The following is a 57,671-nucleotide window of genomic DNA, read 5'->3' on the forward strand; positions in this document are numbered from 1 at the left end:
GCCGCCGCGGCGACCAGCAGCGCACCCGCCGCCCCCGGCACCGGATCGCCCTGCCCACCCCGGCCGCGCTCGCCTTCGAGTCCGAGCTGAAGGTCCGTCAGGACGACGAGGGCCTGGCCCTGCTGGACCGTGCCCTGCGCACCATGGGACGCAACACCGTGCGCGGCGGCAAGCGCCTGCCCGCGCTGGTCGCGGCCCGGGTCACCTCCGGCCGCACCGTCGAGCTCCACCTGGCCGCCCCGGCCGCGCCGATCGCCCCGTTCCGGGCCGCGCACGCGCCGAACGTCTGGTGGTGCCCGGAGGACTCCCACGAGCTGCTCTCCGTCTCCCAGGCCCGCAAGCACGCCGCCCCGTACCCGGCCCTGGTCACCCTCGGCACCGGGCCGGACGGCGCGGTGGTGCTCGCCGACCTGGAGACCGTCCGGCTGATGCACCTCTCCGGCCACCCGGACGACGCCCGCGACGTGCTGCGCACCCTGGCCGTCGAGCTGGCCCACAGCCCGCTCGCCGACCGGGTCAACCTCCACCTGGTCGGCCTGGCCGAGGACCTCCCGCTGACCGGCGCCGCCGCCGAGCGGGTGCACCGCCACGACAGCCTGGAGACCGCGCTCGCCGCCCTCGGCCCGCGCACCGCCCGGGCCCGCGCCACCCTGGTCGCCGCCGAGGTGAGCAGCCCCCGCGACGCCCGCAGCCGCGGCCAGGAGGACGAGTCCTGGGTGCCCGAGATCGTGCTCTCGGCCCAGCCGCCGAGCGGCAACCTGCCCGCCGAGCTGGGCCGGCTGCTCGACGGCACCCCGCGCACCTGCCTGGCCGTCGTCACCCGCGCGCCCGAGCGCGGCACCGGCCCGGTCGCCCGCTGGACCCTGCCCAGCACCGGCCTGGCCACCATCCCCGGCCTGCACCTGACCGTGGAGCTCCAGCGGCTGGCCCCCGAGCAGTACGGCCACGTCGGCGACCTGCTCCGCAGCGCCGCCGACACCAGCCAACTCCCGGCCCCCGACTGGACCTTCGACGGCGAGGAGCTGGAGCCGGCCGAACTCCCGGTGCCGGTGCTGGCCGCCGTGGGCGGGCCGGCCGCCGAGCAGACCTTCCTCGGCTCCAACCCCTTCGACTCCCCGGCCCCGCCCTCCCCGCTGCTGGACGGCCCCGCCTTCGCGGCCATGGCCTCCGCGCCCTCCCCGGCCGGGCCCGGAGAGGGCGCCGGCCCGGACCTGATCGCCCGTCTGATCGGTACCGGCAGCAGCCCGTTCGCGGGCACCAGCCCGGCGGCCACGCCGCGGCACTCCCTCAACGGAGCGGGCCTGACGCTGCGCAAGAACGGCACCTCGGCGGCGGGTTCGCCGGTGGCGGTTCCCTCAGCGCTCCCGTCGCTCCCCGCCCTTCCGGTGGCCCCGGTCACCCCGGTGCCCGCCGCTCCCACCCCCGAGCTCCCGGCCGCCGGCCGGTTCGCGGCCCCCGAGCCGCCCGCCGCCGTCGACCCGCTCACCGACCCGCTCACCGATCCGCTCACCGATCCTCTCCCCGCCGCGCTGCCCGCTGCGGACCCGTTCGCGGTCGCCGCGCCTCCCGCCGTCGAACTCCCGTCCGCCGCAGCGCCGTTCGGCGAGGCCGAGGCGCGGGCCGAGACCGAGCCGCTGCCCCGGGTGACCGACCAGCCCCTCACCGGCGAGTACCCCCTGGCCGCGCCCGTCCCGCCGGTGCCGACCGTCCCGCCCGTCCCGCCGGTGCCGGCCTACGAGCCGCCGCCGACCCATGAGGCCGCCCCGCCGGTGGCCGAGCACGCCCCGGCCCGGCCCACCCCGCCCCCGGCCTCCTACGTGCCCCCGGCCGGGTCCGCGCGCAGCGACAGCGACGACCTGCTGGCCATCCTGCGCTCGCCCGAGGCGCACAGCGTCCGGACCGCCCCCCGGATCCGCCTGCTCGGTCCGCCGGACCTGCTCGGCGCGAACGGCCCGGTGAACCCCGAGGGCCGCCCACGGCTGACCGAGCTGGCCGCCCTGCTGGCGCTGCGCCCGGGCGCGGACCTCTCCGCCCTGGACCACGCGCTGCACCCGGGCGCGGCCCACCTGGACCCGCACCCGACCACCGAGCAGTCCACCCCGCTTCCCGCCCGACTGGCCGAACTCGCCTCCTGGCTGGGCGAGTCGGCGGAGGGCCGGGCCTTCCTGCCGCTGGAGACCGGGGACGGTGTCGCCCTCGCCCCGACCGTCAGCTGCGACTGGGACGAGTTCCGCAGCCTCTACCGGCGCGGCATGCGCAGCACCAGCTCCACCGCCGACGCCGCCCTGGCCCACGCCCTCGCCCTGGTCCGGGGCGCCCCGTTCGCGGAGGCCCCGGGCAACAGCTACGGCTGGGCCGAGCCCGAGCGCCAGGACATGCTGGCCGCGATCGTGGACACCGCCCACGAACTCGCCGCCCGCCGCCTCCAGTACGGCGACCACCGCACCGCCGAGGCCGCCATCTTCCGCGGCCTGGCCGTCGCCCCGGAGGTCGAACTCCTGCACCGCGACCTCTTCTACGCCTACGCCTCGGCCGGCGCCCGCGACCAGCTGGTCCGCGCGGTCAACCGCCTGGACGCCCTCAGCCGCCGCACCGGCCGCGACCTCGACCCCGACACCGTGGCCCTGCTCCGCGACCTGCTCTCGGCCGCCTGACGCACCGTCCGCCCGGCACCGCCCCCGCCCGGGGGCGGTGCCGAGCCCGTTCCGGCCGGTGCGCTCCGGAAAACCGTTCCCTGCGGGCGGCCGCGGCGCGGCATCATGGGGCCATGGACACGCATGCGAGCGAGTGGGTACTCATGCCCGTCGAACCGCCGATCACCGGCGCCAAGGTGGGGCACTGGATCACGCATTGACTGCGTGACCGCGGCATCGACTGGATGCCCTTCGACGAGAAGGACATCCGCATCGACCTGATGCGGTGCCGCGACCCCGAAGGGCGGGTGTACTGCCACTCGCAGTTCTCCATCCGCGCCGACGCCCTGCGCCACCTCGGCCTCCACCCCGACCAGCCCACCTCCGCCGCCGCCGACCCCCCACCCCCCAAGTGGTGGGGCCCCTGGGATTCCTGGGGGCGCTGATGCTCCGTCAGTCCGCCTGCCGGGCCAGCTCGGCGTTGGCCCGGGCGGCGACCAGGGTGAGCACCCGGCCGGCCGCCGCCAGGTCTTCGGCCGGGATGCCGGCCCAGATCCGGGCGGAGTACGCGGCGCCCTCGGCGGCGGCGGTGTCGTAGAGCGTGCGCCCGGCGGGGGTGAGGTGGAGCAGGTCCTCGTCCGCCGGGTCCGGCGCCAGCAGTCCGGCGGTGGTCAACTCGTCGATCACGGCGGCGACTTCGGACGGGTCGGCCTTCAGTGAGCCGGTCACCTCGGCGGTGAGGTGCTCCCGGGTGACGCTGCCGCCGGCCACCACGGCCACCCGCAGGGTGACGTTCTGCTGGAAGGTGGTGCCGTGCCGCTCCAGCACGCCCTCCAGGACGGCGCGGGCGGCGTAGTGCGCGAGGGCGAGCGTGCGGGGGTCGGCGGCGGGGGCGAGGGTCTCGGTCATGACTGCTCCTTCTCGGCGTGCTCGGTCTGCGGTTCGAGGGGGACGTCCAGCAGCAGGGCCAGGTCGCGGGTGAACTCCCGTGCGCGCGGGCCGCTCTGGCCCCCGAGCGGCTCCAGCAGCTGCTCCAGCAGCTCCTGGACCACGGTGATCGCCCGCCCGGTCACCTCCCGGCCCTGGTCGGTGAGGGTCAGCCGGAAGGCCCGGGGGTCGGCCGGATCCCTGGTCCGGCCCAGCAGCCCGGCGTCCTCCAGGGCGCGGGCCAGTTTGGAGACGTAGAGCGCCTCCATCCCGGTGTGGTCGGCGAGTTGACGCTGGTTCGGCTGCCGGCCCTCCCGGTCCATCCCGTACAGGGAGGCCATCACCGAGTACTGGGCGTGCGTCAGCCCCAGCGGCGCGACCGCCCGGTCCACGGCGGTGCGCCACTTCATCGACAGGCGCCAGACCAGGAATCCGGCGGTGGCCTTCTCGTGCGCTGCTGAACTCATGCTGGATACCGTACATGGCTACTATGTCCATGGCTACTGTTTCGCCGGGGAGGGCTAATCCGTTTGCCCGGGGCTCCGCCGGGGCGGTAGAACGCCGAACATGTTGCAAGGAGAGCGGATCGGCCTGCGGGCCCGGATCGAGTCCGACGTGCCGGTGCTGCACGAGGAGCTGTACAACGACGTGATCACCCGGTCGAAGGCGGACACCCGGCCGTGGCAGCCGACTCCGGTGGCCAACTCGGTGTTCTCGGTGGGGGAGTCCTCGGACGGTCACGCGCCCTTCACCGTGGTCGAGCTGGCGAGCGGTGAGGTGCTCGGCGAGGCCATCGTCTGGGGGATCGACCCGCACAACCGGCTCGCCCACCTCGGCCTCGCCGTGCTGCCCGCCCACCGGGGCAAGGGCTACGGCGCCGAGGCGGTCGGGGTGATGTGCCACTACGGCTTCCGGATCCGGGGCTTCCAGCGGCTTCAGGTGGAGACGCTGGCCGACAACCACGGGATGATCGCCGCCGCCGAGCGCAACGGCTTCGTCCGCGAGGGCCTGCTGCGCCGCAACGCCTGGGTGGACGGCGGCTTCCACGACGAGCTGGTCCTCGGCCTGCTCGCCGACGAGTGGCGCCCCTGATGCCGCACCCGGCGGTGGTCCGCGCCGGGGTCGAGGTCGTCCCGCTCTGCGACGCGGTCGGCCCGATGGGCCATCAGATCGCCCGCCCGCTGGACGAACTCTTCGGCGGCCCCGACCACCCGGTCTGGCGGCGGGCGGACCGTGCCGAGCCCTGGACCCTGCACTTCCACAGCTACCTGCTGCGCACCCCCGGCGGCCGCACCGTCCTGGTCGACACCGGCCTGGGCGGCGAGGACTCCCCGGCCGCGAGCTGGGCACCCGTCCCCGGGCGGCTGACCGCCGAACTCGCCGCCGCCGGCACCCGGCCCGAGGAGGTGGACACGGTGGTCCTCACCCACCTGCACAGCGACCACGCCGGCGGCAGCCTGGCCGCCGACGGCACCACCCCGGCCTTCCCGAACGCGCGCTACCTGGTCCAGCGGCGGGAGTTGGACTGGCTGCGCGCCACCGGCTCCCCGATGCTGGCCGCCGTGGTCGACCCGCTGCTCGCGGCCGGCTGCCTGGACGCCGCCGACGGCGGCCTGCGGCTGACCCCCGAGCTGACCGTGCTGCCCACCCCGGGGCACACCCCCGGCCACCAGAGCCTCGCGGTGGGGGAGCGGCAGCTGGTGGTCGCCGGTGATGTGGTGCTCCACCCCGTCCAGCTCGCCGACCCCACCGCCGGCTACCTCTACGACGAGGATCAGCCCGCCGCCACCGCCACCCGTACCCGCCTGCTGGCCGAACTGGCCGCCGCCGAGGGTCTGTTGGCCACCGCTCACTTCGCCGACCCGTTCAGCGGGGTCCGATGAGCCGGGAGGTGTACGAGCTCTGGCACCTGCGCCACCTCGCGGTGGAGGCCGATGGCACGGTGATCCACCGCGACCCGGACGGCTACGTCCACCAGGACGAGGACGAGTGGCGGCTGCTCGGCATCTACTCCTCCGAGGCCGCCGCCGAGGCGCGGATCGCGCAGGCCCGGCTGCTGCCCGGTTTCCGGGACGAGCCGGACTGCTTCGAGGTGATCCCCGCCGACGTCGACCACGACACCTGGACCGACGGGTACTTCACCTACCACCACCGCCCCGGGGAGGACACGTGACGGACGCCCCCACGCTCTACCTGCTGGTGCACCGGCACCACTTCGTCCCGCCGGAGCACGAACCCTTCGAGGACGGCGAGCCGCTGTTCTGGTCCGACTCCGACGAGGACTGCAAGACCCTCGGGCTCTACAGCACCCGGGAGGCGGCCGAGCGGCGGATCGAGCGGGCCCGCCCGCTGCCCGGATTCCGGGACAGCCCCGACGGGTTCGAGATCCACCCGTACGTCCTGGACGAGCACCGCTGGACCGGTGGCCACCGAGCCTGACGGAGCGCTGACCCACCGTCAGGGGCGCTCGGCGCGTCCGGGCCGGTCGAGCGTCCGTTCGGCCGGGGAGTCCCTCCTGGCTGAGCCGGGCGCGGGCACCGTAAGGTGGCGAGGACGTGGTGGCGGGCACCACGGCGTTGCGTCGCGCGCGGGCGGCGGTTGGGGGCGGTGACCTGCGGTGGCGGACCTGACGGCGGGCGGGCTTTGGCCGGGCGGAGCGGCTGCGCAGGCCGAGGGCTTCTCGACCGGCTGGACCGGCACCATGCCGGCCGTGAAGGCCACGGGGCCCGGCCCTGCCGGTACGTCCGGTCCCTCCGGCCCCGGTGGGCCCGCGGTCGCGACGGCCCCGAAGCCGGTGGTGCAGACGGTCGGTGACGGCGCCCGCGGCCGCATCCTGGTGATCGAGGGCGGCTACGGCACCGCCGGCCGGCGCTCCTGGGGCCGCGGCGCCGGCTCCCAGACCCAGGTGCTCTCCACCATGCTGGCCGCCGTCGCCCCGCAGACCCTGCTCGCCGCCGAATCCGTGGACGCCATCCACCTCCCCGGCGCCACCGACCCGCAGAGCGTGCTGGCCCACCTGCGCGCCGCCGCCCTGCACCCCGGCCCGCTCCTCCTCCACCTCGGCGGCCACCTGGTCACCGACCGCCGGGGCGAGCACCTCTACCTGACGCTCCGTGACTCCAAGCCCGCCACCGTCCGCCAGGACGGCCTGCCCTGGCAGGCCCTGGCCGCCGAGCTCCAGCACCGGGGCGACCTGCCCACCCTGGTGATCGCCGACCTCAGCGCGGACCAGGCCGCCTGGCCGCTGGTGCAGAGCGCCATCTCCCCGCTGGCCGACGGCATCCCGCTGTGGGCCGTGGTCAGCCCGGACCCGGAGCAGATCGGCACCTTCTCCCGGGCCCTGATCGAGGTGCTCCACCGCGGCCGCCCCGGTGGCCCGGCCCTGCTGCCGCCCGAGCACCTGCGCGAGCAGGTCCACTCGGTGGTCCGGCACGACTCGATCATCCTGCACTCGCACCCCACCGAGCGGCCCTTCTTCCGCAACACCTCCCGCCAGATCGGCGAGGCCGTCCCCACCTTCCAGGACCTGCCGCGCCCGGCGGCGGTCCTCCCCAAGCCGCCCACCCGCAGCCCGAAGGCCCGGCCGGCCGCCGCGCCGCGGGTGCTGCTCGCCAAGGCACTCACCGGCGAGGGCGTCTCCCTCCTCAAGCCGGGCGTCCCGCCGACCCCGCGCCGGGTCGGACCGCCGGTCTCGCTGCGCAAGGGCGGCCCGCTGACGGACCCCCAGGCCGGGGCCGCCCCGGCCGCCGACCGCCCCGTGGTCTCGCTCCACAAGCCGGCCGCCCCCGCCGCTCCCGCTACCCCCGCTCCCGCCTCCGCCCCCACCGCGGACTACCGGGAGGCGATCGGCCGGATCGTCCGGAGCGCCGAGGCGGGCGAGCACGAGACCGCCGCCGAGCTGGCCCTCGACCTGGAGCGCACCACCCTCGCCCTGCACGGCCCGAACGCCCCCGAGAGCCTCCAGCTCCGCCAGGTCCGGGCCCACATCGCCCGCCTGGCCGGCCGCCCCGCCGAGGCCGCCGAGCTCTACCGCGAGGTCGCCGTGGTCCTGCTGCGCGAGCGCGGCCCCGAGGACCCCGAGACCCAGCAGATCGCCACCAACGCCGAGGCCTGCTGGCGTGCCGTCACCGACCGCGCCGAGGCGATCCGGATGGCCCCCGAGATCATCGAGCTCCGCGCCCACCTCCCGGGCCCCGAGGGCCGCAAGCTCCGAGCCGCCGAACGCTACCTGAAGCAGCTCGCGGCCGCGGGCTGACCCCGGCTCAGTCGGACAGCCCGCGGTCCGGGGCGCTCATGTCACCGGTCCGCGGGACGCCCTCGGCCAGGCCGTAACGGAGCAGCACGGTGCCCTGCGGGCCGGTGGCCGGGGGTTCGAGGAGGGTGAGGTTGCTCGGGACGGTGCCGTCGCCGAAGACCTTCTTGCCGACGCCGAGGACGATCGGGTGCACCCAGAGGTCGAGCCGGTCGAACAGCCTCTCCCGCAGCAGGCTCTGGACGAGATCCAGGCTCCCGACCACCTTGATGTGCTCGTGCCGCTCCCGCACCTCCCGCACGGCGGCGGCCAGGTCCGGGCCGAGCTGCACGGAGCCGGCCCAGGGCAGGTCCGGCGTGCCGCGGGAGGCGACGTACTTCGGGACGCGGTTGAAGAGGGTGGCGATCGCGTCGTCCTGGCCGCCGCTCTCCTGGTGCGGCCAGTACCCGGCGAAGATGTCGTACGTCCGCCGCCCGAGCAGCAGCGCGTCGGTGTCCCGGTAGGCGGCCATGATCTGAGCCCCGGTCACCTCGTCCAGCAGCGGCGCCTGCCAGCCTCCGAACGGGAACCCGACCGGATCCTCCTCCGGCCCGCCGGGCGCCTGCCCGACCAGGTCGAGCGTCGCGAACATCTCGATCTCAATGAGGCCCATGCATCCACGATAGGACCGGGGCGAGGTCGGGGGCGCGGCGGAACGTGATGCCGGGGGCGCGGGGAACTGCGCGCGGGGGGACGGCAGCACCGGCAACTGGCTGATGTGCCCTCAGTTGCCGGTGGGCCGCCTTCCGATTCGCGCAGTTCCCCGCGCCCCTGGGGCCTTCGGCCCCGAGGCGCTGCCGTGCCTACCGGGCGCCGCCGTTGACGTAGAGGGTCTGGCCGCTGACGTACGCGGCGTCCTCGCTGGCGAGGAAGGCGACCACCGAGGCGACCTCCTCGGGGAGGCCGACCCGCCGCAGGGGGGTGCGCTCGGCGGCCAGGGCCTGGTGCTCCTCGGCGGTGGCGCCGACGCGTTCGGCGGTGGCGGCGGTCATGGAGGTGGCGATGTAGCCGGGGGCGACGGCGTTGACGTTGACGTTGAAGGGGCCGAGCTCGATGGCCAGGGTGGCGGTGAGGCCCTGGATGCCGGCCTTGGCGGCGGCGTAGTTTGCCTGGCCGCGGTTGCCGAGGGCGGAGCGCGAGCTCAGCGAGACGATCTTGCCGTACTTCTGCCTGCACATGTACGACTGCGCCACGTGGCTGCAGTTGTAGGCGCTGGTCAGGTTGACGGTGAGGACGGCGTCCCAGTCGCTCTTCGGCATCTTGAAGAAGAGGTTGTCCCGGGTGATCCCGGCGTTGTTGACCAGGATGTGGAGGGCCCCCAGCTCCTCGACCACGGTGGCGAAGACGCGCTCCACCGCGTCGTAGTCGGCCACGTCGCAGCCGTAGGCGCGGGCGGTGCCCCCCTTGGCGGTGATGGCGTCCACGGTGCCCTGGGCCCGCTCGGCGGTGAGGTCGAGGACGGCGACGGTCGCGCCCTCCTCGGCCAGCCGGAGGGCGGTGGCGGCGCCGATGCCCTGGGCCGCACCGGTGACGACGGCGATCTTCCCTGCGAAACGACTCATGATCCCTGACTCTCCCTCAGACCTTCTCGACCAGAACGGCACTGCCCTGCCCGACCCCGACGCACATGGTGGCCAGCCCTCGCCGGCCGCCGGTGCGCCGCATCCGGTGCAGCAGCGTGGTGAGGATGCGCGCGCCCGAGCTGCCGAGCGGGTGGCCGAGCGCGATGGCCCCGCCGGTGGGGTTGACCAGCTCCGGGTCGATGCCCAGCTCCCGGACGCTGGCGAGCGCCTGGGCGGCGAACGCCTCGTTGAACTCGGCCTCCTGGAGGTCCTCCAGCCGCCAGCCGGTGCGGGCCAGCACCTTGCGGGTGGCGGGGACGGGGCCGATGCCCATCACGTCGGGGTGGACCCCGGCGGAGGCGCCGGCCACGTAGCGGCCGAGCGGCTCCAGGCCGAGGTCGTTCAGGGCCTCCTCGCTGACCAGGATCAGACCGGAGGCGCCGTCGTTCATCGGCGAGGCGTTGCCCGCGGTGACGGTGCCGCCGGCCCGGAAGACGGGCTTGAGGGCGGCGAGGCGCTCCAGGGTGGTGTCCTCGCGGATCGACTCGTCCTGGCTGACCGTCACGCCGTCGGCGCGCAGCACCGGCAGCAGTTCGGCGTCGAAGAGGCCGTCCTTGCGGGCGGCGGCGGCCCGCTGGTGGCTGCGCAGGGCGAAGGCGTCCTGGTCCTCGCGGGTGACGCCGAACCGGCTCGCCACCTCCTCGGCGGTCTCGCCCATGCTCAGCACGCCGTGCAGCTCGCGCATCCTCGGGTTGGTGAGCCGCCAGCCGAGCCGGGTGTCGAAGGTCTCCATCTTGTGCGGGAGGGCCTCGTCGGGGCGGGGCAGCACGAAGGGGGCGCGGCTCATCGACTCGCAGCCGCCGGCCAGCACCACCTCGGCCTCGCCGGAGCCGATGGCCCGGGCGGCGGAGGTGACGGCCTCCATGCCGGAGGCGCAGAGCCGGTTGACGGTGGCACCCGGGACGGTGTCGGGCAGGCCGGCCAGCAGGACGGCCATCCGGGCGTTGTTGCGGTTGTCCTCGCCGGCCTGGTTGGCGGCGCCCCAGTAGACGTCGTCGATCCGGGCGGGGTCCAACTGCGGTACCTCGTCGAGCAGTCCGCGCAGCACCAGGGCCGAGAGGTCGTCCGGCCGGACGGTGGAGAGCGCGCCGCGCAGCCGCCCGATCGGGGTGCGGCGGGCGGCGGCGAAGTAGACGGGACGCACGGTGGGGCTCCTCAACTACTCAGGGGGGTAGGGGATTTCAGAAGGCGTTGACCCCGGTGAGGGCGCGCCCGATGAGCAACTTCTGGATCTGGCTGGTGCCCTCGTAGAGGGTCATCACCCGGGCGTCGCGCAGGTACTTGCCGACCGGGTACTCGTCGATGAAGCCGTAGCCGCCGAACACCTGGAGGGCGTTGTTGGCGGCCTTGACGGCGGCTTCACTGGCGAAGAGCTTGGCGGTGGAGGACTCGGTGGCGAACGGCAGACCCCGGTCGATCAGGTCGGCCACCCGCCAGGTGAGCAGCCGGGCCGCCTCCAGTTCCACCGAGATGTCGGCCAGCATCTCCTGCACCAACTGGTAGGAGGCGATGGGCTTTCCGAACTGCTCGCGCTCGGTGGCGTAGCGGACGGCGGCGTCCAGGCAGGCCCGGGCGATCCCGACGCAGCCCGCCGCCACCGACATCCGGCCCTTGGCCAGGGCGACCATCGCGACGGTGAAGCCCTTGCCCTCGGGGCCGAGCCGGGCCGAGTCCGGCACCCGGACGGAGTCGAAGGTCAGCTCGGCGGTGGCCTGGCCGCGCAGGCCCAACTTGCCGTGGATCTCCCGGCGTTCGAAGCCCGGGGTGTCGGTGGGCACCAGGAAGGCGGTGATGCCCCGGTGGCCGGCCTCGCCGGTGCGGGCGAAGACCAGGGCGACGTCGGCCCAGGTCCCGTTGGTGATGAAGGTCTTGGCCCCGCTGATCAGCCAGTGGCCGCCGTCCCGGACCGCCTTGGTGCTCAGGTTGGCGGCGTCGGACCCGGTGCCGGGCTCGGTGAGGGCGAAGCAGGCCAGCGCCTCGCCGGAGCAGAGCCGGGGCAGCCAGTGGCGCTTCTGCTCCTCGGTGCCGAAGCCGCTGACCGACTTGGCGACCAGGCCGAGCGAGACCGAGACGATCCCGCGCACCGAGGAGTCGCCCCGGCCGAGTTCCTCCAGCACCAGGCAGTACGCCAGGTGGTCTCCGCCGCTGCCGCCGTACTCCTCGGGGATGGTCAGGCCGAGGAACCCGACCTTGCCCAGCTTGCCGATGACCGCCCGGTCGACCGACTCGGCGCGGTCCCAGTCGGCGGCGTGCGGGACGATCTCGCGGTCGGTGAACTCGGCGGCGAGCTCGCGGACGGCGGCCTGCTCCTCGGAGAGCTCCAGGTTCATGGCGGTCCTCGGCGTCGGTCGGCTACGGGAGGTCGGGGCGGTGGTCAAAACTAGCGGTGCAAGTTTTAATCGACTGTAGCCCGGCCCCGCAAGGGTGGGAAGACCCCGCCTGGAAGACTGGAGCCACCGCCACCCGACCGGAGGAAGCAGCCATGGCCCGCCCGCGCACCCCCCTGCTCAGCCGCGAGCGGATCGTCGCGGCCGCGCTCGCCCTGGTCGACGCCGAGGGGCTGTCCGCGCTCTCCACCCGGCGGCTGGCCACCGAGCTCTCGGTCAGCGGTCCGTCGCTCTACAACCACTTCGCCACCAAGGACGAACTGCTGGACGCGGTGGTGGACGGCGTGATGGGCGAAGTCGACCTGTCGATGTTCCGGCCGTCCGGCGACGGCGGCCCCGCCGACTGGCGCACGGCGCTGCGCGACTGGGCCCGCTCCTACCGGGCGGCACTGGCCGCCCACCCCAACGTGGTGCCGGTGCTGGCCCAGGGCCCCGGACGGCGGCCGAACGCGCTGCGGCTGGCCGACGCCGTCTTCGGCTGCCTGGTCGAGGCCGGGTGGCCGCGCGGTCAGGCCACCCGGATCGGCGCGCTGATGCGGTACTTCATCACCGGCTCGGCGCTCGGCTCCTTCGCGGGCGGCTTCCCGGAGGACGCCGCCCTCTACGGCGAGGAGTACCCCCACCTCGGCGAGGCGCACAAGCTGGCCGAGCACCGCCGCCGGATCGACGAGGGCGCCTTCGAGACCGGCCTGGAGGCGCTGCTCGACGGCCTGGAGCTGCGCTACGCCCGGACCGTCGAGAGGAGTTGAGTCAGCGGGCGGCGATCGCCGCGCGGACCTCGGACTCCGGGTCGCCGGCGTGGTAGACCCGCTCGGTGGCCTCGATGCCGTCCAGGAACTCCTGGTAGCGCACGGCGTAGCCGAGGTGGACCAGCGGTTCGGCCAGCTCCAGGGCGCGGGCCGGGTCGGAGCCCGGGGCGTGCGCGGTCCAGGCCTCGGTCCACAGGCGGCGGACGGTCTCCCAGCGCTCCTCGCTCAGGAAGTCGCGCGGGCGCAGGCCGTCCACGGCAGGGTGGCCGAGGTAGCTGTCGGAGAAGTCGATGAGGGTGGTGTGCGCGCCGTCGAACCGCCAGTTGCCCGGGTGGAAATCACCGTGCACCAGCGTCTCGGGCAGCCCGCAGTCCGCCAACTCGGCCACGATCGTGGGGAGTTCGACCAGCAGTCGGTCGGCGGCGGCGCGCTCCTCGGGCGTCAGGCCGGTGAGCCGGGGCAGCAGCGCGGCGAAGGCGGCCACCAGGGCGCGCGGGGTGCGGTCCGGCAGATCGTCGACCTTGCCGGCGAGGGCGGCCTGGGCCGCGACCAGCCGGGGCACCGCCGCCAGCATGCCGTCCTCCGGCAGGCCCCAGCAGTCCACCCCGGGGGCGTCCGCGAGCAGCAGCCGTCCCGGCTCGGCGGCCAGCACCACCGGCACCGACTCCGGTGCCACCGAGGCGAGGTGACTGATCACCAGGGACTCGTCCACCGCGAACGGGGGAGTGGTCTTCAGCCAGGCGGAGCCCTCGCCGACCGGCAGCCGGTACAGCCCGGAGAGGTTCCAGCTCTTCACCTGGGCGGCCGGCCCGCTCGCTCCGGCCCGCTCGGCCGCCCAGGCCAGCGCGGCCTGCAGCCCGTCCGGAGTGGCCCAGAGGGCGCGCAGCGGGTCCTCGCCGACCTCCAGTACGGTCGGCTCCAGCCCGGCCGCCGGCCGCGCCAGCGCCTCGACGTGGTAGGCGACGTCACCCCCGACCCCGCCGGTGCCGCCGTGCGCGAGCAGGCGCAGCACCAGCACCGGCACGCCGAGCAGCCGCTCGGCGGCCTCGGCCACCTGGCCGGTCTGCTGCCAGCGGGGGTGGGCCACCGGGAACGGCCCCGCCTGCCCGAGGACCTCGCCCTGGTACGTCACCAACACCGTCACGCTGCGCTCTGTCACGCGCGGCAGTCTGACGGGAGATGATCATCGGGGCAAGTGATTTTCGGGCCGACGGGGCCTGGACGGTGCGGGGCCGGTCACTCGTACTCGGTGCCGCCCTTGCGGGTCAGGTAGGCGCCGCTGACCACCTTGGCGACGGCCCGCCCGCCGGTCACCGGGCTGTAGCGCTCGACCACCGGCCGGATCACCACGCCCTCGCGGATGTGCAGCGCACGGCCGGAGACGGTCTCCCGGCCCTCCGCCAGCTCCAGCACCGTCCCGGTGTCGAACGGGCCGCGCCACAGCTCGGGCACCAACGGCAGCTCCTTCTCCAGGAGTTCGGCCGGGTCCAGCCAGTGCAGCTGACCGTCGATCACCGCGGAGACGGCGAAGACCGCGTACCCGGGCAGCTCGGTGCGGCCGGACTCGCCGTAGCCGAGGTCCTGCACGCCGGTGCCGAACACCTCGCCGAAGACGCCGACCCGGGAGGCCCCGAGCCGCTCGGCCAGCCGGGCGGCCACCTCCGGCACGCCGTGCGCCCTGACGGTGCGCCAGTAGAGGTTGGCCCCGTCCTCCTTGAGGGCCAGCCCCTGGGCGCCGATGCCCTTGGAGGAGACCTGGACGGCGCCGGAGTCGGCGTGCAGGGTGAGCAGGCAGCAGGTGCCGTGCAGCTTCTCGGTGACCACCACCGGCTCACCCGGCTCGAAGAGGTCGGGGAAGCGCTTGAGGTTCTCGATGTCCACCCAGGGCAGCAGCTCCGGCGCGGACTCCACCTCGCCGCTCATGCCGACCGGGATCGGCGGCACCCACTTGGTGATGCCCAGGAGCTCGGACAGGTCCGCCCCCTCCGCCTCGGCCCGCACCAGCTCGGCCGCGGAGACCGCCGCCGGGCGGCAGACGATGCCCTGGGAGAGCTCGCCGCGCAGCCGTACCGCCTTGACCCGGTCGTGGTTGCCCCCGGCCAGGCGCCCGGTCAGGCCGAGCTCCTCGATCAGGGCGGCGGGCAGCACGGCCTGCTCCGGGATGTAGACGGCCAGGTCACCGGTCCGGTACGCGCCCTTGGCGACGACCGCGCGGTAGAGGCCGACCTGGGCCAGCTCCAGCGCGTCGGCGTTCGGATGGGTCAGGACGGTCAGCCGCTCGACCGTCACGCGCAATGTCGACATGTCGGTACCTCCCCCGTTGATGTGGACTGCGTCCACTCTGACCGGAGTCGCATGCCGGGCGCGATCGGTTTTATGACGGCGCGTCGGGCGGGCGGGGCAGGAAGGCCGGCCGCAGGTCCGGGTCCACCGGGTCGTAGTAGCGGTGGTACACCGGGGTCAGCCCGCCGGAGACCGGGGGGACGATCCAGCTCCAGTCCGCCGGGGTCGGACGGCCCAGCCGCTCCTCCTGGGCGATGTGCCGGAGGAAGCGCTCCGACTCGGTGTGGTGGTCGGCGATGGTGACGCCCGCCTCCTGGAAGGAGTGCAGCACCGCGACGTTCAGCTCCACCAGCGCACGGTCCCGCCAGAGCGTCCGCTCGGAGGAGGTGTCCAGGCCCAGGCGCCGTGCCACCTCCGGGAGTTGGTGGTAACGGTCGGCGTCGGCCAGGTTGCGGGCGCCGATCTCGGTGCCCATGTACCAGCCGTTGAACGGGGCCGCCGGGTAGCGGATGCCGCCGATCTCCAGCGTCATGTCGCTGATCGCCGGGACGGCGTACCAGCGCAGGCCCAGCTCGGCGAACCAGGCGTGCTCGGGGTGGCTGAGCTCCACCTCCAGCACCGCGTCCTCGGGCACCTCGTACCAGTGCGGCTCCTCCTCCGGGCGCCGGCGGACCATCAGCGGCAGCACCTCGAACCGCTCCTCGCCGCCCTTCCAGCCCGACTCCCGGGCCAGCGCGGTCAGTTCGGCCCCGGCCGGGTCGCCGACCAGGGCGCCCTCCGGGGTGGTGCGGCCGGCGTAGCGGACCAGCTGCTGGTTGACGATCCGCGGCCCGGGACGGCCCGGCCGGTCCGGGGCGAAGACGGTGATCACCGGACGGATCCGCCCGCCGTTGGTGGCCGCCCGCAGGTGGTCGAAGCACTCGGAGGCCAGCTCGTCGGGGGAGTCGACCCCCCGCCGGTCGCGGACCACCAGGCTGCGCCAGTAGAGCCGCCCGATGCAGCGGGCCGCGTTGCGCCAGGCCAGCCGGGCCCCGAAGGCCAGCTCCTCGGCCGTGTGCTCGTAGGTGCCGGTCCGCTCGATCTCGGCGAGCACCTGACGGACCCTCGGCGCCGGGTCGCCGCCGCCGGGCCGCTCCCGGTGGAACTGCCGGACGAAGTCCACCGCCTGCCCGGCGAGCGGATCCGTCGCCGGGTCCTCGGCGGCCGGTGGCGGCGGAGCGGACCCCACCGCCACCGCACCGGAGTACGGACAGCCCGGAGCCGTCGCGACGACGGCGGACCTGCGGGTACGAAGCCGACTGAAGATCAAGGACACCTACCTCCCACGGCCATGGAAGCCCAGGTGCCGGACCGGCCGGACGGAGTGCGGCAATCCCGCCCGGCCGGTGTGATGACCCGCTAAAGTGCGCGCGCGGAGCCGGTCGTGACCGCTCAGTCCCGCGGGAAGGAGAGCGAGAGCCCGAACCGGCCGGCCTCGTCGGTCCACCACTGCGAGAGCTCCAGGCCGGCCGCCGCCAGCTCGGCCTCGATGCCCTCGCGGCGGAACTTCGCCGACACCTCGGTGCGCAGCTCCTCGCCGCGCTCGAACCGCACCGCCAGCCCGAGCCCGCCGATCGTCACGGTCTGCGCGATCCGCGAGCGCAGCCGCATCTCGATCCACTCCTCGCGCTCGTCCCAGAGCGCCACGTGCTCGAACAGGGTCGGGTCGAAGTCGGCGTCCAGCTCCCGGTTGACCACCTGCAGCACGTTCTTGTTGAAGGCGGCCGTCACCCCGGCCGCGTCGTCGTAGGCGCGGACCAGCACCTCGCGGTCCTTCACCAGATCGGTGCCGAGCAGCAGCGCGTCGCCCGGCGCCATCGCCTCCCGGAGCCGCTTCAGGAAGACCGCCCGCTCGGCCGGCAGGAAGTTGCCCAGCGTGCCACCGAGGAAGACCACCAGCCGGGGGCCGCCGCCGGGCGGTAGGCCGAGCTGCTCGGTGAAGTCGGAGACCACCGCGTGGGTGGTGAGCTCCGGGTAGTCCACGGTCAGCGACTCGGCCGCCGCGGTGAGCGCGCTCTCGCTGACGTCCACCGGCACGTAGGTGCGCAGGGTGCCGAGCTCGCGCAGCGCGTCCAGCAGCAGGCGGGTCTTCTCCGAGGCGCCCGAGCCGAGTTCGACGAGGGTACGGGCGCCCGTGGCGAGCGCGATCTCGGCGGAGCGGTCGGTCAGGATCTCCCGCTCGGCCCGGGTCGGGTAGTACTCGGGCAGCCGGGTGATGTCCTCGAACAGCTCGCTGCCGCGCGCGTCGTAGAACCACTTCGGCGGCAGCGTCTTCGGACTGGCCGTCAGACCGTGGCGCACGTCGTGGCGTAGCGCGTGGCTGAAGTGGTCGGCGGCGAGCAGGCGGGTCAGCTGGTGGGTCTTCACGGCTGTACTCCTTCGTGCAGCGGGTCGTACATCAGGCAAGTCGGTTCGCGGGTGCATCAGTTGGTGCGGTCGAGGGGGAGGACGGTGACGCCCTCGGCGGTGGCCAGCAGCAGGGAGCGGTCCGGCACCCGCCGCCACCCCGGAGCGTCGTCGCCGGGTTCGGAGGCGACCAGCACCGAACCGGGCCCCGAGCGGTGGTGCAGGTCGTCGCCCCAGGCGGTGGCGGCGAGCGAACTGCCGTCGGTGAGCAGCAGGTTGAGCCGGGCGTCGGTGTGCTTGGCCACCTCGCGGACGGTGTCCGCGAGCGCCTCGCCCAGCTCGGCGCCGGCCCGTAGCCGGTTCAGCGCCAGGGCCCAGACCAGGGCCGAGTCGGTGCGCGCGGTGAGCGAGAGCAGCTCGGCCGGGGGCAGCTGCGCGGCCAGCCCGCCGAGCCGCTCCGGCCAGCCGGGCAGCACCCCGTTGTGGGCGAACAGCCAGGGCCCGGCGGCGAACGGCGCCGCCGCCTGCCCCCCGGCCGCGCAGCCGTGGGTGGCCGAGCGGACGGCGGCGAGCACAGCTCCGGACCGGACCACCCGGGCCAGGTCGGCGAAGCCCTCGTCGGCCCAGACCGGCCCGGCCCGCCGGTAGCGGGCCGGCACCGGGTCGCCCTCGGCGTACCAGCCGATGCCGAAGCCGTCCACGTTCATCGTCCCGTGCTGCTGCAGCCGGGGTGCCCAGGACTGGCGGTAGAGCCCGGACGGCGGGTCCACCACCAGCTCCCGCAGCGCCACCGGCGGCCCCAGGTAGGCCAGTTGGCGGCACATCAGCCCTGCTCCGCGTCCCGGGCGGTGCGGAAGCCGGAGAAGATCTGCCGCCGGATCGGGTAGTCCCAGTTCCGGAAGGTGCCCCGGCTGGCCACCGGCGCGGCCGCGAAGCAGCCGCCGCGCAGCACCTTGTACTCGGGGCCGAAGAAGACCTCCGAGTACTCCTCGTACGGCCAGGCCCGGAAGCCCGGGTACGGCCGGAAGTCGCTGGCGGTCCACTCCCACACGTCGCCCATCAACTGCCGGACCCCGTACGGGGACTGGCCGGCCGGGTAGCTGCCGGCCGGGGCGGGCCGCAGGTGGCGCTGGCCCAGGTTGGCCAGCTCGGCGGTCGGCTCCTGGTCGCCCCAGGGGTAGCGGCGGGAGCGCCCGGTGACCGGGTCGAAACGGGCCGCCTTCTCCCACTCGGCCTCGGTCGGCAGCCGCCGCCCGGCCCAGCGCGCGTAGGCGTCCGCCTCGTACCAACTGACGTGCAGGACCGGCTCGTCGGCCGGCACCGGCTCGGTGACGCCGAAGCGGCGGCGCAGCCACTCGCCACCCTCGCGGCGCCAGAACAGCGGGGCGGTCAGCCCGGCCTGCTGCCGGTGCGCCCAGCCCGCCTCGGTCCACCAGCGCGGGTCGTCGTAGCCGCCGTCGGCGATGAAGCGCTGGTAGGCGCCGTTGGTCACCGGGGTGGTGTCCAGCCGGTACGCGGCCAACTCGACCCGGTGGGCCGGGCGTTCGTTGTCCAGCGCCCAGGGCTCGGTGTCGGTGCCCATGGTGAACGGACCGGCCGGGATCAGCACCTCGGCCGGCAGCGGGCCGGTCCGGGTGTCCGGCGGCTCGGGGGCGGTGAGCGCGACCGGGCCCCGGCGGAGCTGATGGGTGATCAGCATGGTCTCGTCGTGCTGCTGCTCGTGCTGGACGATCATGCCGAAGGCGAAGCCGTCCCGCAGCAGCGGCGAGGGCCCGTCCAGCGGGGTGGCGGCCAGCAGGTCGAGCGCCCGGCCACGGACCTCGTGGGCGTAGGCGCGGGCCTCGGCGGGCGGCAGCAGCGGCAGCTTGGGGCGCTCGGCGCGTGGGTGCTCGAAGGCGTCGTAGAGCGGGTCGATCTCGGGGTGCATCGGGTCCCGGCCGCCGACGTTGCGCAGCAGCCAGAGCTCCTCCTGGTTGCCGATGTGCGCCAGGTCCCAGACCAGCGGCGACATCAGCGCGGAGTGCTGGGCCGTCAGGTCGTGGTCCTCCAGCGCGGTCAGCCCGGCGGTGCGCTCGCGGGCGGCGAGCAGCTCGGCGGCGATCCGCTCCCGCAGCGCCTCGGCGCCGGTCTCGCGGGTCTGTTCCAAGGACTGGTCCAGGGCTTCGTTCAGCATGCTGCTGCCTCCAGGGCGAGCGGGAGCGCGCCGGAGCGCACGGCGTCGAGTTGGTCGTCGGCGGGGCACCGGCCGCGGGCGGGGTAGCGCTCGGCGAAGTCGGACAGCGCGGTGCGCAGCCGGGCCGCCGGGGCGCCGCGCCGGGCCAGTGCCTGGTCGGCCAGCGCGAAGCAGGCCAGTGCGGCCCGGCGCAGCTGCGGATCGGCCATCGCCAGCGTGGCCGCGCGGTGCCAGAGTTCGGTGCGCGGGGGGTGCCGGTCGCGGTAGGACGGAGTGGCCAGCGGCTCCAGTGCGTCGAGGCAGGCGTCGGAGGCGGCCGGGTCGTCCAGCAGCGCGGAGACCAGGGCGAGCGGTGCCTGCCAGCCCTCGCCGGGCTGGGCGTCGATCATCCGCAGCTCCAGGTGGCCGCGCGGGCGGACCGGCGGGAAGAGCGTGGTGCGGTGGTACTCCAGGTCGGCCAGGGTGGGCGGGCGTTCGCCCTCGCCGCGGAGCCAGCCGCGGAAGGTGAGGCCGGGTGGGGCGGTCCACGGCAGGCCGTCCGGGCGGCGCACGCAGAGCACCTCGGCGTCCAGCACGTACTCGGCCCAGCGCTCGCGCGGGTCGCCGTCCAGGGCGGGGGCCAGGGTGCGGGTCGGGTCCATCCGGGACCAGACCAGCTGACGGGTCGACCGGTGGCCGGTCGGGCGGCCGTCCAGCAGCGGGGAGTTGGCGAAGGCGGCGACCAGGACGGGGCCCAGCAGGTGGAGCAGCCGCCAGCGGCTGCCGTGGGAGAGAGGTCCGTCCTCGGTGCCGGCGTCCACGCAGACCTGGGCGGAGGCGGTGCCGGTCATCATCACCCGGCCCCAGGGGTTGGCCCGCTCGAAGTGGCACTCCATGGCCAGGTAGCGGGGGTGGTCCAGCCCCATCCGGCGCTCGCGCTCCAGCGGATCGGTGCCGCTGCCGGTCAGCCGCAGTCCGTGGGCGGCGAGGGTGGTGCGGAGGGCGGCCTGGTCGGCCAGCAGGAGATCGGCGCAGCCCTCGGGGGTGGCGGCGGGCGGGGAGCTGAGCTCGACCTGCCCGCCCGGCTCACGGGTGAGGACGCTGCCGGAGGGGAGCTGCGGACCGTCCGGCCCCTGGTGGACCGGCAGGGCGCCCAGCGCCTCCGCGAGTCTGGAGGGGGCCACCGGTGCGGCGGGGGCGAGGGTGTCGTGGACGAACCACTCGGCCTCCACCCCGACCAGTCCGGGAGGGCCGATCTTGAAACATATGCCGCTCAGATGGCTCAGCGCGGCGGACTCGCTGAGCGGCAACGGGGTCTCGACGGCCTGCCGGTCGGGCGCCGACTGGACGGCGGTCAGGCCGGGGCGAAGCGGGGTCACCGGGATCACGTCTCCTTGGGTCGTGCCGCACCGGGTGGGTGCCCGGGCGGGCTCCGGCCGGTCCGGCCGGGCCACGGGCGGCGGGCCGACGGCGCGGCGCCCACGCCGCCCGGGCGTGGAGCTCCTGCCCAGTCTGCTACGGAACTCCTGTTCGCGCCGTGGATTCGACCCGCTGTTCCGCTCATCGTCACTTCGACCTGGGCACTTCCGGCCGGAGCGGAACGAACGCGCCGGCGCCCGCCCGGATCCGGCCAATCGGAAAACCAGGAGCCCGGCCACGGCCACCGGCGGCAGACTGGCCCGCATGAGCGAAACGGATGCCGCGGAGACCACCAAGGCCGACCTCCACCTGTACCTCCAGGACGCCCGCGAGGCCCTGCTCTGGAAGGTCGACGGCCTCTCCGAGTACGACCTGCGCCGCCCGGTCACCCGCACCGGCACCAACCTGCTCGGCCTGGTCAAGCACGTCTGCGCCGCCGAGGCCGCCTACTTCGGCGAGACCTTCGGCCGCCCCGTCGAGGCCCCCGGCCTCTGGGTCGCCGACGCGGCCGAGCCCAACGCCGACCTCTGGGCCCGGGCCGACGAGAGCCGCGCCGAGATCCTGGACGCGTACGCCGCGGTCCGCGCGCACGCCGACGGGACGATCCGGCTGCTCGGCCTGGAGGCCGTCGGCCGGGTGCCCTGGGGCCGGCGGAGCGAGCTGACGCTGCGCCGGGCCCTGGTGCACATGACGGCCGAACTGCACCGGCACGTCGGCCAGGCCGACATCATCCGCGAGCTGATCGACGGCTCGGTGGGCCTGCGGCCGGACGGGGACGTGATGGCCCCCGGCGACGAGGACTGGTGGCGGGCCCACCACGACCGGGTCGAGGCGGCGGCCCGCGAGGCCGCCCACCGGGCGGGGGAGCGGAATCCGGCCACGACCTGACGGATCCTCGACGGACGGGCCGCGGCGGAGGTACCGGGCGTCCATGCTGGGAAGATTCGCGGCCGACCCGACGGCCGGAACGGGAACCAGGCGGCCGGACGGCCGGGGGAGGACCGGAGCAGTGAGCACCACGGCGCAGCAGGAGAACTCCGACCGGATCACGCTGTACATCACCGAGCAGGTCGACCCCGGGCACGAGGAGGACTTCAAGGTCTGGGCCCGCGGCATCCTCAGGGCGGCCGGCACCCACCCGGGCAGCATCGGCACCGGTCTGCTGCCGCCCACCGAGCAGGACGGGCCCTGGCGGCTGCTGCTGCACTTCCGGGACGCCGCCGCCTTCCGCAGCTGGCAGGAGTCCCCGATCCGGGTCGCGCTGCTGGCCAAGGGCCGCGAGGACGGCTACCACCGGATGGTCGGCCGGCAGGAACTGCGCGGGGTGGACGGCTGGTTCGCCGCCACCGCGGCCCCCGCCCCGGCCGGCCCCAAGCCGGGCCGCTGGAAGATGTGGATCGTCTCCACCTTGGCCATCGCCCCGATCACCTCGGTGGTCAACCTCTTCCTCGTCCCCCACCTCACCGCCCTGCCGGTCCTGCTGCGCACCGTGCTGCTGGCCCCGGTGATCTGCTACCTGATGGTCTACGTGGCCATCCCGCTGGTCACCAAGGCCCTGCGCCGCTGGATCTTCCCGGCCTGACGGGGCCCGCAGACGACGGTGGCCCCGCCGGAAGATCCGGCGGGGCCACCGCTCGACTCACCCTCCCGGGGCTACTCCTGAGGGGCGATCAGCAGTTCGCCGACCCGCTGGCCGGCCGCCTCCCGCACCGAGAAGCCCGCCTGCTCCAGGACGGCCGTGATCGCGGCGTGCATGGCGGCCTGAGCGGTCGTCATCGCCTTGACCTCCGGGTCCGCCAGCAGCTCGGCGTGGGGCACCGACAGGAAGTGCGTCTGCACGCTCGGGTGCACCCGCCACTTCAGGTAGGCGGACGGCGGCAACTGCTCCCCGTCCGCGACCTCCAGCTGGACGCCGGAGCTCAGCTCGGGGTTCCAGGTGGAGGCGATCGGGAGCCCGGCGCGGACCAGGGCCACCTTCACCTTCTCCACGAAGACGTCGTGTTGGAACACTGCACCCTTCCTAGAAGCCCATGGCCTTGAGCAGCATGCGCTTGAGCTCGTCGTTCGACTGTTGGTTGATCAGCTTGCCCAGCTCGGTGGCGGGGTCGCTCCAGGGTACTGACCAGGTCACCTTGACGTCGTCGGCGATGTGCTCGCCGAGGTTCCCCGCGCAGCGCGGGCACGGCTGGCGCTCGGAGTAGATCTCGGTGATCTTCTCACCGGGCTTCAGCTGATTGATGATCATGTCCTCGGAGTGCAGGTCGTCTCCGTGGCTGATCCCGTACACGGGCTCGGCCCGGCCCTCCACCCGGGCCACCGCGACGTTGCGCAGCTCCAGCCCGATGTACTTCGTCCGGTGCTTGAACGCCAGGGTGGAGAGGTCACCACCGTTGATGGCGACCTTGAACCCGATCGGGCAGATGGTGTTGTGGACCAGCACCCCCACCGTGCCCGCGAGCACGAAGTAGGTGTGGGCCACGTCCACGGTGAGGTCGTAGGTGACCATCGCCGAGACGTAGTTGCGCACCGCCCGGACGGTGACCGGCTCCTGGCCGTCCGTCTGCAGCTGGTCCCCGACGGCCAGTCGGGAGGCGTTGACGAACGCCTGCCGGCTCTGGTCGTAGTACGGGTGGTTCTGGGTGCTGGTGATCCGCCGGTCCCCACCCGGGGTGCTGACCGTGAGCTCGGTGAACTCGGTGTCGGTGGTGGTGACGAAGGTGTCCGTGACCGTGTTGGCCTGGACCCCACCACCCCCGACCGCGCTGTCGACCCGGTCTCCGACCCGGATCGTCTCGATCGGACGCACGCTGCCGTCGGCCATCCGGACACCGGTGCCGGCCGGGAAGCTGTGCGTGGGGTTGCACGGGATCAGCCCCGAGGGGAACTTCCGCAGCCAGGCGGCCACCGCCGCCGTCTTCAGACGGGTCGCCATGAAGGCGCTCATCTTGGCTTCGCGGGCCAGCTGGGTCAGCACGTTCAGACCGGCCTCGACGCCGACCATGTCGCCGATCACCACGGCCGCGTGCACGGCGTAGGCCCCGCGGGCGACCAGCTTGACCGCGGTGGGCAGCACCAGGCTGGCGGCCGCCCAGTAGCAGTCCGAGTTGTGGAACGAGAGGTTCTTCGCGCAGCCGACGAAGTCGCTCACCAGGCTGTAGGCCAGCGCCTTGGTGAACGCCCAGTCCATCGCCACCATGTCGACGTCGAAGACGTACGGGCCCTCGTACGCCACCGGGTAGGAGTCGATGAACTCCTTCTCGTACTTGCCGGTCGCGATGCAGGCGGCCGCCGACCCGTCCGGGATGTCACAGGTGACCAGGAAGGCCATCGCCTTGCCGGTCAGCTTCACCTGGGCGGGCAGCTTGCAGTACAGCGGGTTGTGCGGGTTGAACTTGCACTGGTCGGTGGCGTAGCCGGTACCGGCCACGTCGACCGTCTCGATGACCACGCCCGGCGGGAGCTCCGGGTCGACGCCGGTGCCCGTCCCCGAGTTGGCCGGCGGGTTGCGGTCCAGCTCCGCCGCGGCCTCGGCGATGTCCTGCGCCTGCTCGGCGTCGGCCTTCGCGTTGGCCGCCGACTCCTTGGCGTTCGCGGCCGAGGTCTCGGCCTCGTCGGCGAAGTGGTCCGCGTTGTTGGCCGACACCTTGGCCCGGTCGGCCGCGTCGCGGGCAGTGCTCGCGTCGAGCTCGCTCGCGTCCGCCGAGGCACGGGCGGCCGCGGCCTCCTGGTTCGCCTGGCGGGCCGACTCGTCCGCCTTCCAGGAGTCCGACTGGGCTTGGGCGTTGAGGTCGTCCAGCCGCTGGGAGACGGCCTGGACCTCCTTGGAGTCGGCCGCCGCCTGGTTGGCCGACTTGAGCGCCGCGGCGGCCGCCTTGGAGGCCTTGGCCGCAGACTTGGCCGCGTCCGCCGCCGCCTGGGCCGCCAACTTGGCGTCCCCGGCCGCACGGTCGGCCGCGTCCTGCGCCGCCTTCGCGTACGCCTCGGCCTCGGCCGCGCGCAGCTCGGCGACCGCGACGGACTGCTCCGCCAGGGTCTTCGCGGTGTCCGCGACCACGACCGACAGACCGGCCGTGGCGTTGGTCGCCGCGAACGCGATGCCCAGCTGGATCGCCTGGTCCGCCGGGGCGTTGACCGCCGCCGCCGTGTCCCGGGCGATCTCCGCCTGCTGCGAGGCGGCGTGCGCCTGGCCGGAGGCGGTGGCGCTGTCCGAGGCGGCCGCGTCGGCCTCCTTCTTCGCGCCCTGGGCGGCCGACTTGGCGTCGGCCGCGTGCTGCGCGGAGGACTTGGCCAGCGCGGTGGCCGCGTCGGAGTTCTCCTTCGCGATGCCGGCCTGCTGGATCGCTTCGGCGGCCAGGTAGTGGCCCTGCGCGGAGTTGGCCTGGGTCTTGGCCGCCGCCGAACGGGCGGTCTTGGCCGCCGCGTCCGACTTGGCGGCCGCCGCCGTGCTGACGGTCGCCGCGGCGCGGGCGTTGACCGCCGCGTCCTCGGCGGCGTCGGCGTCCTCATCGGCCTTGATCGCCGCATCGGTGGCCGCGTTGGCCGCCCGGCGGGCGTCCTTGGCGGCCGTCTCGGCGCCGGCCGCGGCATCGGTGCCGAGCTTCGCCGCGTAGTCGGCGTCGGCGGCAGCGGCCTTCGCCCGGGCGGAGTCCGCCTCCTTGCGTGCGGTCGCGGCGCGGTTCTTGGCCGCGGCCGCGTCGGTCTCGGCCTGCTTGGCCTTGGCCTCGAAGCCGGCCGCCGTGTCGGCGTCGCCCTTGGCCCGGGACTCCTCGGCCGCCGCCGCCTCGGCCTGACGCTGCGCGTCCGCCGTGGCGGTCGCGGCCTTGGCCCGCTCCGCGTCCGCCGTCTGCCGGGCGGCGGCGGCGTTCTGCCGCTCCCGCTCGGCGGTGGCCGCCGCGTCCTTGGCCTTGGCGGCCTCGGCCTTGGAACTGGCCTCCAGCGGGACGATCCTGGCCTTGTCCTGCGCCACGATCGCCGCCGCGTCGGCCGCGGCGCGCGCCTTGCCCTCGGCGGCGACCGCGTCGGCCTCCGCCTTCTGGGCGCTGTCCTGCGCGGTCTCGCGCAGGAAGGCGGCCCGGGCGGCGTGCGCCTGGGCACTGGCGTTGGCCAGCAGCGCGGCGCTGTCGTTCAGCGTCGCGTTGGTCGCCGCCACCGCGGTCTTCAGCGCCAGCGCGGTGGCCTTGGAGGCCGCCGCGGCGGACTTGGTGACCTGCGCCGACTGCTTGGCGTACGACAGGCCGCGGTCGATCGGCGTGCCGTTCGCGGTGGCGATCTGCTGCGCCGCCGCCGAGGCCGAACTCGCGGTCGTGTCAGCGGACTTGGCGTCGACCGCGTTCTGGTCGGCGGTGGCCGAGAGGCCGTCCACCCGCTGCTTCAGCTTCGCCAGGTCCGCGTCCACCGAGATCGGCTTGCCGTCGGAGGAGAAGTTGTCGCCGTTGAACCACTCGGGCCAGTGCTTGATCGTGGTGTTCCACGTGCTGTGCGGGTCGGCCTGAGCCTCCATCAGGTTCTTGGCGACCCACGCGTTCCCGAGCGCGTCGTGCATCGCCACCGCGCTGGACTGCAGCGCGGTCAGCGCCTTGATCTCCGCGGTCGCGATCGTGGTGCGCTGCTGGGACTGGGCGGCGTACTCGGCCTCCCACTCCGCCGAGGCGGTCTCTTCGACCTCCACCAGTACCACGTACGGGTCCTGGGGGTTGCTCGGGTCACCGCTGGACCAGCGGGTCTTCAGGCTCTCCACCTCGCGCCGGAACTCCGGCGTGCCCTTGACCGGGGAGACGGTGGGGAAGCCCTTGTACTCGATGAAGCGCCGGACGTCGTCCGCCGACCCCTGCATCTGCGGGGAGTACAGCATCAGACCCCACAGGCCGTACGGGTCGCCGCCCTCGGCCTGCTTCTGCCGGATGATCTCGCCGACCCGGGCCTTCGCCTCGGGCGTGGCCTGCGGGACGTTGACCGGCCAGCCCCAGCTGAGGCCGCCGCCGATCCGGGAGTAGACCTGGCCCGGGCCGAGCGCCTTGGTCACCGCGGTGTCGTACTCGGGCTCGCTGTCGGCGAAGTCCGAGGTGAAGTACTTCCAGACGGTGTCCTCGCGCTCGTCCTGACGGGTGTTCATCCCGTTCATCAGGTCGCTCGCCGAGTCCACGTCCTTCTGCCAGGCGTTCCAGACGTCCTGGTCGAAGAAGAGCTCCGGCTGCGCCGAACCCGGCCCGGCGAGCCGCGAGGCCGCCAGCGTCTTGGAGGCGACGCCGCCGACCTGGAACAGGTAGGCCAGGTTGGCGCGGCCGATCCGGACCCTGGCCTGGGTGTCCATCACCTTCTGCCGGGCGTCCAGGTCGTGCCGCTGCTTCGCGGCCTCCTGGGCGGCTTTGATCTGCGCGGCCAGCGCCGCCTCGTCCCGGCGCAGCTGCTCCTCGGCGGCCTTGGCGGCCTCCTCGGCCTTGGCCGCGTCGGCCTTCGCGGTACCGGCCGACCTCTCCGCCTCGTCGGCGGCCTGCTTGGCCTTGTCGGCCGAGGTGCGGGCGTTCTTCGCGGTGGCGTCCGCGTCCTTGGCGGCCTGCGCCGCCACGGCCGCGTCCTTCTCCGCCGTACTGGCGGCCGCGTCGGCCGCCTGCGAGTCGGTCAGCGCGTCCTGGGCCGACTTCGCCGCCGCCTGGGCCTGCGCCCGGGCCGCAGCGTCGAGCTCGGCGGCCTTGGCCGCCGCCGCCTTGGCCGCCGCGGAGTCGGTGGCCGCGGTGGCCGCCGACTTCTGCGCCGCGTCGGCATACTTCGCTGCCTTGGCGGCGGAGTCCGCCGCCCTGGCAGCCGCCTCGGCCGCCAACTTGCTGTCCCCGGTGGCCCGCTCGGCAGCGGCCTTGGCGTCGGCGGCCAGCTTCGCGGAGTACGCGGCGTTGGCGTCCGAGACGGCGGTCTGCTGCTGGGCCAGGGTCTTGGCGCCCTGCGAGGCGAGCACCGCGAGCCCGGCCGAGGAGTCGGTCGTGGCGAACGGGGTGCCCAGCTCGATGGCGGTGTTGGCCGGCGCGGTCACGGTGGCCGCGGCGGCCCGGGCCAGCGCGGCGGCCTGGCCGGCCGCGTACGCCTGGCCGGCCGCGTCTCCGGCCGCCGTGACGGCCGAGTCCACGTCCTTCGTCGCGGCCACCGCCGCGGTGTTGGCCTTGAGGGACTCCTGCGCGGCCTGCTCGGACGTGCTGGCGGCCTCGGTGGCCTTCTTGGCGGCGGCCTCCGCGTTGTCGATCGCATAGGCCGCGGCGGCCTCGGCGGTCATCGCGGTGGAGTACGCCAGTAGGGCGTTGGCCTGGGCGTCGGCCGCCCAGGTGGTGGCCCGGGCCGCTGCTGCGGCGGCCGTGGTGGCCGCCTCGCGGGCGGCGGTGGAGGCCGAAGTGGTGTCCGTGGCCTTGGCGTTGGCCTGGTCGGCCTCGGCTCCGGCCTGCTGCGCGGCGGTGGCGGCGGCCTGGGCGGCGGCCTTGGCCTCGGCGGCCGAGGAGGTGCCCTCGGCGGCGACCGCGGCGGCGGCCAGCGCCTGCGCGTTGGCGGCGGCCACGTCCTTGCGGCGCTGCGCGTCGGCGGCGGCGCGGCGGGCGACGGCAGCCTGGGCCTCCGCCTCCTTGGCCGCCTGGGCCCGCTTCACCGAGTCGGCGTTGGAGCCGTGCGCCTGCTTGCGCTTGTCGTCGGCGGCCTTGAACCTGTCGAGCGTGTCGTTGAGCGCGGTCCTGGCGTTGCCGCGCTGCTTCTCCGCCTCGGCCTTGGCCTTGGCGGCGTTCTGACGCTCCGTCTCCGCGTTGGCGGCGGCGGTCTTGGCCCGGTCCAGCGCGGCGGTGGCGTCGGCCTGGGCCTGCTGGGCCTGGGCCTTGGCGGTGGCCACGTTGGCCGCCGCGGCGGCGGCCGCGTCGGCCTTGGCCTTGGCGGTGTCGGCCAGGGCGGCGGCACGGGCGGCGCTGTCCTCGGCCGACTGGCGCTGGAACTGCGCGCGGGCGGCCGCGGCCTGGGCCTGGGCGTTGGCGAGCAGGGTGGCGCTGGTGGCGGCGGTCCCGTTCACGGCCTGGACGGCGACGTCCAGCGCGTTGGCGGTGGCCAGTGCGGCGGCCGCGGAGGCCTTGGTGACCTGCGCGGACTGGATGGCGTAGGCCATCCCGCGACCGCGCGGCAGCCCGTTGTCGTCGGCGATCCTGTCACCGGCGGCCAGCGCGGCCGGGATCTTGTCGGCGGCCAGCTTGGCGTCGTTGGCGGCCTTGCGGGCCACGGCGGCCTGCGCGACGACCAGCGTCTTGATGGTGGCGAGGTCGGCGGTGGCCTGGGCGTCCGTGCGCGGCGGCGCGTTCGCCAGCCGCTTGGTCGGGTTGGCCTGCCACTTGAGGACCTCGCCGGCCGACCAGCCGTAGCCGAGCGCCTGGTGCATCGCCTCGGAGCCGGTCTGAAGGGCCGTCAGGGCGTCGACCTCGGCCTTGAGCACGTCCGAGCGCGGCTGGACCTGTCCGGCCAGCTCGGCCTTCCACTCGGCCCAGGCGACCTCCTCGACCTCGACCAGGACCTTCTTCCAGTCCACCGGGTTGGAGATGTCACCGGAGGCCCAGCGGGCCTTCAGCGCCTCGACCTCGATCCGGAACTCGGGCGTGCCCTTGACCGGCCCGGCCATCGGCATGCCGTGGTACTGGATGAACCGGCGGACGTCGTCGGCCGATCCCTCCTTGGCGTTGGCGCCGAGCATGGTGAAGATGCCGAAGGTGTCCTGGCCGCCGTTCTCGGCGATCAGCTCCTGGACGATCTGGTCCACCTTGGCCAGCGCGGCCTGGTCGGTGGACTTGGCCGGGGCGGGCAGGTACTGCAGCGCGAGCGCGTTGCGCGCGTTGACGCCGCTGGAGGACATGAAGTTGGTGACGTCGGTGTCGTACTGCGGCAGCTTCGTCCCCGAGGCGGTCGCGTACGGGGAGACGAACTGTTCCAGGCCCAGGTCGCGCGAGCCGCGGGCGTCGTCGTCGGCCTTGGCCCGGGCCTCGTCCTGGGTGCCGGCGCCGACCGAGCGGTTGGCGGTGAACTGGTTGACGTGCAGGTCACCGTTGGGAAGCGCCGCCACCTGGATGCTGGTGGTGTTCCGGTCGATCATGCCGTACGAGGCAGCGTCGTTGGTCCACTTGCCGTCGGCCGCCCGGACGCTGTCCATGGCGGCGCCGTCGGCGTCCAGGGCGACCAGGTGCACCCGGTTGTCAGCACCGCCGGCGGCGGCGATCTGCCGCGATGGGTCCGTCCGCACCACCGCCGGGGCGCTCCAACTCCCGTTGGTGCCGCGGGTGGTGGCCCAGACCTTGTTGTCGTCGGAGAGCACACCGACGGTCAGTTCGCCGTTCGGCGTGGCCGCCGCCGCGACGCCCTTGGCGTGCGGGGTGGCCACCGGAGCGGAGGTCCAGCCGCCGGTGGTGGCGCGGACCAGGTCCTGCACCGTCCCGTCGGCCCGGAGCACGGCCACGTGGACCTCGCCGTTGGCGGCGGCGGTGGCGGCCACCGCGCGGGCCTGCCCGCTGCCGTCGGCCACCGTCGCGGCGGACCAACTGCCGTTCGCCCCGCGGACGAAGGCGCGGACGACGTTGTCCGTGCCGAGCGTCACCAGGTGCAGGTCGCCGTTGGGGGTGGTGGCGGCGGTGACGGCCTTCGCCTGCTTGGAGCCGTCGGCCACCGTGGCGGCCGTGACGAGCGTGCTCCACCAGGTGCTGTCGGCGCGGTGGGTGCGCAGCCAGACCAGGCCGTCGGTGCCCAGGGTGAGCACGTGGAGGTCGTTGTTGGCGGCCCCGGTAACGGCCACGTCGGCGATCCGGCCGAGCGTGCCGTCGACCATGACCGGGGCGGACCAGGTGCCGTTGGCGGCCCGGCCGGTGTGCCAGGCCAGGCCGTCGGTGCCGGTGACGTCGAGCTGGAGCTCACCGGTGGCCAGCGCGCCGAGCGAGAGCGAGCTCGCCTTCGGGGCGGTGAGCGCGGTCTTGGTCCAGGTGCCGGCGGCCTGCAGGGCGAAGTCGTTGACGGTGCCGGTGGTGGTGACCACCGCCAGGTGCGGCAGCGCGTTCGGCACGGCGGTGGCGGCGATCGCGGCCGCGGTGCCGGTGGCGTCCACGGTGGTGACGGCGGCCCAGGTGCCGTCCGCCTTCCGGACCTTCTCGCGCACCTTCTTGTCGGTGCCGAGCAGGCCGAGCCGGACCTCGCCGTTGGCGGTGGCCACGGCCGAGACGGCGGCGGTCGTGGTCGCGCCGTCGGCGGCGGTCACGCCGCTCCAGGTGCCGCCGGCCTTGCGGACGTTGGTCCACACCTTGCCGTCGGTGGTGAGCAGTTCGAGGTGCAGGTCGTTGTTGGGCAGACCGGCCGTGGCCAGGCCCTTGACCTTGCCGGGCAGCGAGTCGAACCGCACGGTGCGGTCGGTGCCCTGGTAGCCCATGTACCAGCCCGGGTACTCCCCGGGGCTGTAGACGTGGTCGCGCACGGTGCCGTCCGAGGACAGGACGGTGAAGTGCAGCTCGCCGTTGGGCAGCGCGGCCTGGCTGAACGCCGTGTTCCGCGGGTCGTCGCTGACCAGGATCGGGGTCAGCCAGTCGCCGTTGGCGGTGCGGACCTTGTCGTACAGCTTGCCGTCCGTGGTCAGCACGCCGACGTGCAGCTGCCCGTAGGCCATCGCCGACTGGCCGGTCTGCTTGACCGGTCCGATGCCCTCGCCGAGGGTGCGGCCGCTGGAGCGCTCGCCCTTGGAGTTGGCGACGTTGTCGGAGGTGACCGAGCCGTAGTAGAGCGACCAGCCCGGCCAGGGGCCGAGGTCCTGGGCGGCCAGCATGGTGCCGGCGCCGGACTTCATCGCCGGGCCGCCCGCGTGCATGGCGCGGGCCAGGATGGCGCGGGCCCGGCGGTCGTCCGCCGCCGCGTCCATCACCTTGATCCGGGCGTCCAGATCGGCCTCGGACCCGGGTGGTGGGGCCTCCGTCCTCACCCCCTTCGGCACGGCCGCCGAGGCCGTCCCCACCGCTGTCGAGACCAGTGTGGATGCCATCGCGAGCACGACCGCCGTGGCGACCGTACGCGAAGCACCCCGTATTCCATTCGCGCGTTGCGAGAACACAGTCCGCCTTCCGCGTGCTCCGCCCAGAAGGAGGTGGGCCCACGAAGGAACGGCACCGGAGCGACCGTCAGAAAGGGTCGTCGGAGCGTCTGTTGGCGTCCTTCCCCCGGACGGAGACACCGATGTTGAATCTTGGAGCGAGCGGCAAGCTACCCGATGGTGTTACTCGCCAGCAACAAGCCTTTTCGCCTGTTCAGGCGATTGATGTCCATCGGACACCGGGCCTCCGAAATCTGTTGACACTCTGTCAACGGTGTGGTCGACTGCACCGGATCACGGCAGGATGCACGGGGGAGCAGCACCCAGATGAACAGTCGGACTTCGCACCGCGGCCTGGCCGCATTGGCACTCGCCGCCGCGGTGGTGCTCGGCGCCGGCGCGTGCTCCTCGGGCGGTTCCGGGAGCGGTGGCAATGCGGCCGCTCCGTCCAAGGCGGTCAATTCGGGTGCGACCGGCCAGGGTTCGGCCGCGCAGAACGGCGTGGGTGGCGGCGGGCCGTGCCGGGACACCATGAGGCACATCACCGAGGCGGGCCAGAAGCTCACTGCCGACATGGCGGACAAGGCCAAGGCGACCGCCGACCTTGAGGCCATCGCCAAGCAGTTCGGCGAGGACGCCGAGAAGATCAAGCATCCCGAGGGCAAGGCCGCCGCCAAGCAGCTCGCCGAGGTCTACGGCAAGCTCGCGCAGAACGCCAGGACCAACCAGGGGCCGGACATGGCCACCTTGCCCGGGGTGGTGCAGGGCGCCGTCTCCGCCCTCGGCCAGTGCGCCGCCGCCGAGTAGCCGGCGCGGGCTGACGGCCCATCAGGGCCCGGGGAGACCCGGGCCCTTGTTCTTGCGTCAGGCCGGGAGCGCTCCCACGAACTCCGGTCGGACTCCTTGACGCGTCCGGAACTCCGTGGGTTTGATATGCCGTGAACCCGGCAGCCTCACGGCAAGGTGGTTCGGTACATCGTGGGAGCGCTCCCACTTCTTCTCGCAGCACGCTGCTCGCACCCGGATCTCCCCCACCCGAAAGGATCCGCACGTGTCAGGACAGCTCCTCCGCCGACTGCGGACGGCCACTGTGGCCGTCACGCTCGGCGCGGCCTCCCTGCTCCCGGTCGCCGGCGCCGCGACCACGGCGCACGCCGCCGCCAAGGTCGACAACCCGTACGTCGGTGCCGGGGTCTACGTGAACCCCGAGTGGTCCGCCAAGGCCGCCGCCGAGCCGGGCGGCTCCGCCGTCGCCAACCAGCCCACCTCGGTCTGGCTGGACCGGATCGCCGCGATCAACGGCGCCAACGGCACGATGGGCCTGCGCGCCCACCTCAACGAGGCGGTCCGCCAGGCCGCCGGGAAGCCGTACGTCTTCCAGGTGGTGATCTACAACCTGCCCGGCCGCGACTGCGCCGCACTGGCCTCCAACGGCGAGCTCGGCCCGACCGAGATCGGCCGGTACGAGACCGCCTACATCGACCCGATCGCCGCGATCCTGGCCGACCCGGCCTACGCCAACCTGCGGATCGTCACCACCATCGAGATCGACTCCCTGCCGAACCTCATCACCAACGCCGGCGGCACCCCCACCGCCACCCCCGCCTGCGACGTGATGAAGGCCAACGGCAACTACGTGACGGGCGTGGGCTACGCGCTCAACAAGCTCGGCGCGATCCCGAACGTCTACAACTACATCGACGCGGGCCACCACGGCTGGCTGGGCTGGGACTCCAACTTCGGCCCCAGCGTCAACCTGCTGTACCAGGCCGCCAACGCCTCCGGCTCCACCCCGGCCAAGGTGCACGGCTTCGTGGTCAACACCGCCAACTACTCGGCGCTGAAGGAGCCGTACTTCACCATCGACGACACCGTGAACGGCCAGCCGATCCGCGGCACCTCCAAGTGGGTCGACTGGAACCGCTACGTGGACGAGCTCTCCTACGCCAAGGCCTTCCGGCAGAAGGCGGTTGAGGCCGGCTTCGACGCGGGCGTCGGCATGCTGATCGACACCTCCCGCAACGGCTGGGGCGGCCCGGGCCGCCCGACCGGCCCCGGCCCGAAGACCACCGGTGACGCCTACGTGGACGGCGGCCGGATCGACCGCCGCCTGCAGGCCGGCAACTGGTGCAACCAGTCCGGTGCGGGCCTCGGCGAGCGGCCGACCGCGGCTCCCGACGCGGGCATCGACGCCTACGTCTGGGTCAAGCCGCCGGGTGAGTCGGACGGCGCCTCCAAGGCGATCCCGAACGACGAGGGCAAGGGCTTCGACCGGATGTGCGACCCGACGTACACCGGCAACCCGCGGAACAACAACAACATGTCCGGCGCGCTGCCGGACGCGCCGCTGGCCGGGGCCTGGTTCTCCGCCCAGTTCCGCCAGCTGCTGGCCAACGCCTACCCGCCGGTCGGCGGCACCACCCCCGGTGACACCACCGCCCCGACCGCGCCCACCGGCCTGACCGGCACCGCCACCAGCAGCAGCGTCACCCTCGGCTGGACGGCCTCCACCGACAACACCGGGGTGACGGGCTACCAGGTCTTCCGCGGCGGCGTGCAGGTCGGCACCGCTACCTCCACCTCGTACACCGACAGCGGGCTGACCGCCTCCACCGCCTACGCCTACACCGTCAAGGCGCGGGACGCGGCGGGCAACGTCTCGGCGGCCTCCGCCGCACTGACCGTCACCACCCAGGCGGGCGGCGGCGGTGGCGGCAACGCCGGGTGCACCGCCACCTACAAGGTGAGCAGCGACTGGGGCGCCGGCTTCAACGCCGACGTGACCGTCACCAACACCGGCACCGCGCCCACCAAGAGCTGGAAGGTCAGCTGGACCTGGCCGGGCAACCAGCAGGTCACCAACCTGTGGAACGGCACGGTGGCCCAGAGCGGCAGCTCCGTCTCGGTGGTCAACGCCGGGTACAACGGCACCGTCGCGGCGGGCGGCTCCACCGGCTTCGGCTTCGGTGCGAGCTACTCGGGCGCCAACGCGGCCCCGACGCTGAGCTGCACCGCGACCAGCTGACGGCGGGCTGACGGCCGGTCGATCCGGCGTCACCGTACGGCGGCCGGCCCCACGGCGGTGGGGTCGGCCGCCTCGTCGCCGTCCAGCGCGAAGGCGGTGTTGACCAGCCCGACGTGGGTGAACGCCTGCGGGGCGTTGCCGAGTTGGTGCCCCGTCCGGGGGTCGTACTCCTCGGCCAGCAGGCCGAGGTCGTTGGTCAGCGCGAGCACCCGCTCGAACAGCTCGCGGGCCTGCTCGCGGCGCCCGGTGGCGGTCAGCGCGTCGGCCAGCCAGAACGAGCAGGCCAGGAAGGCGCCCTCCGGCCCCGCCAGCCCGTCGGAGCCGGGAAGTCCGTCCGGACCGGTGCGGTAGCGGCGGACGAAGCCGCCGTGGTCCAGCTCGCCGCGCACCGCGTCCACCGTCCGCACCACCCGCGGGTCCTCGGGCGGCAGGAAGCCGGACTTGGCGACGAAGAGCGTGGCGGCGTCCAACTCCCGCTCCCCGTACGCCTGGACGAAGACCCCACGGCCGTGGTCGTAGCCGTACTCGCAGACCTCGGCGTGCACCGCGTCGCGCAGCGCCCGCCAGCGCTCCACCGGGGCGGGCAGCCCGGTGGCCTCGGCCAGTCGGACGGCGCGGTCGGCGGCCACCCAGACCATCACCTTGGAGTGGACGAACTGACGCTTGCCGCCCCGGACTTCCCACAGGCCCTCGTCCGGCTCGCGCCAGTGCAGCTCCAGGAAGGCCATCAGCGAGCGGAGCAGCCCCCAGACCTGGCGCTCCATCGGCACACCGGCCTGCCAGGAGAGCTCCAGGGTGTCCAGCACCTCGCCGTAGACGTCGAGTTGGAGCTGGTGGACGGCCGCGTTGCCGAACCGCACCGGGGTCGAGCCCTGGTAGCCGGGCAGCCAGTCGGCCAGCGTCTCCGGCAGGGTCCGCTCGCCGGCCACCCCGTACACCGCCTGGAGGTCGCCCGGGTCGCCCGCGATGGCCCGCAGCAGCCACTTGCGCCAGGCCGCCGCCTCCTCCCGGAAGCCTCCGCGCAGCAGGGCGGCCAGGGTCAGGCTGGAGTCGCGCAGCCAGCAGAAGCGGTAGTCCCAGTTCCGCTCGCCGCCCGGGTGCTCGGGCAGCGAGGCGGTCGGCGCCGCCACGATCCCGCCGGTCGGGTCGTAGGTGAGCGCCTTGAGGGTGATCAGCGAGCGCAGCACCTGGTCCCGGTAGGGCCCCCGGTAGCGGCAGCCGGCCGCCCAGTCCTGCCAGCGCCGCACGGTGGAGGCGAGCAGCCCGGCCGGGTCGGTGCGGGGCGTGGTGGTGTGGTGCGAGGGCTGCCAGGTGAGCACGAACGGCACCTGTTCGCCGGCCCGGACGGTGAAGTCCGAGACGGTGGCCCCGTCCTCGCCCCAGGTGTGCACCCCCGGCGGGACCCGCAGCCAGGCCGCGTCCGGGCCGGCCACCGCGATCCGGTGGTGGTCGGTGCGGCGCACCCAGGGCTCGATCCGGCCGTGGTTGAACCGCAGCCGCAGTACTCCGCGCATCCGGACGGTGCCGCTCAGGCCCTCCACCAGCCGCACCAGCCGCGGTAGCCGGTCGCGCTGGGGCATGAAGTCGGTGATCCGCACGGTGCCGGTGGGCGTGCGCCAGAGCGACTCCAGCACCAGGGTCTCCGGCAGGTAGCGGCGCTCCGTGCACGGCCCGCCGCCCTCGGGGGCCAGCCGCCAGGCGCCGTGCCGGTCGCTGCCGAGCAGGCCGGCGAAGCAGCTGGGGGAGTCGAAGCGGGGCAGGCAGAGCCAGTCGACCGAACCGTCCCGGCCCACCAGGGCGGCGGTCTGGAGGTCTCCGAGGAGCGCGTAGTCCTCGATCCGTCCGGCCATGAGGCTTCCATTCTGGGACGGATCGCGGGGACCGACCAGGCAGGGGAGGGGAGACGGTTCGTCACACTGTTCACTTCCGTCTCTGCTGCTTCGCTGGTGACAGGCGGCGGAGCGATGATAGGAAGATCCTCGTGTTGTCCCGTCAGAATCAGAACCGGTAGGGGTGCGGTCATGCAGCAAGCGAACTGGGTGCCCGCCGGAACGGACCTCGACAAGCCGAACGCGGCCCGGATGTACGACTACTACCTGGGTGGCTCGCACAACTTCGAGGTCGACCGGATGATGGCCCGCAAGGCCATGGAGCTCTGGCCGGAGCTGCCGGAGATCATGCGCGCCAACCGCGCCTTCCTGCGCCGCGCCGTCCAGTTCCTCGCCGAGAGCGGCGTCACCCGCTTCCTGGACATCGGCTCCGGCATCCCCACCTTCGGTGCGGTGCACGAGGTGGCCCAGGCGACCCGCCCCGACAGCCGGGTGGTCTACGTGGACCACGACCCGATCGCGGTCGCGCACAGCCGCCTGCTCCTCAAGGACGACCCGCAGAGCCTGGTGGTCGAGGCCGACCTGCGCGATCCGGCCGACGTCCTGGCCCGCCCCGAGGTGAAGGACCTGCTGGCGGACGGCGAGCCGGTCGCCCTGCTGCTGGTCTCGGTGCTGCACTTCATCACCGACGACGACGACCCGTACGCGCTGCTGCGGCAGCTGCGCGACGCGCTGCCCTCCGGCAGCGCCCTGGTCATGTGCCACGCCTCGCTGGAGGGCCGCCCGGACCAGGCCGAGGCCCACCAGGACCTCTACAAGCGGACCCCGACCCCGATCACGATGCGCAACTACGCGGCGGTCGAGGCCTTCTTCGAGGGCTTCGAGCTGCTGGAGCCGGGCCTGGTCTACATGCCCCAGTGGCGCCCGGAGGACCCGGAGTCGGTCGGCCCGAACCCGGAGCGGATGACCGGTCTGGTGGGCGTCGGGCTGAAGCCGTGACCGCAGGCCCGGGCGAGACCGAGGAGCTGGCGCAGGCCGAACGGGCGGTCCGCTTCCACCACGAGTGGGAGCGGCTGCTCTCCAGCGGCCACGGCGCGGCCGTGCACCCGGGCATCCTGCGCCGACTGGTCTCCCGGACGGCCGCGCTGCTGCACCGGGCGCAGTCCGAGGAGCCGTTCCGCCCGGAGCTGGCCGCCCAGGCCGGGGCCCAGCTGGTGGACGCGCACTTCACCGACCCGGTGGTGCTCGCCCGGGCGGTGGAGCTGCTCCAGCGCACGCCGGACCGGGACGGTCGCGGCCCCGAGCTCTGCGGCTCCTTCGCGGCCGGCTGGGCGCGCGCCCTGCGCGAGCGGACCCTGCGGGAGCAGGAGGCGATCCGGCTGGCGGCGGACACCGCCAAGCTGGAGGTGGAGAAGGCGCTGCGGGAGTCGGAGAACAAGTTCCGCGCGCTCTTCGAGTCGGCCGCGATCGGCATCGGCATCGGCGACACCGACGGCAACATCATCTCGGTGAACAAGGCGCTCGGGGAGATCTTCGGCACCGGCCCGATCGACATGACGGGCCGTCGGGTGGACGAGCTGGTGCACCCGGAGGACACCCCCGGCGTCTGGGAGGCGTACGAGGACCTGATCTCCGGGCGCACCGAGTACTTCCAGTTCGACAAGCCGTACTACCGGCAGGACGGCGAGGTGGTCTGGACCCACCTGACCGTCTCGCTGATCCGGGACGACGAGGGCGTGCCGCTGTACCAGGTGGCGATGCTGGAGGACATCACCGACCGGTACCGCCTCCAGGAGCGGCTGCGCCACCAAGCCACCCACGACCCGCTGACCGGCCTGCCCAACCGGGTGGCCTTCTTCGAGCGGCTGGAGAAGCTCTTCGAGGAGCCGGAGCCCGGCGCCCGCTTCGGGCTCTGCTACGTGGACCTGGACGGCTTCAAGGTGGTCAACGACAGCCTCGGGCACGACACCGGTGACCAGCTGCTGGCCGCCGTCGCCCAGCGGCTGGAGACCGCGCTGACCCCGCTCGGCCACCTGGTGGCCCGCCTCGGCGGCGACGAGTTCGTGGTGCTGCTGGAGAACTGCCGGGGCGAGCAGGAGGCGGTGGCCGCCGCCAAGACGGTACTGGCCGCACTCGCCAGACCGGTGCAGGTGGGCGACCACTCGCTGGCCGTCGGCGCCAGCGTCGGCGTGCTGGAGCGCCGGGTGGCCACCACCACCCCGGGCGCGGCGGTGCGCGCGGCGGACCTGACGCTCTACCGCGCCAAGGAGGCCGGGCGCGGGCGCTGGACGCTCTTCGACCCCAAGGAGAACGCCCGGGCGGTCAGCCGCTACGCGGTGTCCGTCCGGATGCCGGCCGCGCTGGACCGGGGCGAGTTCTACATCGACTACCAGCCGCTCTGCTCCCTGGACGACGGCCGGCTGGTCGCGGTCGAGGCGCTGGTGCGCTGGAGACATCCGCAGCTCGGGGTGCTCGGCCCGGACGAGTTCATCGGGGTGGCCGAGGAGACCGGCCTGATCATGCCGCTCGGCCGCTGGGTGCTGGAGCAGGCGTGCCGTCAGGCCACCGAGTGGGTACGGGAGTTCGGCGAGGCGGCCCCGCAGCTGAACGTCAACCTGGCGGTCCGTCAGGCCCGCAGCGCCGGGCTGGTCACCGACGTGGACCGGATCCTGCGCAAGACCGGGCTGCCGCCCGGGAAGCTCCAGCTGGAGATCACCGAGTCCACCGTGGTCGGCCCGGAGGACGAGACCCTGAAGGCCCTGCACGGGGTGCGTGACCTGGGCGTCTCGCTGGCCGTGGACGACTTCGGCACCGGCTGGTCGAACCTCGCCTACCTGCGGGACCTGCCGGTCTCCTGCCTGAAGATCGCCGGCTCCTTCGTCGGCGACATGCACGACCCGGCCAAGGACACCCACACCGGCTGGCGGATCGTCAGCGGCCTGGTCTCGCTGGCCCACACCCTGGGGCTGACCGTCACGGCGGAGGGCGTGGAGACCGACAAGGACGCCGCGCGGCTGCGCGAGATGGGCTGCGACTGGGCCCAGGGCTGGTTCTTCGGCCGCCCGGCCCGCCCGGAGGACATCGCCCGGCGGCTGGCCGAGCAGACCGCGGCCGAGCGGACCGAACTCCCTTAGGTCAATTCGGACATAAGGGTTGACATCGTCCGCCGGGCGGGCGGACGATGAGGCCCTGGCACCAGTTCATTCGCCAGTTGCCCGACCCAGGCGGCTCCTGCCGCCGGAGACCGGTCGGCGCGGATCCCGAAGGGTTCTCGGGGAGTCCTCACCACAACCCCCGCGCCGTTCTGAACCGCTCTCCCCCCTTCAACCGGGGCCATCCCGCGCCCGAGGCGCGGTGCACTCCGCCCCGTCGACAGAGGGCCACGCCCGTGGGAGTACCGGCGTGCCCGCTGCCTCCCGAGAGGCTGTCCAACGATGAGCACCACGCTGCCTCCCAACGTCCTCCCGTACCCGGACCGCGAGATCCGACCGCTGCGCCGCTCCACCGACCGGCCGCCGGCCGAGCGGCCCCGGCGCCGGGTGGAGGACGGGACACGGACCCGACACTCCGTCAGCCTGGTCATCCCCGCGCAGAACGAGGCCCGCAACATCCCCTGGGTGTTCGAACAGATCCCGTGCTGCGTCGACGAGGTGATCCTGGTCGACGGCTCCTCCGACGACGCCACCCTGGCCGTCGCCGAACACGCCCTCCCCACCGTCCGTTCCCTCCAGCAGAGCGCCCCCGGCAAGGGGAACGCGCTGCGCACCGGATTCGCCGCCGCCACCGGCGAGTACGTGGTGATGATGGACGCGGACGGGTCCATGTGGCCCGGCGAGATCCCGCACTACCTGCACTTCCTGGACCACGGCTACGACTTCGTGAAGGGCTCGCGCTGCATCGGCGGCGGCGGCTCCCTCGACCTGACCCGGATCCGCACGCTCGGCAACCTCGCGCTGCTGAGCGTGGTGAACCGGCTCTACCGGGCCAGGCTGACCGACCTCTGCTACGGCTTCTGCGCCTTCCGCCGCAGCTTCCTGGACCAACTCGACCTGCGCTCGGCCGGTTTCGAGATCGAGGCGGAGATGGTCGCGCACGCGCTCCGCTCCGGCCTGCGGATCGCCGAGGTACCGAGCCTGGAACTCCCCCGACGCAGCGGACGCTCGCACCTGCACGCCGTCTCCGACGGCCGCCGGGTGCTGCGCACCCTGATCGCCGAACGCCCTGGCGGCCGGGGTGCGGCCGCCCCCGTGCCGAGGGAGCGATGATGAACGGCAACGACCAGCGGACCGCAGCGGCCTGCCCCTGCCCCGCCGCCCGTGACACGCTCGACACCCCCGTCCACGTGGTCGAACTGGACCTGGCCGAACCCGGTGAGCTGCGCTCGCCCGGCGGCACCGGGCCGGCCGCTCCCGACGGCCGCGTGCTGGCGTTGGTGCGGCTGCACGGACACCCGCTCGGCCTGGTCGAGGCCACCGGTGCCGACCCCGCCGACCCCGGCGGCACGTACCGGTCGCTGGTCGCTGCCGCTCACCGCGAACTCGGCCCCGTCCCCGACCAACCCACGAAGAATGACCGGTTGACCTCCGCGACGTCCGGCGGGCCCTCAAGTCGGGTCGGCGGCCCCCGGACGCCCGCGGGCCATCCGCCGCGCGTCAGCGTGGTGATCGCCACCCATGACAGGCCGGAGCCGCTCCGCCAGTGCCTCGACTCCCTGCTGCGGATCGACAGCCCGCGGTACGAGGTACTGGTGGTCGACAACGCCCCGGCAGGGGACGACGCCCACGCGCTGATCCGCGAGCGGTACGCCGGCCGGGTCCGCTACCTGCGAGAGCCGGTGGCGGGCCTGGCCCGGGCGCACAACCTCGGACTGGCCGCCGCCAGGGGCGAGTTGGTCGCCTTCACCGACGACGACACCCTGGTGGACCGGAACTGGCTGGCCGCCTTGACGGCCGCCTTCGACGACGACGCCAGGACCGGCTGCGTCACCGGCCTGATCCTGCCCGCCGAACTGGCCACCCCGGCCCAGCTCGCCCTGCACCGCCAGGGCGGCTACGACAAGGGCTTCGCCGGACGCCGGCACGCCCTCGACCTGCCGAGCGCCGACCCGCTCTTCCCGTTCACCGCCGGCCGGTTCGGATCCGGGGCCAACATGGCCTTCCGGACCGGACTGCTCCGCGCCCTCGGCGGCTTCGACCCCGCCACCGGGGCCGGCACCCCCGCGCACGGCGGCGACGACCTGCTGGCCTTCTTCCGGATCGTCACCTCCGGTCTGGTGCTGGACTACCGGCCCGACGCCATCATCTGGCACCGCCACCGCCGCACCGACGAGGCGCTGCCCGCCCAGCTCTACGGCTACGGTGCCGGCCTCGGCGCCTACCTGGCCGCCGCCGTCAGCGCCGACCCCCGGCTGCTGCCCGCCCTGGTGCGCCGCCTGCCCGGCGGGCTGCGCCAGGCCCTCGGCCAGGCCAGGAACCGCACCACCGTGCAGGGGGAGCACTCGACCCGGCTCACCCTGCTCGAGCTCTCCGGCATGCTGTACGGCCCGCTCGGCTACCTGCGCTCCCAGCACCAGGCCGAGCGGCGCCGGATCGCCGACGAGCGGATCGCGCGCGGCCCGGAGCCGGCCGGCGCACGGCTGCCGAGCCTGCGGACGGGGTGAGCCCGATGGCCGTCACCACCGCGGGCACCACGGCCGGGCGAACCACGACCGCGGGGTGCGGCTGCCCGCTCCCGCTGCCCTGCCAGTGCTCCTACCGGGCCCTGCTCCGGGCCCGGCTGCGGGCCGCCCTGGCCACCGAGCCCCTGCTGCGCAACGGCCACGTCCTGACGGCGAGCTCCCTGCTCACCGCCGGGCTCGGCGGCCTGTTCTGGCTGCTCGCCTCCGCCTGGTACGGCCCGGCGGCGGTGGGCCGCGGCTACGCCGCGCTGGCCGCCGCCGCGCTGCTCTCCGGCATCGGCCAGTTCAACCTCGGCGACGTGCTGATGCGCTTCGTCCCCACCGCCGGGCGGCACACCCGCCGCCTGCTGCTGCGCTGCTACGCCGTCAGCTCGGCCGCCACCGTGCTGGCGGCCGGCGCCTTCCTGCTGCTCGTCCCCGTGCTGGCCCCCGAACTCGGCTTCCTGCGCGCCCCGTTGACCGCGGCGGCCTTCCTCGCGGCCGCCGCCGGGTACACCCTCTTCGTGCTCCAGGACGGCGCGCTCACCGGCCTGCGCCGCCCCGGCTGGGTGCTCGGCGAGAACGCGCTGTTCGCCGTCGCCAAGACCGCGCTGCTCGGCGCCTGCGTCCTGCTGCTGCCCGGCTCCGGCATCCTGCCGGCCTGGAGCGTGGCTCTGCTGATCTCCCTGCTGGTCACCAACGCCTACCTGTTCCGCCGCGCCGTCCCGGCCCACGCCCGGGCGGGCCGGGACGCCGACCCGCCCGTCGGGCTGGTCCGCTACGCGGCCGCCGACTACCTCGGCGCCCTGCTGCGCACCGCCTCGTACAGCGTGCTGCCGCTGCTGGTGCTCGGACGGCTCGGGGCCGAGCAGAACGCGTACTTCTCCCTCGCCTGGGTGATCGCGTACACCCTCCAGCTGGCCGCGCTCAACATGGGCAGCTCGCTGATCGTCGAGGCCGCGCACGCCCCGGAGCAGCTGGCCGCCCAGGCCCGCCGGGTGCTGCGGCACTCCGCGCTGCTGATCGGCGCCGGCGCGGTGGTGCTGGCGGTGGCCGCCCCGTGGCTGCTCTCGCTGTTCGGCCCCGGCTACGCCGAGCACGGCACCACCGCGCTGCGGCTGCTCGCCCTGGCCGCCCTGCCGAATCTGGTGCTCGGCCTGGCCGTGGACGTCTGCCGGGCCCGCCGGGCGATGCGCCCGGTGGTCGCCCTGCAGGCCGCCCTGCTGGGGCTGGTGCTGCTGCTCGCCCTGCTGCTGATCCCCCCGCTCGGCATCACCGGCGTCGGCCTGGCCTGGCTGATCGCCGAGAGCGCCCTGGCGCTCCCCCTGTTGGCCACCCTGGGCCGCTGGCTCCCGAAGGGACGGTGACGGCGATGACCGCCCACCCGCTCACCGAACCGGTCCTGACGGGCCGTCCGCCCACCCTCACGGTGGTCATCTGCTCCTACACCATGGCCCGCTGGCCCGATCTGGTGGCCGCCGTCCGCTCCGTGCAGCGCCAGCACCACCCCGCCGAGGAGCTGCTGCTGGTGGTCGACCACTGCCCCGAGCTGGCCGTACGGGCCGCCGGGGTGCTGGCCGGGGTGCGGGTGGTGCCCAACCACGAGCGCGCCGGCCTGTCCGGCGCGCGCAACACCGGCACCGCGCTGGCCCACGGCGAGGTGGTCGCCTTCCTGGACGACGACGCCACCGCCGACCCGGACTGGACCGAGCGGCTGCTGGCCGGCTACCGGGACGAGCGGGTGCTCGGCGTCGGCGGCCTGGTCCGCCCGCACTGGGAGAGCGGGCGCCCCTCCTGGTTCCCGCCCGAGTTCGACTGGGTGGTCGGCTGCTCCTACCTCGGCATGCCCGAACAGGGCGGCTGCGTACGGAACTTCATCGGCGCCAACATGTCCTTCCGGCGGGCCGAGCTGCTCGCCGCCGGCGGCTTCCGCCCCGACCTCGGCCGGGTCGGCAGCCGCCCGCTGGGCTGCGAGGAGACCGAGCTCTGCATCCGGCTGACGGCCCGTCATCCCGGCGCCGTGCTGCGCTACGAGCCCACCGCCGGGGTCAGCCACCGGGTGCCCGAGGGCCGCACCAACTGGAGCTACTTCCGGGCCCGTTGCTTCGCCGAGGGCCTCTCCAAGGCCGCCGTCGCCCGGCACACCGGACGCCGCCCGGCGCTGGCCAGCGAGCGCCGCTACCTGTACGCGGCCGTGCCGCGCGGGATGGCCCGGGCGCTGAGCCGGGAGGGCGGCGGCCCGCGCGAGCTGGCCGCGCTCGCCCTCGGGGTGGTCGTCACGGTGACCGGCTACACCACCGGCCGGCTGCGCCAGGCGCTCCCGTCGGCGGTGCCCCCGCCGCCCGCGGCCCCGGCCGGAAGAGGGGGAGGGGCGGGCGGGCCGGGCGGGCCGGGAGGTGCGCCATGACCGTCGTACCGGTGTACCTGTGGCACTCGGTCTCCGAGGACCCGCCCTCCTGGATCGCCCCGTGGACCGTCACCCCGCGCGCCTTCGCCGAACAGCTGGACCGGATCGCCGACAGCGGACGCACCGTCGTCCCGCTGCACCGGCTGGTCTCCGCGCTGCGCGGCGGTCCGGCGCTGCCGGAGAACTGCGCGGTGCTCACCTTCGACGACGGCTTCGCCGACTTCTACTGGACGGTGGTCCAGCAGCTCACCGACCGCGGCCTGCCCGCCACCCTGTTCGTCACCACGGGAGCCGTCCACCCGCCCGGCGGCCCGGCCTCCGGCAGCCTGCTGCCGCCGGCCCGGATGCTGAACTGGCGTCAGGTGGTCACCCTGGACGCCTGCGGGGTGGAGATCGGCGCACACACCCGGACCCACCCGCAGCTGGACACCCTGCCGGGCCGCTGGCTGCCGGGCGAGATCGTGAGCTGCCGCCGGGAGCTGGAGGACGTGCTCGGCCACCAGGTGCTCTCCTTCGCCTACCCGCACGGCTACTCCAGCCCGTCGGTGCGGCGCCAGGTAGCGCTGGCCGGGTTCACCTCGGCCTGCGCGGTGGGCAACGCCTTCAGCTCCGGCAACGACGACCCGCTGCGGATCGCCCGGCTGATGGTGCGCGCCGACACCACGCCGGAGCACTTCCGGCGCTGGTCGGACGGCGAGGGAGCCCAGGTCGCCCCCTTCCCCGAGCACCTGCGGACCAAGGGCTGGCGGTACTACCGGCGGCTGCGGGCCGCGGTGGGCCGCCCGGTCGGCGGGCCGCCGGACCTGTGAGCCGCTGGATCCGCGAGCCGCCGGGCCCTCGGGCCGGCGGCCGCTCAGTGCTGCCAGACCCGCACCCAGTCGACCTGCATCCGGGCGGTGTCCACGCCGTCCGGCGGGGCCGAGGGGTAGCCGACCGCCAGGTCGAGCAGCAGTTCCATCGGCTGGTCCGGAATCCGCTCGGGCCTGGTCTCGCGGTGCCGGGCGACCCCGTCCACGTACCAGGTGAGCGAGTCCTTCTCCCAGGCGAGCGCGAAGACGTGGTACCCGGCGGGGAAGTCGGCCGGTCCGTAGGAGGCCGAGTCGTGCAGGTCCTGGCCGCCCGGGCCGGGCCAGTGCACGGTGAACTGGGCCCGGTCGGTGGAGCCGATGAACTCGACCACGTCCAGCTCGGGCGGGGTGGTGCGGGTGGCGGCCGGCATCAGCCAGAAGGCGGGGAACATCCCGCCCTCGGGCGGGATCCGGACCGCCGCCGCGAAGTAGCCGCGGGTGAAGACCTGCCGGGGCGGCGCGTCCCAGGAGTCCCGGCCGGTGGTGACCATGCCCGAGGTCCACGGGTAGACGTGCCCGTCGGCGCCGGTGGTGGGGCGGCGCTGCGCCGTCAGGGTCAGCGCGCCGCCGCCGACGGTGGCCTGGGAGGGCAGGTACCACTCCAACTCCCCGTTGGCTTTGTTGGTGCAGCCCCCGTCGTTCCAGTCGTAGCAGGTGGCCCAGCGCCGGGTGTCGAGCGCGGTGCCGTCGAACTCGTCCTGGAGCACCAGCCGCCAGTCGCCCGCCGGAGCGGGGGCCGAGGCCGCGGCGGAGGCGGTGCTCTCGGAGATCCGGGCACCGGGCGTGTTCCACACCTCGTGGCCGGTGCCCCCGCCGCCGCAGGCGCTGACCAGCAGGAGCAGCCCGGCCAGCCCCACCCGGCCGAACGGGGGACGCACCAGCACGGCCGCGGTGGTCAGCAGCGCCAGCACCAGCACCGCCCGCGCCGGGGTGAACCAGCCGCCCAGGTAGAGCGCCACCGCCACCAGGGTCTCCACCGCGAGCCCGAGCGCCCCGGCCAGCACCACCGACCGGGTCCGCCCGCCCCGCCCGGGCGCCAGCCGGGCCAGCGCGGTGCCCGGACCGGCCAGCAGGAACAGCAGGGTGACGGGCAGTCGGACGGCCTGCGGCAGGGCGAGGGCGGCCAGCGCGGCCCAGCCCGCCAGGGCGGGCAGCAGGGGAACGGCGAAGCGACGGAACACCTCTGACACCTCCTCGGACGGCCCGCCCCGGTCAGCCCGGATCGGGGACGTAGCGGTAGACCGCCGCGTCGTCGTTGCGGTCCACCACGGCGAAGCGCGGCGCCTCGTCCACCGCGGTGCCCAGCCGGGCCACCGTGTCGGCGGGCAGCACGCCGGTCAGGTAGCACTCGGCGGCCTGGCCCCGGTTGAGCACCAGGTAGAAGGGCGTGCCCGGCGGGGCGAAGGCGGTGGCCCGGGCCAGCGCGGCCAGTGGGTCGGTGGCCAGCTGGCGGCGGACGTCCTCGCTCTCCTGGTTCAGCTGGACCCGGGGGTGGACGTCGTAGTGGGAGGCCACCCCCGGAACGTTCCCGGTGACCGAGACGATCACCGCGCCGGGTGGTGCCACCTCGATCATCCTGGCCACCGCGGAGACCTCGCCGGGGGTGAAGTAGTTCATGTTCTCCTTGCTGTAGTAGCCGAAGAACAGGCCGCCGAGCAGGGTCAGCACCACCGCCACGGCCGCCGTCGCCCGTACCCCGGAGCGGGCCGTCGGGCGGAGCAGGGCGGTGACCAGGAAGGCGCAGGCGGGCAGCGCGAAGAGGTAGACCCGGAAGATCATCTCGCCGCCGTAGCTGTTGGCCAGCAGCAGCGGCAGCGGGGCCGCCGCCATCAGCGGCAGGGCGGTGCGGCGCACCCAGGGCCGGCGCCAGACGGCCAGCACGGCCAGCAGGATGACGGCGGCGGAGAGCCCGCGGTCCACCCAGGCCACCACCACCTGGCCCGGTGCGGCGGCGCCCAGCCCGGCCAGACCGGAGACCACGTTGGAGTCCGGCGAGGTCAGCCCGTCCAGGAACTCCGGCAGGTTCCTGGCCAGGAAGGGCCGGGCGGCCGTGGTGTCCCAGAGCACGGTGAGCAGCACCGCCCCGGCCAGCGCGGGCAGCACCGCCCGCCGGTTGCGCCGCGGCAGCGCGAGGGCGGTCAGCACGCAGATCAGCATCAGCGGGGTGAGCTGGTGCGAGACCACCACGGCGGCCTCCAGCAGCAGCACCGCCAGCAGCGGGAGCAGCCGGGGCGGGCCGGCCCGCTCCGGCGAGCCGGAGGCGTGCGCGCCTCCGCCCGGGGCGGCGCCCGGGAGTTGACGGGCCACCAGGGCCAGCACCGTGACGAAGAGCAGGAAGGCGAAGGCCTGCGGGGCGAAGTAGTCCTGGCCGACCCAGGCGCAGCAGTAGTAGACCCAGAGCGCGCCCCAGACCAGGCCCCGGTCGGTGGAGAAGGAGCGGTAGAGCAGCAGCAGCGGGCCGAGCAGCAGCGCGTTCACCACCGGCGGGGCCCAGGCCGCGTAGCCGAGGGCCGACTCCAGGCCGGTGACGCGCAGGTAGAGGGCGTTCAGCAGGAAGAAGCCGGGCCACTGGTTGTAGATGTCGAAGCCCCCGGCGTGCGGCACCTGGCCGTCGCTGCGCAGCATCGCGTCCAGCACGGCGATGTGCTTCCAGGCCCAGGAGTAGCGCAGCGTCGGGTAGAGCAGCGCCGGGGTCGCGTGGATCATCGCGACCAGTCCGAGCAGGTACCCCGTCAGCCACCGGACGGGGACGGCGCGGTCGCGCAGCGCCAGCCAGAAGCCGGCCGTCAGCAGCACCACCGCCACCCAGTACCCGGCGGGCAGCACCTGGAGCAGCCCCAGGTCGTCCATCCCGGCCAGGTCCACGGTGCGCAGCGAGAGCAGCCAGACCAGCAGCGCCAGCGGCAGCAGCAGGTACGGCGGACGCACCCACCGGTGGAGCGCCTCGGTCGTCATCCGGTGCCCTCCAGACTCCGGTGCCCTCCGGACGGCGGCTCGGGCACCCTTCAGACCAATGTGCACCGGCGCGGCGGGCCCAGCACCCCCGGGGGCGGGGCCGGGCGGGCCGGGCGAGAATGCGGACCGGGAGGTCACGCCGCCGACGAAGGGCTGGAGCCGGATGTCCCCGATCGAGCCGGACCGCGGCACGCCCGCCCTGTTGGTGAAGGTCGGCCGCTACCCGCAGCACCACGGCGGCCTGGGCGTGGTGCGCACGCTGGGCCGCCTGGGCGTCCCGGTGCACGCGGTGGTGGAGGACCGCTGGACGCCGGTGGCCCGCTCCCGGTACCTGGGCCGGGCGTTCGTCCGGCCGACCGACGGGACGGAGGCCGCGGAGCGGCTGCTGGCCCTGCTGGCGGAGCTCGGCACGGCGATCGGCCGGCCGGTGGTGCCGGTGGCCACCGACGACGAGGCGGCGGTGCTGCTGGCCGAGCACGCCGAGGAGCTCTCCCGCTGGTACCTGCTGCCCGCGGTGCCGCCCGGGCTGCCGAGGCGGCTGGCGGACAAGGGCGGCCTGGCCGGGCTCTGCGCCCGGCACGGGGTGGACACCCCGCGGGCGTGGGCGCCGGGCAGCTACCGGGAGCTGCTGGAGGTGGGGCGCGGGCACGGGTACCCGCTGGTGCTGAAGAACCTGGCGGCCTTCACCCGGCTGCGCGCGCCGGTGGTGGGGCACACCACGGTGGTGCACGGGGAGGAGGAGCTGCGGGCGCTGCTGCCGGACCGTCAGGAGCCGTCCGTGCTGGTGCAGGAGTACCTGCCGCCGGAGCACTGCGAGGACTGGATCACCCATCTGTACTGCGGCCCGGAGGGCACCGAGCCGCTGGTGTTCACCGGCCGCAAGCTGCGCTCCTGGCCGCCGGGGGCGGGGGTGACCACCCGGGCCCGTTCGCTGCCGGAGCCCCGGCTGGCCGCGCTGGCGGCGGACTTCTGCCGCCGGATCGGCTACCGGGGGGTGGCGGACCTCGACTGGCGGCTGGACCGGCGGGACGGCCGCTACCGGCTGGTGGACTTCAACCCGCGCGCCGGCGCGCAGTTCCGCCTGTTCGAGACCACCGCCGGGGTGGACGTGGTGCGGGCGCTGCACCTCGGCCTGACCGGGCGTCAACTGCCGCCGGGAGAGCAGCTGGTGCGCTCCTTCGGGGTCGGCCAGCTGGACCTGCCCTCGGCGCTGGCCGCCGCCCGGCGGGAGCGCCGGGTGCCGGCCGACCTGCTGCCCCGGCGCTCGACGGAGCGCGGGTGGCTCGCGGCCGACGACCCGCTGCCGGCGCTGGTCGAGGCGGTCCGCTTCTGCGGTACGGCGGCCGCCCGGCTCCGCCGGATATGACCGTTATCTCTGACCCGCGTTGGTCAGATCGCACTCGAACTGCCCCGGGCTGTCGCAGAGTTGTGACAGAAGGGAGCGAAATCCTTCCCCTGGTGCGGGGTTTGTGGACGTAGTGTTCGAACATGGCACCGAAGCGCCCCATATCCAACGGCCTGAAGTTCATAGGTTTCTCCACCCTGGCCGGCGTGCTGCTGGCCGGGATGGCCCTGCCCGCGGCCGGCGCCCTCGGCCTGACCGCCAAGAGCGGGGCGGAGAGCTTCGAGGAGGTGCCGGACGACCTGAAGACCCCGCCGCTCTCCCAGGCCAGCCACATCTACGACGCGCAGGGCGGCCTGATCGCGACCGTCTACGGGCGGTTCCGCACGGTGCTGACGGCGGAGGACATGGGCACCTTCATCCGGCAGGCGCAGGTGGACATCGAGGACGCGCGGTTCTACGAGCACGGCGCGGTCGACCTCAAGGGCGTGCTCCGGGCGGCCAGCAAGAACGCCGAGAGCGGCTCGGCCGTGCAGGGCGCCTCCACGCTGACCCAGCAGTACGTGAAGAACGTCCACGTGGAGCAGGCCGGGGACGACCGCGAGGCGGTGCTGGCGGCGCAGCGCAAGACCCTGGGCCGCAAGATCCAGGAGCTCAAGTACGCCATCAAGCTGGAGGAGGAGCTGACCAAGGACCAGATCCTCACCAACTACCTGAACATCACGTACTACGGGAACCAGGCCTACGGCATCGAGGCCGCCGCCCAGCGCTACTTCTCCAAGCACGCCAAGGAGTTGACCGTCCCGGAGGCGGCGCTGCTGGCCGGGCTGGTGCAGAACCCCAGCCAGTACGACCCCAGGCTCCACCCGCAGGCCGCCCAGAAGCGCCGCGACGTGGTCATCGACAAGATGCTGGAGCGCGGCCACCTGACGGCGGCCCAGGCCGCCGAGGCCAAGGCCGCCCAGGTCGGCCTGCGCTACCAGGCGCCGCGCAACGGCTGCATCACCGCCCAGGCCGGTATGGGCTTCTTCTGCGACTACGTCCGCCAGGTGGTCCAGCAGGACCCGGTGTTCGGCGCCAACGCGGCCGACCGCAAGCGCCTGTGGGACCTCGGCGGGCTGGACATCCGCACCACCCTGGACCCGAAGAAGCAGGCCGCCGCGCAGAAGGCGGTGACCACCAAGGTCCGGGTCAGCGACCCGGTCTCGGCGGCGGCCACCATGATGGAGCCCGGCACCGGCAGGATCCTGGCGATGGCGCAGACCCGTCCGTACGGCCTGGACAAGGCCAAGAACGAGACCGTGGTCAACCTCAACGTGGACGCCGCGATGGGCGGGGGCAACGGCTTCCAGCCCGGTTCCACGTTCAAGCCGATCGTGGCCGCGGCCGCCCTGGAGTCCGGCCTCCGGGCCACCCAGGCCTTCCCCTCGCCGGCCAGGATGGACTGGCCGACCATGACCACGTGCGCGGGCACCTGGAAGAACCAGTCGAAGGGGAAGAAGGAGGGCTCCGTCCCGAACGACGACCCGTCGGAGGTCGGCCCCTACGAGCTGAAGCAGGCGATGGCGATGTCCATCAACACCTACTTCGTGCAGATGGAGCAGGAGATCGGCCTCTGCGCCGTCAAGCAGATGGCCAACAAGCTCGGCATCAAGGGCCGGGCCAGCGGTGCCCAGTTGGACGAGGTCCCGGCCATGGGCCTGGGCACCCAGGAGGTGGCGCCGATGACCATGGCCAACGTCTACGCGACCTTCGCCGCCCGGGGCACCTACTGCGCGCCGGTGGCCATCGAGAAGATCACCAATGCCGAGGGCAAGGCCGTCCCGGTGCCGGAGCGCCGCTGCTCGCGGGTGATGTCCGAGGAGACCGCCGACGTCCTCAACACCGTGCTGCTCGGGGTCACCGAGAAGGGCACCGGCCGTCAGCTCGGCCTGGAGGACGACCGCCAGATCGCGGGCAAGACCGGCACCACCGACCAGAAGAAGTCCGCCTGGTTCACCGGCTACACCGCCGACCTGGCCACCTCCGTCTGGCTGGGCGGCCCGACCGGCGGCGTCCCGATGCGCAACATCAGGATCGGTGGCGTCCTCTTCGACGAGGTCTACGGCGCCACCGGCCCGGGGCCGATCTGGAAGATGGCGATGGACCTGGCGGTCGAGGGCACCCGGGAGCGGGAGTTCGAGACCGTGCACATCCCGGACCCGGTCCGCCAGCCCGGCCCGAGCGCCTCGCCGAGCACCTCCGGCAGCGCCTCGCCCGGTGCCCCGGCGACCCCCGGCACCCCCGCCCAGCCGGGCACCCGCCCCGGGGTCCCCTCGAACGGGGCGCCCTCGAACGGGGCGCCCCGGCGCTGACCCGACGTCAGCCGGCCAGTTCGGCGAGGGGGATGGCGTGGTTGGTGTGCTCGACCTTGGCGCGCAGGTAGCGGAGGTTGGCCGGGGAGACGTGGACGCCGGTCGGGACGTGCTCGGTGACCTCGATGCCGTGGGCGGTCAGCTGGGCGGCCTTGTCGGGGTTGTTGCTCAGCAGGCGGATCCGGGGCGTGCCGAGGGCGGTGAGCATCTGGGCGGCGGCGGCGTAGTCGCGGCCGTCCTCGGGGAGGCCTAGCGCGGCGTTGGCGGCGTAGGTGTCGAGGCCCTGGTCCTGGAGGGCGTAGGCGTCGAGCTTGTTGTACAGGCCGATGCCGCGCCCCTCCTGGCGGAGGTACAGCAGGTAGCCGCCGTCGGTGGCGATCCGCTCGACCGCCTCGCGCAGCTGCGGGCCGCAGTCGCAGCGGTCCGAGCCGAAGACGTCGCCGGTGAGGCACTCGGAGTGCAGCCGCACCAGCGGGGCGTCGCCGGACGGCTCGCCCAGGCGCAGGGCCAGGTGCTCGGCGCCGTCGGCCAGGCCGTGGAAGGTGGTGACCTCGGCCTGGACCCGGTAGCCGTCCGGGAAGGTGAGCGGGATCCGGACGGTGGTGCGGACGGTCGCCTGGTCGAGCTGCTGGGGCATGCCCGTCCTCCTCGTGCTCTGGTGGGTGTGCTGTGCGTGCTGTCCCGGCCGACCGTACACCTGTAGTTCCAATTTGAACAACCTCCTGGGTCACTCCGGCACCGTTCGGCCCAGCAGCCTCCGGCGTGCCCGGGTCGGGGCCCGCAAGCTGGTGGGGTCGGACGAGCCACAGGTGGAGGAAGCGCGATGTCGAAGGCGTTCGGATTCGAGGCGTACGGCGGGCCGGAGAACCAGCGGTTCCTGGACCGGCGCATCCCGGTGCCGGGGCCGGGCCAACTGCTGATCGCGGTGCGGGCGGCCGGGGTCAACCCGGCGGACTGGAAGGTCCGGGAGGGCCTGTTCGGCCGGACCAAGCCGGTGCCCCGGGTGCTCGGTTCGGAGGCGGCCGGGGTGCTGCGGGTGCTGGGCGAGGGCGTCTCGGGCTTCCTGGTCGGCGACCCGGTCTTCGGCATCGCGCCCGACGGCGCCTTCGCCGACCACGTGCTGCTGGACGCCGGCGAGGCCGCCAAGGTGCCGGACGACGTCACCTTCAGCCAGGCCGCCACCCTCTCGGTGGCCGCCGCCACCGCCCTCGACGCGGTGGACCAGCTGGGCCTGACGCCCGGTCAGACCCTGCTGGTGCTCGGCGTGTCCGGCGGGGTCGGCAGCGCCGCCGCCCAGATCGCCCGCAGCCGGGGGATCACCGTCATCGGTACCGCGAGCGACCAGTCCCGGGAGTACGTGGCGAGCCTGGGCGCCACCCAGGTCCGGTACGGCGAAGGGGTGGCCGAGCGGATCGGGGCAGTGGCGCCGGACGGTGTGGACGGGGTGCTCGACCTGGTCGGCGGCCAGGACGCGATGGCCGCCTCCGGCACGCTGCGCAAGGGCGGGCGGCTGGTCTCCACCGCCGATCCGGCCACCGCCGCCGGGCTGGGCGGGGAGTACGTGAAGCGCCGTCGCACCGGGGAGGTGCTGGCCTCGGTGGCCGCGCTGGTGGCCGGCGGCGCGCTGGACCCGCACATCTCGGAGACCTTCGCGCTGGACCGGGCGGCCGAGGCGATGCTGGCGGTGGAGTCCGGCCACGCGCGGGGCAAGTGCGTCATCGAGATCAGGGCCTGAGGGGGCGTCATGGTGCGGATCACCGAGACCCGGCCCGGTACGCCCTGCTGGTTCGAGCACGGCAGCGCCGACCCGGCGGCGGCGCAGCGGTACTACGGCGAGCTGTTCGGCTGGCGGGGCGAGACCGACCCCCGGCCGGAGGCCATGTGCTACACCGTCATGTACCAGGGGGAGGCCCCGGTGGCGGCGGTCGCCCCGCTGGTGGCCGACGGGCAGCCGACGGCCTGGTCGGTCTCGATCGCGGCCGCGGACGTGGACGCGGCGGCCGAGGCGGCGCGGGCCGGGGGCGGGCAGGTGCTGGCCGGGCCGATGGAGGCGCTGGACCTGGGCCGGTTCGCCGTGGTGGCCGACCCGGCCGGGGCGGTGTTCGGGCTCTGGCGCGGACGGGCCTTCCCGGGGGTGGCGCTGTTCGCCGAGCCGGGCGCAGCGGGGTGGATCGAGCTGGCGACCCGGGACGTGGCCGGGGCGGTCGGCTTCTACTCCGGCCTGTTCGGGTGGAGCGTCAACCCCGGGGAGCAGTACACCCAGTGGGGGCTGGACGGGACCGACTTCGGCGGGGTGCTGGACATGGGGGAGCAGTTCCCGGCCGACCTGCCGCCGTACTGGATGCCGTACTTCGCGGCGGCGGACGTCGACCTGGCCGCGGAGCGGGCCCTCGGGCTCGGGGGAGACGCGGTGCTCCCGCCCACCGACGTGCCGGACGGACCGCGCCTCGCGGTCCTGAAGGACCCACTCGGCGCGGTCTTCGGGCTGTACCAGCCGGAGGCGTAGCTCGGGCGGCGAGCCCATGGGGGTTCAGGGGCGCGAGGAACTGCGCGCTGCGGAAGTCAGAGACCCGTCTGCCGGGTACGGACGTTCACCTGCAAGTGGTTCTCCGTACCTGGCACACGGTCTGCCTCTTCCGCTTCGCGCAGTTCCTCGCGCCCCCGGGGCACCCAATTCCACAGGGCGGACAGCAGGGTGATCAGCACCGCCGTGTACGGGACCCAGTCGCCGAGGCGGACGTACCAGGTGGTGGCGGTGGGGGCGGCGAGGGGGAGGCGGACCGTCAGGGAGCCGGTGGAGCCGGTGCCGAGGAGGGCGAGGCGTCGGCCTTGGCGGTCGTAGGCGACCGACTCGCCGGTGAGGGCGGCCTGGACCACCGGCCGGCCGGTCTCGGCGGCGCGCAGGGCGCCGAGCGAGGCGTGCTGCTGCGGGGCCCAGGAGTCCTGGAAGGTCGAGGTGGCGGACTGGAGGACGAGCATCCGGGCGCCGTCGGCGGCGGCCTCCCGGGACATGTCGGGGAAGGCCGACTCGAAGCAGATCAGTGCACCGAAGGGGAGCGGGCGGCCCTGCCGGTCGGTGGTGTGCAGGAGGTGGAAGGAGGAGCCGGGCGCGCGGTTCTCGCCCGCCGCCCGGCTGACGCCGGTGAGCCAGCCGAACAGCGGCCGCAGCGGGATGTACTCGCCGAACGGCACCAGCCGGATCTTCCGGTAGCGCTCGGCTACCCCGTCCGGGGTGACCAGCACGGCGTCCTTGGAGATCAGGCCGTCGCCCTTGCGGGCGTCCTCGCCGGCCAGCACCGGGGCGCCGACCAGGGCGGAGAGCCGGGCCACCTCCCGGCGGGCCACCTCGTCCCGGTCCAGGTCGGAGTTGGTGCTGCTCTCGCCCCAGACCACCAGGTCGGGCGCCCGGCCCGCGAGTTCGGCGGTGATCCGCCCGCTCGCGGCGAAGCGGGCGGCCGAGTCGGCCACCTCGCCGGGCTGGACCAGGGCCACGGTGGCGGTGTCGCCCGGCGTCGGTGCGGGCAGGGCGGCGAACAGCAGCGGGCCGGCCAGCAGGGTGCCGGTGACGGCGAGGGCGGCGAGCACCCGGACCCGGAGGCGGCGGCCGGTGAGCAGGATCAGCACGCCGACGTTGGCGGCCGCGACGGCGGCGCTCACCAGCCAGGCGCCGCCGACGGAGGCGAGGCCGAGCACGGTGGGGTGCTTCCACTGGCTGGCGCCGAGCAGGGCCCAGGGGCCGCCGAGCGCGTGCCAGGAGCGGACGAACTCGGTGCAGACCCACACCGAGGGGACCACCACCAGCGCGAGCAGCGTCCGACGCACCGTCAGCGGGGGCGCAAGCAGCCGCCACACCGCGTACCCGACCGCTCCGGGGAGGACGCCGAACACCACCGCGAGCGCGAGCAGTCCGGGCCCGATCGAGGGCACCAGCCAGTACATCGACACCAGGATGAACCCGGCCCCGAACCACCAGCCCCGGACCACGGCCTCCCGCCCGCTGCCGGCCCGCCGCATCACCTCCAGCCCGGGCACCAGCGCCACCCAGGCGAGCCACGAGAGACCGGGTGCGGGGAACGCCAGCACGGGCAGCCCCCCGAGGACGAGCGCGGCGTACCGAGCGGGTTGGCGCAGGGAGGCGGGCAGGTGCATGGTCCCAAGCTAGCCCCGTCAGCGGCGTGGGGCTCGCAGGAGCGGGGCCCGGGTCGGTACTCCGTCGCCTGACGAGGCGTCAGGTCCGTTGTGCGGAAAGGGGATGACCCGAACTGTCAAGCGGACGACGGGAGGGTTTTGCAGAGTGGACGGTCGGTTGACGCTACTGGTTCAGACCAATACCTTCCCAGCAGCAAAGCTCCATCCAGTCCGCACAACAGGAACGAGCCCATGCGTCACGGATCCATCTCCCGGCTGACCGTCGCCACCGCCGCGGCCCTCGGCCTGCTCGTCTCGATCGCTCCCGCCGTCTCCGCGCACGACGGCCACGACGGCCACGGCGCCCCCGCCTACAAGCGGATCGGCTACTTCACCCAGTGGGGCATCTACGGCCGCAACTACCAGGTCAAGGACCTGCAGACCAGCGGCACCGCGGCCAAGCTGACCCACATCAACTACGCGTTCGGCGCCATCGGCAAGGACGGCAAGTGCCTGGTCGGCAACGTGCCGGGCGCCGACCCGTGGGCCGACTACGGGCGCCCGGTGGACGCGGCCACCTCGGTCGACGGGGTGGCGGACACCGCCGAGCAGAAGCTGGCGGGCAACTTCAACCAGCTGCGCGAGCTGAAGGCGAAGAACCCGGGCCTCAAGGTGCAGATCTCGCTCGGTGGTTGGAGCGGTTCGGCGCACTTCTCGGACGCCGTGCTGACCGACGCCGGCCGCAAGGCGCTGGTGGCCTCCTGCATCGACACCTACATCAAGGGCAACCTGCCGGTGGACGGCGCCCGCGGTGGCGCGGGCGCGGCGGCCGGGGTCTTCGACGGCGTGGACCTGGACTGGGAGTGGCCCGGCTCCGAGGGCAACGAGGGCAACGGCATCCGCCCCGAGGACAAGCAGAACTTCACCAAGCTGGTGCACGAGTTCCGGGTCCAGCTGGACGCCTACGCCCGCACCCAGCCGGGCCGCAAGCACTACGACCTGAGCGCGTACGTGCCGACCAACCCGGCGAAGATCGACGCGGGCTTCGAGGTCAAGAAGATCATCAAGGACTTCGACTTCGTCAACCTGCAGGGTTACGACTTCCACGTCTCCGGCGAGAAGACCACCGCCCAGCAGTCCGCGCTCTACGCCAAGCGCGGCGACTTCAGCGTCGACCAGACCGTCAACGCCTGGCTGGACCGCGGCGCTCCGGC

General features: G+C 74.1%; 44 protein-coding genes (1 of these 44 running past the window's edge). 24 read left to right on the forward strand and 20 right to left on the reverse strand.

Features of this window, described 5'->3' with window-relative positions:
- Window positions 1-2,654 (forward strand): BTAD domain-containing putative transcriptional regulator (locus ACWEPF_RS17560; RefSeq protein ID WP_452173257.1); only part of this gene is annotated, 2,654 nt, incomplete at its 5' end.
- Between the two features lie 224 nt (window positions 2,655-2,878).
- The gene (locus tag ACWEPF_RS17565) at window positions 2,879-3,079 is read left to right on the forward strand and encodes a hypothetical protein (RefSeq protein ID WP_452173258.1); all 201 of its coding nucleotides are present in this window, start codon (window positions 2,879-2,881) and stop codon (window positions 3,077-3,079) included.
- Between the two features lie 7 nt (window positions 3,080-3,086).
- Here the strand turns inward: ACWEPF_RS17565 and ACWEPF_RS17570 are convergent, their stop codons facing one another.
- Together ACWEPF_RS17570 and ACWEPF_RS17575 are read right to left on the reverse strand one after the other, a co-directional pair.
- Entirely contained in the window at window positions 3,087-3,542 is a 456-nt protein-coding gene (locus ACWEPF_RS17570; protein ID WP_452173259.1) for a MarR family transcriptional regulator, read from the reverse strand.
- On the reverse strand, window positions 3,539-4,027 hold the full coding sequence (locus ACWEPF_RS17575; protein ID WP_452173260.1) for a MarR family winged helix-turn-helix transcriptional regulator: 489 nt from the start codon (window positions 4,025-4,027) through the stop codon (window positions 3,539-3,541). Before ACWEPF_RS17575 ends, ACWEPF_RS17570 begins: the two co-directional genes overlap by 4 nt.
- A gap of 100 nt (window positions 4,028-4,127) precedes the next feature.
- Here ACWEPF_RS17575 and ACWEPF_RS17580 point away from each other — a divergent pair, with 100 nt between their 5' ends.
- The 5 genes from ACWEPF_RS17580 (at window position 4,128) to ACWEPF_RS17600 (ending at window position 7,815) form a co-directional block, all read left to right on the forward strand.
- Window positions 4,128-4,652: a GNAT family N-acetyltransferase gene (locus ACWEPF_RS17580; RefSeq protein ID WP_452173261.1), complete on the forward strand. Its 525-nt coding sequence runs from the start codon at window positions 4,128-4,130 to the stop codon at window positions 4,650-4,652.
- Window positions 4,652-5,443 carry an MBL fold metallo-hydrolase gene (locus tag ACWEPF_RS17585; protein ID WP_452173262.1) on the forward strand — a complete coding sequence of 264 codons (792 nt, stop codon included), beginning with the start codon at window positions 4,652-4,654 and terminating at the stop codon, window positions 5,441-5,443. The genes ACWEPF_RS17580 and ACWEPF_RS17585 overlap by 1 nt, the downstream gene beginning before the upstream one ends.
- The gene (locus tag ACWEPF_RS17590) at window positions 5,440-5,733 is read left to right on the forward strand and encodes a hypothetical protein (RefSeq protein ID WP_452173263.1); all 294 of its coding nucleotides are present in this window, start codon (window positions 5,440-5,442) and stop codon (window positions 5,731-5,733) included. Before ACWEPF_RS17585 ends, ACWEPF_RS17590 begins: the two co-directional genes overlap by 4 nt.
- Window positions 5,730-5,999, forward strand: a complete 270-nt coding sequence (locus ACWEPF_RS17595) for a hypothetical protein (protein ID WP_452173264.1) — start codon at window positions 5,730-5,732, stop codon at window positions 5,997-5,999. Before ACWEPF_RS17590 ends, ACWEPF_RS17595 begins: the two co-directional genes overlap by 4 nt.
- 178 nt (window positions 6,000-6,177) lie before the next feature.
- Entirely contained in the window at window positions 6,178-7,815 is a 1,638-nt protein-coding gene (locus ACWEPF_RS17600; RefSeq protein ID WP_452173265.1) for a hypothetical protein, read from the forward strand.
- Window positions 7,816-7,822: 7 nt separating this feature from the next.
- Here the strand turns inward: ACWEPF_RS17600 and ACWEPF_RS17605 are convergent, their stop codons facing one another.
- The 4 genes from ACWEPF_RS17605 to ACWEPF_RS17620 form a co-directional block, all read right to left on the reverse strand.
- Window positions 7,823-8,464 (reverse strand): dihydrofolate reductase family protein, encoded by a 642-nt coding sequence (locus ACWEPF_RS17605; RefSeq protein WP_452173266.1) that lies wholly within the window; start codon window positions 8,462-8,464, stop codon window positions 7,823-7,825.
- Between the two features lie 190 nt (window positions 8,465-8,654).
- On the reverse strand, window positions 8,655-9,413 hold the full coding sequence (fabG, locus tag ACWEPF_RS17610) for a 3-oxoacyl-ACP reductase FabG (RefSeq protein WP_452173267.1): 759 nt from the start codon (window positions 9,411-9,413) through the stop codon (window positions 8,655-8,657).
- A 16-nt stretch (window positions 9,414-9,429) separates the two neighbouring features.
- Window positions 9,430-10,617, reverse strand: coding sequence for an acetyl-CoA C-acyltransferase (locus ACWEPF_RS17615; RefSeq protein ID WP_452173268.1), 1,188 nt, complete (start codon window positions 10,615-10,617; stop codon window positions 9,430-9,432).
- Window positions 10,618-10,654: 37 nt separating this feature from the next.
- Window positions 10,655-11,803: an acyl-CoA dehydrogenase family protein gene (locus ACWEPF_RS17620; RefSeq protein WP_452173269.1), complete on the reverse strand. Its 1,149-nt coding sequence runs from the start codon at window positions 11,801-11,803 to the stop codon at window positions 10,655-10,657.
- 152 nt (window positions 11,804-11,955) lie between these two features.
- On the opposite strand from ACWEPF_RS17620, the gene ACWEPF_RS17625 reads away from it, so the two are divergent.
- Window positions 11,956-12,609 (forward strand): TetR/AcrR family transcriptional regulator, encoded by a 654-nt coding sequence (locus ACWEPF_RS17625; protein ID WP_452173270.1) that lies wholly within the window; start codon window positions 11,956-11,958, stop codon window positions 12,607-12,609.
- A gap of 1 nt (window position 12,610) precedes the next feature.
- On the opposite strand, the gene ACWEPF_RS17630 is transcribed toward ACWEPF_RS17625, so the two are convergent.
- The 7 genes from ACWEPF_RS17630 to egtA all read right to left on the reverse strand — a co-directional run bounded on the left by ACWEPF_RS17630 (window position 12,611) and on the right by egtA (window position 20,808).
- Window positions 12,611-13,768: an aminoglycoside phosphotransferase family protein gene (locus ACWEPF_RS17630; RefSeq protein WP_452173271.1), complete on the reverse strand. Its 1,158-nt coding sequence runs from the start codon at window positions 13,766-13,768 to the stop codon at window positions 12,611-12,613.
- Window positions 13,769-13,845: 77 nt separating this feature from the next.
- Window positions 13,846-14,913 carry an RNA ligase (ATP) gene (locus tag ACWEPF_RS17635; RefSeq protein ID WP_452173272.1) on the reverse strand — a complete coding sequence of 356 codons (1,068 nt, stop codon included), beginning with the start codon at window positions 14,911-14,913 and terminating at the stop codon, window positions 13,846-13,848.
- A gap of 70 nt (window positions 14,914-14,983) precedes the next feature.
- Window positions 14,984-16,120 (reverse strand): nitric oxide synthase oxygenase, encoded by a 1,137-nt coding sequence (locus ACWEPF_RS17640; RefSeq protein ID WP_452173329.1) that lies wholly within the window; start codon window positions 16,118-16,120, stop codon window positions 14,984-14,986.
- Window positions 16,121-16,323: 203 nt separating this feature from the next.
- Window positions 16,324-17,298, reverse strand: coding sequence for an L-histidine N(alpha)-methyltransferase (gene egtD / locus ACWEPF_RS17645; protein ID WP_452173273.1), 975 nt, complete (start codon window positions 17,296-17,298; stop codon window positions 16,324-16,326).
- A 56-nt stretch (window positions 17,299-17,354) separates the two neighbouring features.
- Window positions 17,355-18,101, reverse strand: a complete 747-nt coding sequence (egtC, locus tag ACWEPF_RS17650) for an ergothioneine biosynthesis protein EgtC (RefSeq protein WP_452173274.1) — start codon at window positions 18,099-18,101, stop codon at window positions 17,355-17,357.
- A complete protein-coding gene (egtB, locus tag ACWEPF_RS17655) occupies window positions 18,101-19,450 on the reverse strand; it encodes an ergothioneine biosynthesis protein EgtB (protein WP_452173275.1) in 1,350 nt (449 codons plus the stop codon). Before egtB ends, egtC begins: the two co-directional genes overlap by 1 nt.
- Entirely contained in the window at window positions 19,444-20,808 is a 1,365-nt protein-coding gene (gene egtA / locus ACWEPF_RS17660; protein WP_452173276.1) for an ergothioneine biosynthesis glutamate--cysteine ligase EgtA, read from the reverse strand. Before egtA ends, egtB begins: the two co-directional genes overlap by 7 nt.
- Window positions 20,809-21,112: 304 nt before the next feature.
- Between egtA and ACWEPF_RS17665 the strand changes: the two genes are divergently transcribed.
- Together ACWEPF_RS17665 and ACWEPF_RS17670 are read left to right on the forward strand one after the other, a co-directional pair.
- The gene (locus ACWEPF_RS17665) at window positions 21,113-21,736 is read left to right on the forward strand and encodes a DinB family protein (RefSeq protein WP_452173277.1); all 624 of its coding nucleotides are present in this window, start codon (window positions 21,113-21,115) and stop codon (window positions 21,734-21,736) included.
- 121 nt (window positions 21,737-21,857) lie between these two features.
- A complete protein-coding gene (locus ACWEPF_RS17670; protein ID WP_452173278.1) occupies window positions 21,858-22,430 on the forward strand; it encodes an antibiotic biosynthesis monooxygenase in 573 nt (190 codons plus the stop codon).
- Window positions 22,431-22,501: 71 nt separating this feature from the next.
- On the opposite strand, the gene ACWEPF_RS17675 is transcribed toward ACWEPF_RS17670, so the two are convergent.
- Both ACWEPF_RS17675 and ACWEPF_RS17680 read right to left on the reverse strand, forming a co-directional pair.
- Window positions 22,502-22,858, reverse strand: coding sequence for a hypothetical protein (locus ACWEPF_RS17675; protein ID WP_380150500.1), 357 nt, complete (start codon window positions 22,856-22,858; stop codon window positions 22,502-22,504).
- A 10-nt stretch (window positions 22,859-22,868) separates the two neighbouring features.
- Window positions 22,869-31,865 carry a polymorphic toxin-type HINT domain-containing protein gene (locus ACWEPF_RS17680; protein WP_452173279.1) on the reverse strand — a complete coding sequence of 2,999 codons (8,997 nt, stop codon included), beginning with the start codon at window positions 31,863-31,865 and terminating at the stop codon, window positions 22,869-22,871.
- A 375-nt stretch (window positions 31,866-32,240) separates the two neighbouring features.
- Here ACWEPF_RS17680 and ACWEPF_RS17685 point away from each other — a divergent pair, with 375 nt between their 5' ends.
- A complete protein-coding gene (locus tag ACWEPF_RS17685) occupies window positions 32,241-32,720 on the forward strand; it encodes a hypothetical protein (protein WP_452173280.1) in 480 nt (159 codons plus the stop codon).
- A gap of 244 nt (window positions 32,721-32,964) precedes the next feature.
- Entirely contained in the window at window positions 32,965-34,938 is a 1,974-nt protein-coding gene (locus ACWEPF_RS17690) for a glycoside hydrolase family 6 protein (protein WP_452173281.1), read from the forward strand.
- A gap of 29 nt (window positions 34,939-34,967) precedes the next feature.
- Here the strand turns inward: ACWEPF_RS17690 and ACWEPF_RS17695 are convergent, their stop codons facing one another.
- Entirely contained in the window at window positions 34,968-36,788 is a 1,821-nt protein-coding gene (locus ACWEPF_RS17695; protein WP_452173282.1) for a glycoside hydrolase family 15 protein, read from the reverse strand.
- Window positions 36,789-36,959: 171 nt separating this feature from the next.
- On the opposite strand from ACWEPF_RS17695, the gene ACWEPF_RS17700 reads away from it, so the two are divergent.
- From ACWEPF_RS17700 to ACWEPF_RS17730, 7 genes are all read left to right on the forward strand, one after another.
- On the forward strand, window positions 36,960-37,766 hold the full coding sequence (locus tag ACWEPF_RS17700) for an SAM-dependent methyltransferase (protein WP_452173283.1): 807 nt from the start codon (window positions 36,960-36,962) through the stop codon (window positions 37,764-37,766).
- Complete coding sequence (locus tag ACWEPF_RS17705; protein WP_452173284.1) at window positions 37,763-39,901, forward strand: putative bifunctional diguanylate cyclase/phosphodiesterase; 2,139 nt, start codon at window positions 37,763-37,765, stop codon at window positions 39,899-39,901. Before ACWEPF_RS17700 ends, ACWEPF_RS17705 begins: the two co-directional genes overlap by 4 nt.
- 300 nt (window positions 39,902-40,201) lie before the next feature.
- Window positions 40,202-41,032, forward strand: coding sequence for a glycosyltransferase family 2 protein (locus ACWEPF_RS17710; RefSeq protein WP_345281303.1), 831 nt, complete (start codon window positions 40,202-40,204; stop codon window positions 41,030-41,032).
- Window positions 41,032-42,426 carry a glycosyltransferase family 2 protein gene (locus tag ACWEPF_RS17715; RefSeq protein WP_452173285.1) on the forward strand — a complete coding sequence of 465 codons (1,395 nt, stop codon included), beginning with the start codon at window positions 41,032-41,034 and terminating at the stop codon, window positions 42,424-42,426. Before ACWEPF_RS17710 ends, ACWEPF_RS17715 begins: the two co-directional genes overlap by 1 nt.
- Window positions 42,427-42,431: 5 nt before the next feature.
- Entirely contained in the window at window positions 42,432-43,790 is a 1,359-nt protein-coding gene (locus ACWEPF_RS17720; RefSeq protein WP_452173286.1) for a lipopolysaccharide biosynthesis protein, read from the forward strand.
- Between the two features lie 5 nt (window positions 43,791-43,795).
- Window positions 43,796-44,830 (forward strand): glycosyltransferase, encoded by a 1,035-nt coding sequence (locus ACWEPF_RS17725; protein WP_452173287.1) that lies wholly within the window; start codon window positions 43,796-43,798, stop codon window positions 44,828-44,830.
- Window positions 44,827-45,639, forward strand: a complete 813-nt coding sequence (locus ACWEPF_RS17730; RefSeq protein WP_452173288.1) for a polysaccharide deacetylase family protein — start codon at window positions 44,827-44,829, stop codon at window positions 45,637-45,639. Before ACWEPF_RS17725 ends, ACWEPF_RS17730 begins: the two co-directional genes overlap by 4 nt.
- Before the next feature lie 44 nt (window positions 45,640-45,683).
- On the opposite strand, the gene ACWEPF_RS17735 is transcribed toward ACWEPF_RS17730, so the two are convergent.
- Both ACWEPF_RS17735 and ACWEPF_RS17740 read right to left on the reverse strand, forming a co-directional pair.
- On the reverse strand, window positions 45,684-46,859 hold the full coding sequence (locus ACWEPF_RS17735; RefSeq protein WP_452173289.1) for a glycoside hydrolase family 16 protein: 1,176 nt from the start codon (window positions 46,857-46,859) through the stop codon (window positions 45,684-45,686).
- A gap of 31 nt (window positions 46,860-46,890) precedes the next feature.
- Window positions 46,891-48,633: a glycosyltransferase gene (locus ACWEPF_RS17740; protein WP_452173290.1), complete on the reverse strand. Its 1,743-nt coding sequence runs from the start codon at window positions 48,631-48,633 to the stop codon at window positions 46,891-46,893.
- A gap of 163 nt (window positions 48,634-48,796) precedes the next feature.
- Here ACWEPF_RS17740 and ACWEPF_RS17745 point away from each other — a divergent pair, with 163 nt between their 5' ends.
- Window positions 48,797-49,999 (forward strand): carboxylate--amine ligase, encoded by a 1,203-nt coding sequence (locus ACWEPF_RS17745; protein ID WP_452173291.1) that lies wholly within the window; start codon window positions 48,797-48,799, stop codon window positions 49,997-49,999.
- 122 nt (window positions 50,000-50,121) lie between these two features.
- A complete protein-coding gene (locus ACWEPF_RS17750; protein ID WP_452173292.1) occupies window positions 50,122-52,329 on the forward strand; it encodes a transglycosylase domain-containing protein in 2,208 nt (735 codons plus the stop codon).
- Window positions 52,330-52,336: 7 nt separating this feature from the next.
- On the opposite strand, the gene ACWEPF_RS17755 is transcribed toward ACWEPF_RS17750, so the two are convergent.
- Window positions 52,337-52,966 carry a GTP cyclohydrolase II gene (locus ACWEPF_RS17755; protein WP_452173293.1) on the reverse strand — a complete coding sequence of 210 codons (630 nt, stop codon included), beginning with the start codon at window positions 52,964-52,966 and terminating at the stop codon, window positions 52,337-52,339.
- A gap of 186 nt (window positions 52,967-53,152) precedes the next feature.
- Between ACWEPF_RS17755 and ACWEPF_RS17760 the strand changes: the two genes are divergently transcribed.
- Complete coding sequence (locus tag ACWEPF_RS17760) at window positions 53,153-54,064, forward strand: NADP-dependent oxidoreductase (RefSeq protein WP_452173294.1); 912 nt, start codon at window positions 53,153-53,155, stop codon at window positions 54,062-54,064.
- A gap of 9 nt (window positions 54,065-54,073) precedes the next feature.
- A complete protein-coding gene (locus ACWEPF_RS17765) occupies window positions 54,074-54,835 on the forward strand; it encodes a VOC family protein (protein WP_452173295.1) in 762 nt (253 codons plus the stop codon).
- A gap of 56 nt (window positions 54,836-54,891) precedes the next feature.
- Here the strand turns inward: ACWEPF_RS17765 and lnt are convergent, their stop codons facing one another.
- Window positions 54,892-56,478, reverse strand: coding sequence for an apolipoprotein N-acyltransferase (lnt, locus tag ACWEPF_RS17770; protein WP_452173296.1), 1,587 nt, complete (start codon window positions 56,476-56,478; stop codon window positions 54,892-54,894).
- Between the two features lie 231 nt (window positions 56,479-56,709).
- On the opposite strand from lnt, the gene ACWEPF_RS17775 reads away from it, so the two are divergent.
- A protein-coding gene (locus tag ACWEPF_RS17775; RefSeq protein ID WP_449794765.1) for a glycoside hydrolase family 18 protein crosses the window boundary here: on the forward strand, window positions 56,710-57,671 show its 5' portion. It continues 373 nt past the right edge of the window; only the first 962 of its 1,335 coding nucleotides appear in the window; the start codon lies at window positions 56,710-56,712; its stop codon lies beyond the right edge, outside the window.

Source organism: Kitasatospora sp. NPDC004289 (genome assembly GCF_053602875.1).

Excerpts from the sequence above, each read along its gene's own strand:
- ACWEPF_RS17565 (WP_452173258.1), top strand. The coding sequence starts at position 2,879 with ATGCCCTTCGACGAGAAGGACATCCGCATCGACCTGATGCGGTGCCGC.
- ACWEPF_RS17570 (WP_452173259.1), bottom strand. The coding sequence starts at position 3,542 with ATGACCGAGACCCTCGCCCCCGCCGCCGACCCCCGCACGCTCGCCCTC.
- ACWEPF_RS17575 (WP_452173260.1), bottom strand. The coding sequence starts at position 4,027 with ATGAGTTCAGCAGCGCACGAGAAGGCCACCGCCGGATTCCTGGTCTGG.
- ACWEPF_RS17580 (WP_452173261.1), top strand. The coding sequence starts at position 4,128 with ATGTTGCAAGGAGAGCGGATCGGCCTGCGGGCCCGGATCGAGTCCGAC.
- ACWEPF_RS17585 (WP_452173262.1), top strand. The coding sequence starts at position 4,652 with ATGCCGCACCCGGCGGTGGTCCGCGCCGGGGTCGAGGTCGTCCCGCTC.
- ACWEPF_RS17590 (WP_452173263.1), top strand. The coding sequence starts at position 5,440 with ATGAGCCGGGAGGTGTACGAGCTCTGGCACCTGCGCCACCTCGCGGTG.
- ACWEPF_RS17605 (WP_452173266.1), bottom strand. The coding sequence starts at position 8,464 with ATGGGCCTCATTGAGATCGAGATGTTCGCGACGCTCGACCTGGTCGGG.
- fabG (WP_452173267.1), bottom strand. The coding sequence starts at position 9,413 with ATGAGTCGTTTCGCAGGGAAGATCGCCGTCGTCACCGGTGCGGCCCAG.
- ACWEPF_RS17620 (WP_452173269.1), bottom strand. The coding sequence starts at position 11,803 with ATGAACCTGGAGCTCTCCGAGGAGCAGGCCGCCGTCCGCGAGCTCGCC.
- ACWEPF_RS17625 (WP_452173270.1), top strand. The coding sequence starts at position 11,956 with ATGGCCCGCCCGCGCACCCCCCTGCTCAGCCGCGAGCGGATCGTCGCG.
- ACWEPF_RS17635 (WP_452173272.1), bottom strand. The coding sequence starts at position 14,913 with ATGTCGACATTGCGCGTGACGGTCGAGCGGCTGACCGTCCTGACCCAT.
- egtC (WP_452173274.1), bottom strand. The coding sequence starts at position 18,101 with ATGTGCCGCCAACTGGCCTACCTGGGGCCGCCGGTGGCGCTGCGGGAG.
- egtB (WP_452173275.1), bottom strand. The coding sequence starts at position 19,450 with ATGCTGAACGAAGCCCTGGACCAGTCCTTGGAACAGACCCGCGAGACC.
- ACWEPF_RS17665 (WP_452173277.1), top strand. The coding sequence starts at position 21,113 with ATGAGCGAAACGGATGCCGCGGAGACCACCAAGGCCGACCTCCACCTG.
- ACWEPF_RS17680 (WP_452173279.1), bottom strand. The coding sequence starts at position 31,865 with ATGGCATCCACACTGGTCTCGACAGCGGTGGGGACGGCCTCGGCGGCC.
- ACWEPF_RS17685 (WP_452173280.1), top strand. The coding sequence starts at position 32,241 with ATGAACAGTCGGACTTCGCACCGCGGCCTGGCCGCATTGGCACTCGCC.
- ACWEPF_RS17695 (WP_452173282.1), bottom strand. The coding sequence starts at position 36,788 with ATGGCCGGACGGATCGAGGACTACGCGCTCCTCGGAGACCTCCAGACC.
- ACWEPF_RS17700 (WP_452173283.1), top strand. The coding sequence starts at position 36,960 with ATGCAGCAAGCGAACTGGGTGCCCGCCGGAACGGACCTCGACAAGCCG.
- ACWEPF_RS17710 (WP_345281303.1), top strand. The coding sequence starts at position 40,202 with ATGAGCACCACGCTGCCTCCCAACGTCCTCCCGTACCCGGACCGCGAG.
- ACWEPF_RS17715 (WP_452173285.1), top strand. The coding sequence starts at position 41,032 with ATGAACGGCAACGACCAGCGGACCGCAGCGGCCTGCCCCTGCCCCGCC.
- ACWEPF_RS17720 (WP_452173286.1), top strand. The coding sequence starts at position 42,432 with ATGGCCGTCACCACCGCGGGCACCACGGCCGGGCGAACCACGACCGCG.
- ACWEPF_RS17725 (WP_452173287.1), top strand. The coding sequence starts at position 43,796 with ATGACCGCCCACCCGCTCACCGAACCGGTCCTGACGGGCCGTCCGCCC.
- ACWEPF_RS17730 (WP_452173288.1), top strand. The coding sequence starts at position 44,827 with ATGACCGTCGTACCGGTGTACCTGTGGCACTCGGTCTCCGAGGACCCG.
- ACWEPF_RS17740 (WP_452173290.1), bottom strand. The coding sequence starts at position 48,633 with ATGACGACCGAGGCGCTCCACCGGTGGGTGCGTCCGCCGTACCTGCTG.
- ACWEPF_RS17745 (WP_452173291.1), top strand. The coding sequence starts at position 48,797 with ATGTCCCCGATCGAGCCGGACCGCGGCACGCCCGCCCTGTTGGTGAAG.
- ACWEPF_RS17750 (WP_452173292.1), top strand. The coding sequence starts at position 50,122 with ATGGCACCGAAGCGCCCCATATCCAACGGCCTGAAGTTCATAGGTTTC.
- ACWEPF_RS17755 (WP_452173293.1), bottom strand. The coding sequence starts at position 52,966 with ATGCCCCAGCAGCTCGACCAGGCGACCGTCCGCACCACCGTCCGGATC.
- ACWEPF_RS17760 (WP_452173294.1), top strand. The coding sequence starts at position 53,153 with ATGTCGAAGGCGTTCGGATTCGAGGCGTACGGCGGGCCGGAGAACCAG.
- ACWEPF_RS17765 (WP_452173295.1), top strand. The coding sequence starts at position 54,074 with ATGGTGCGGATCACCGAGACCCGGCCCGGTACGCCCTGCTGGTTCGAG.
- lnt (WP_452173296.1), bottom strand. The coding sequence starts at position 56,478 with ATGCACCTGCCCGCCTCCCTGCGCCAACCCGCTCGGTACGCCGCGCTC.